A 41,265-nucleotide genomic window follows, 5' to 3' on the forward strand; every position below is an offset into this window, starting at 1 on the left:
CGGAAGTTTTAGGCCCAATGGATTTGGTTTATATGATATGCTTGGTAATGTATGGGAGTGGTGTCAGGATATATATGCGAGTGATGCCTATAGTAAACATGTCCGTAATAATCCTATATATGCAGAGAGCGGCTCCTACCGGGTGGTTCGTGGCGGCAGCTGGCTCGACAGACCCGCCCTCGTTCGCTGTGCCATCCGTTACTGGGGCACGCCGGTCAACACGAATGGCTACTTGGGTTTCCGTCTTTCCAGGAAAAATTAACTTTTAGCTTTTTTACCTTTTTACCTTTTGGGGGCTTTTGGTCGTGTAATTCAACATTAGTGTGGGGTTTACAAAATATATAGACTTCCGGCGAAGCCGGAAAAATTTTTAAAAAATATTAAATATTTTAGGAGAGTTTTGTGGCAGTCAAAATACTTACTGTGCCCTTTGATAACGTAAACGAAACCTTCCATGATGATATATTAAACCAGTTTATGGCAGGCAATATTGTAAAACAGGTTAAATATGACTTTTTTATGTCATGTGCAAATCCCTACTGGACTGTATTTATAGAGTATGAGCCACTTTTTGATACATATGAGAATGAAGCATTGGAAGAGCTGAGTGCGGCTGAAAAAGAGCTATTAGAAAAACTGTTTGAATTTAGAAAAAAAATAGCTGAAAAAGATGGTTTGCCCTCTTTTATTGTAGCAACTAACAAGCAATTAAAAGATGTGGTAAAGAATCGTCCAATGACCATTGAACACCTTAAAATGATCAATGGTTTTGGAGCAAAAAAAGCAAAAAAATATGGCCATGCAATTATTAATATCGTGAAATCCTACTCTCCGGATAAGAAAACAAATATAAGAGTTGATAATAATAATGAAAAAGATAGCAAAAGTAGTATAAAAGATAAGCAGAATCCGGATACCCATATACAGAACCAGGATGAATTACCTTTTACACCTGACACATAATATAACAAAAAAAATCTCTTGATATTAAAACTTATGAGTCCAAGATATCCCATATTTGAACACTGGTACAAAACTCTTGACTGGATACTGGGAGCAATTGAAAAATACCCTAAAAATGCAAGATTTTCAATTGCATCCAGAATAGGAAGTATATCACTTGATGCCATGGAACTGTTAATTGAGGCCATTTACACAAAAAATAGAAAACCGATTCTGGATCAATTCAATATGCAGCTTGAAAAACTTCGCATTTTTTTCAGGCTGTCCCATGACAGACGTTATATATCAACGGTACAGTACGGATATATTTCAAAGGCCATAGATACTGCCGGAAAAATGGCAGGAGGCTGGAAAAAATCATGAGATCTTCCATGTTTGGTAAAACAATTTCCTTCTCCAATCTCCATGCTGCATATAAAAAAGCTGCATCAGGATGCCGGAAAAATAATGAACTTGCAAAATTTTACTACAATCTTGAAAAAGAGCTGATCAAACTCCAGGAAGAGTTGATATCTGGCAGATATCTTCCAGAAACATACAGATATTTCACAATATATGACCCCAAGGAAAGAACCATTGCTGTAGCACCCTTTCGGGACAGGGTCGTTCACCATGCCGTAGTGAATATTCTTGAACCTGTTTTTGAAAAACAGTTTGTTTTTGACTCATATGCCTGCAGAAAGGGAAAAGGTACCCATGCAGCAATTGAGCGGGCACAAAATTTTATCAGAAGACGTCCCTTTTATGTAAAAGCAGATATTTCAAAATATTTTGATAGTATTAATCACTCTATCCTTTTAAATCAAATTGTAAAAAAGATAAAAGACCAATACCTGATAGATCTTATTGAAAAAATCATTGCAGCATCCCATACTCCAGGGAAAGGTCTGCCAATAGGAAATCTGACAAGCCAGTTTTTTGCAAATTTGTACCTTGATGTATTTGATCATTACATGAAAGACCAATTGGGTATTAAGTGTTATATTAGATATATGGACGATTTTCTTCTATTTGGATGGTCAAATAAACAGGTAAAAGAAAGATTCACTTGGGCAGAACTCTTTCTTCAAGAAAAACTAAAGCTATCTTTAAAGACGAGGATCACCTATTATGGTAAAAGTAAACATGGAGTAACATTTCTTGGTATGAGAATATACCCTGGCACTATCAGAGTCAAATCGGAAAATCGAAAAAGAAGTATAAAAAGAATTATTAATAAACAGAGTCTTTGGCAAAAAGGTGAAATAAATGACGAACAACTTACATCTTCCTTGGAAAGTGTAATGGCACATTTACAATATTTCAATAAAATCAGATGTGAATTGAAAATGAGTAAATAGACAAAATCCCAGCAATGGGTGCCTGACCGTAAAAGCGGCTCCAACCGGGTGAATCGTGGCGGCAGCTGGAACAACAAACCCGCCAACGTTCGCTGTGCCAACCGTAACAGGAACACGCCGGACAACACGAATAACAACTTGGGTTTCCGTCTTTCCAGCACAGAAAAACAAGCAGAATCCTTGATCTTTACGGAGGCTTGGACGGTCTATTTTTCTGTCCAGGTCTGGTATCCAGATGGTTTGCCTGTTCTCTTTATTTAAAATCTATTGATAAAAATAAGACAACAATTTCATAACCATCAAAAAAAGCAGGATATAAAAGGGTTTTGTGCTTTTATGTAACAAAGTGCTTTTATATCCATTATTAAACTCGAAATCGACATCCTGATGGCTTTTTCGGTAGTTATTACATTTGTCTGAACCAGGATAAAAAGGATGTTCAGGATAGATAATCCTGCCTTATCCTGTTAATCTTGGGCATCCTGATTCAGACATTGTTTACAAGGCTCACAAGATTATATGTGTAAACTTTGAGTATAAAAACTAAGGAGCATCCATGACTGTTGATTTACCCAACCTTCCTACAGGCAAATCATCCTTTGAAAAAATTCGTACCAATGGAGATATTTATGTGGATAAGACCCGTCATATATTTCAAATGATAAATGATGGACAATATTACTTCATATCGAGACCAGGAAGGTTTGGAAAATCCCTTTTTATATCCACCCTGCGAAGCCTTTTTCAAGGGAGAAAGGAGCTGTTTGAAGGGCTGTGGATTTCAGAGAACAGAGTGTGGCAGTGGGAAAGTCACCCTGTAATATTGATAGATTTTAACCAGATCACCCTTAATAACAGCAGTGATTTTGAACGAGGGATTGCAATAAGCCTTGAAAATACAGGTAAACAATATGGAATAACTCTTAAAGAGACTTTTATTAAGGAGCGCTTTAAAGAGTTGATTACAGGCCTTTATGACAAGACCGGAATGCCAGTTGTAATTCTTGTTGACGAGTATGACAAACCCATAATTGAACATCTTGGCAGAGGGGATGAAGCCCTTGAAACGGCAAAGGCCAACCGTGATATTCTGCGTTCCTTTTTTGGGGTTATCAAGGGCGGTGATGTTGCCGATGTTTTGCGATTTGTATTTATTACAGGTGTCTCCAAATTCAGCCGTGTCTCCATATTTTCAGAACTTAATAATCTCACCGACCTTACCATGCACAAAAGATATGCCGAGATGTTCGGCTACACCCAGACCGAGCTTGAGAGCTGTTTTAAGGGGCATATCAACCGATTTGCCAGAGATTATGGGAAAACACACGAGCATATCATTGAAAAGATGCAAGCCATGTATAATGGATATCGCTTTTCAGAAGCCAATGTTCATGTCTATAACCCTTTTTCCGTCTTGAGGGCACTTGATGAGATGGCATTTAAAAAATACTGGTTTGAAACCGGTACTCCCACCTTTCTTGTTAATCTGCTCCGTGAAAAAAAATGGTACCCGCCTGTAATTGAAAACATGCACGCCACAGAATCTCTGTTCAGTGTTTATGAAATTGAAAGACTCCAGCCTGAAGCTCTGCTGTTCCAGACAGGTTACGTAACCATTAAAGAGATTAGAGGAAGCCTCTATACCTTTGATTATCCCAACAGAGAAGTAAAAACAGCATTTCTGGAAAACCTCTTTTTTTCATATACTGATGATGTTCAGGAAAGAGTGCTTTTTGCCCTGCTTGCTGAATATCTTGAAACTGAAGATTTAAATGGTTTTATTGACACCATGATCTCAATATACGAGTCCATACCCAATACCCTTGAGGGTAAACGGGATGAAGCCTATTTTCATACCATATTTTATCTTATGGTTTCAGCATCCGGAATAACAGCCAGAAGCGAAGTCTTGACATGCAAGGGAAGAATTGATCTTTTAATGGAATTTAAGGATAAAATTTACATTATTGAATTTAAATGCAACCAGAGTGCCGATGCTGCCATAAAACAGATTCGGGATAAAGGTTATGCTGTCCCCTACCTTAAAACAGGAAAAGATATCCATCTAATGGGCATTAACTTTGATTCTGAGAAACGCAATATATTGGATTGGAAGCATGAAGCATTCTTAAATAATTTAGATGGTTAAGCCTATTAATCATAATGAATCTCATATTCTGCCCCCCTGTAAAACTTTCCTGTACACAAAATAGAACCAAGCCCGAAAATGTTGCGTTTCCATTAACAGAGACTTGCCACGCCTGACACATGCCCCAAACCTGTGATTACCCGACAGCTATACCTTGATAGTATAGGATTTTCCATCTTTATCCTTCAAAAGCAGGTGGTTATGGAAAAGTCCGCCCGAAGGGCGCTAAGTTCCAAGAAAACTATGGTCGTTTAGCTGAAGATCAACAGGTATATGAAAGCACCAATTATTTTTTGCAAAAATATGTCCAGTTAATCAAATCTTTTGAGTATAAGCAAATAGAGTAAGCGGACATGGCGGACGTTAAGCAATCCCCGAATATGAAAATTTGTACCAATTTTCACGGTAATAAAAACGTCGAATCTCTTGCAGCTTAAATATAATTAGGAAAGGATTTTGCCAATGAAAAAATTTATCGCAACTAAAATCTTTAGTGGTGTAATTCTTGTTGCAGCAGCATTGATGCTGGTATCAACAATTATGATTCCTCAAATATATGGAAAGGATCAGAAGCCGGATATCGAAACCAAAGATGTCGTTGTCACAGAGGGAAATCAGAACAATAGTGAAAAACCCAAAAAACTTATAAATATAGCAGCATGGCTTAATAAAGCTGATGGGAGATATGTGGAGGGCGATGAAGCTCTCTTGTTTTACCAGGTAAACAGAGACAGCTATGTTTCCATATTTCTGTTTGAACCTTCGGGTGAGGTGGTACGCCTGTTTCCGAAAGAAAAAGAGCAGTTGAATTTTTCAGAAGGGGGAAGGGTTTATGATTTTAAGCTACCTTTAAAGGAAGGCTCACATATAAAGGAAGGCTCACATAGGATTAAGGTTGTTGCAACAATTGACCCATCCAATACATGGCAATCTGGCGTCAGCTATAAATCAGACAACGTTATCCACACAGGTACAATGGTTGTAATACCAATGTCATCGCCTGTTATGTTTGCAGACCAATATGGAAGCCGTTTTTTTTACACTTCCTGAAGATCGTTTTGATGAAAAGGTTCTTGATTTTTAAAATGAAATTTTTCAATACATAAACTATATTACACCATGAAAGGAAAATAGAATGAAAAAACAGATCATGCTTATTTTTATAACACTTCTAACAATAAATGCTGTTGCAGTATCTCTATTTGCTTCCCAGAGCAAGGATATCAATGTGCTTCCGGTTAACCACTCCAATCCCTTTGCCATTGATGTCTGGATTGATAAAAGCGCCGTAAATACAGGAGATTTCATTACTGTATCTTTCAGGGCTTCTGTGAACTGTTACCTTGTTCTTGTTGATCATGGATCATCAGGGAATATGAGTATCATCTATCCCAATCAGTTTTCAGGGCCTGACAATTACATTCAGGCCGGAAGGGTATATACTTTCCCAGCATCTGATGCCGGTTTTAAATTCAGGATTTCCGGCCCGGCCGGAGAGGAGAGTATCCTTGCCTATGCATCATTGAGATCCAATACCGTGGCCGAACGCCTTGGCCTCACCCGTGGCATATCAGGCTTTAAATCTGTGAATCAGAAGCAGTTTAAGGATATAGTTGTTGAAGAGAGCAGAAACAGCTCAAGTGGTGAGTGGGCTACAGCAAGAAGAGATTTCATGGTAATCGGTGGTTCCCAGGGAAGCGGCACCATTTACCAGCAGCCCCAATCCATCCAGGCAGATGAGCTCAGACCAAGCCCCAATGCATACAGTTCCATATTTCTCCTTTCAGTGGGAGTGAGTACAGGAGAGCTGAGGGGTTGCGAAAACGATGCCAGGGATTTTGCTCGGGTAATGGGAAGATCTCTTGGTGTTCCGACAGGAAATATTAAAATCATATCCGGTGAATCTGCAACATTAAACGGTATCCGCAAGGGATTTGAATGGGCAAGGCAGAATATGGACAGTAAGGATATGTTTATCTACTATTTCAGCGGCCATGGAAGTTACATTGCAGACAATAACGGCGATGAGGTAGATGGTTATGATGAAGTACTCCTTCCTTATGGTTTTAACGCAAATGACATAACCACCATGATCATTGATGATGAGCTTGGCCAGTGGCTCATGAAAATTCCTGGAAACAAAAAAGTGGCCATTATAGATGCCTGTCACAGTGGTACCATTACAAAAGCAGTAAATAACTGGAAAACAAAATCATATAAAGGCGGTGTTTTAGGGCAGGGAAAACCTTCGGCCTCCATAGTATCAAAAAGCGGACATGGCACAGGCGAATTTGGCCAGGCACTGCTTGCAGCCACTACAGATGCCCTGCAAGCCCTGGAGATAAACGGCAGGGGGCTTTTTACGTTTGAAATGATTAAGGCCATTGAGGGCGGGGCACCTGATCTCAACAGTGCTTTTAAAATGTCGAGGGCAAGGGTACTGGAGTTGTCTGCAAAACAGCAAGACCCTGTTATCACCGATCCGGCCGGCTTGTCATCAAAGATACTTTTTCGATGATGAAATCGGCCATATTCAGATAACCCCCCATGATTGCTGACGCATGACAATGGTGCATTAAAGTCTCGATATATCAGCATGTTATGGAGGTTTTTAAATAAACAATGGAGGGCATAAATTGAAAAAATTAATTGCGGGCACAATCATGATCTGTGCCATATTGTTGTTTACATCCTGTGCTGGTCTAAGGGTTCAGGATAATCCAGGAGCATCATTTCAGATAAAGAATGTGGTGGATCAAACCCCGCCATTGAAGGTTGGAGATCCTGTGGTGGTAACGGTTACGGCAGACAGGGATTGCTATCTTCATGTTTACTATCTGTCGGGCAGCGGCAATATTCGCCAGATTTTTCCGGATAACCGAATGTCTGGAAATATGATAAGAGGCGGCACAAAGACCGTAATTCCACCCTATGGAAGCAACTATATGCTCACACTTATGCATCCTCCTGTACAGGAGAGTATTCTGAGCGTGGCCACCCTGGAACCATTAAACCCAATTCCGCAGCACTATATGGACTATTCAGGCGTTATTCCACGTATAAAAATGTCGCACAGGCAATTTGACAGGAGAATCGCAAAAAGTCTTGAAAAAATCCTGCCAACAACCTGGGCTGTGGACAGAACCTACTTCACATATGGCCCTTAGGAATGAGTAAACCGTCATGGCCAGAGTCCGGCCACCCCTGATCATGGAAATAATGTATCTATTTCCACGGTAAAAATCCTGAGTATCCTGTAAATCCTGGTTATCCTGATTCAGACAAATTCAATAAATGCCAAAAAGCCAACAAGATGTCGATTTTGAATTATTAATCCTGCCTTAACCTGTTAATCCTGTGCATCCTGATTCTGACAAAGTCACGGAAGAAAGATGACACACTTATAATTATTTTTAACCATTTATCTTAAAAAGGAAAATTAAAATGACTAAAAAAATTTCCATCACCTGTTTTTTTCTATTCACCCTTTGTTTTATATCTCTGATGCCTACTTTTGGAGCTGAGTCCAAAGATATTCAGGTACAGCAAAGCTTCCAGGCGATACAGAACCCTGAACCTGATTTTGGAATCACCGTATGGGTTGATCATGAAAGCAATACATATAACATTGGAGAATCCATTACCTTTTATTTTAAAAGCAACAGGGACTGCTATGTTCACCTTTTGGACATAGGAACAAGTGGTAAGGTGACATTAATATATCCTAATCAGTTTGCCACAGACAATTTTATAAAAGGGGGGCAAACATATAAACTTCCGGCTCCTGAAACTTTTCAGTTTGTGGCATCAGGTCCTGAGGGAACTGAGATGGTAAAGGCAATAGCAACCCTTAAAAGGACAGATCTTGCAAATCTGCCCGGGGCAAGGAATGCAGGTGCTTTTAAAGCCTTTGACAAAGACGGCACTGTTGTTGCCAAGGATATTCAGGTGACATTGAACCAGACACCTCCAAAACAGTGGGCAGAGTATGGAAAGGTTATTAAAATTGTCAGAAAAAACAGCGGGCCTGTTCCTGTGTCAGAAACAGCTCCTGCACCCCAGCCACAGCAATCATATACAGCATTTGGAACAACCCTTTGGACCAGCAAACATACATACAGGGCAGGTGCGTCTGTAAGGTTCTTTTTTACTACAAACAGAGATGCCTATGTCACCCTTGTAAGTATAGGTACAAGTGGAGAGGTAAGGATTCTTTTTCCCAACCGTTTTTCCCAGAACAATTATTGCACAGCCGGTACAACATATACAATTCCTGGGGAGAATGCACCAGAAAAGTATGTGGTTACAGGACCCTCCGGAACTGAGACTGTAAAAATTATTGCAGCTCAGAACCAGTTTTCTCTTTCAGCTTCTCCCTATGATTATACAAAATCTGCTTATCCGGCCCTTGCTAAAACTCCTGAACAGGTCACCAAGGATATTGAAGTTATCTCCACCAGTGAATCCACCGGCAGGTATTTTGATGAGGCAACCATGACGATTCAGATTATCCAGTAGTGTTGATGGAGAGGAGGCAGAAGGTGAACTGAAAAGAATGAAAAGCAGAGGGGGCGAATCCCATATTCGCCCTGAAATCAATAGAGCCGGAGGGTGGATGAAACGGATTTGCTGTTTGGTTATGCTTATAATGGGCATACATACGGGAATAGAAATAGATAATTGTAATATTGCGTCTGCTGAGAATCGTGCCCTTCTTGTGGGGATAGGCAAATATCAGATTTCAGCGGTAAACCTTGAGGGCATTGATATTGATATTACCAATATGACGAAAATTGCTCAAAAGATGGGCTTTAAAAGGGAGCAGATCAAAATTGTCATGGATGAAGATGCTACCCTGAACGGGATTGAGAAAGCATTTGAAGAGTGGCTCATCCAGGGGACTTCTGACTCAGACAAGGTGTTTGTCTATTACAGCGGGCATGGAGCATATATAGAGGATAAAAACGGAGATGAGAAGGATCACCTTGATGAAATACTGGTACCTTACGATACTGTTGTAAACAGTGATGATCTGCTTCAAAATATACTTGTTGATGACCATATTGGTGAGCTTGTACAAAAGATTCCTGCCGGACAGATTGTTTTTATGCTGGATTCCTGTCATAGCGGCACAGCCATAAAATCCCTTGCCAGCCAGGATAAATTCTTTCCATTGACTCTATCATCCAGAGTATTTGCTGAAAAAGGTGGAAATCTTGGGGAGAAGAGCTTTACAATAAAGGAGATAACTGAAAAGTGCATACTTCTTGCGGCAGCTCAGGATGATGAAACTGCACAGGCTTCTAAGGAAGGAAGCCTTTTTACCCTTGGTGTGCTGAAGGCTTTCAGTGATTCAACAGGTTTCCTTACCCTTAAGGATATAGAGGATGTTTCCAGAAAGTATATTCTGAATAACCTGCCGCCGGAGAAGGTTCACAGGCCAAATCTCATGGGCAATGGTAAACTGAAAGATATCAATCTCATTGGCTGGTGTGGGCAGTCGCCCTCTACAGAAATTCCTTCATCATCTTCATCATCTTCATCGTCTTCATCATCTTCTTCATCTTCATCATTTGAAGCCATGAACGAGCTGATCAGCAGGAGACACTTCGCACTTGATATATGGGTAAAGTCAAATATACAAAAGCTTGGAGATATACAGGAGATTCGGTTTACTCCTCCCCAGAATGGCTATGTTAACATAATTGAAGTTGCTGAAGATGATGAGGCCATAACCGTACTCTTTCCAAACAGATATCATCCTGAAAATTATGTTAAAACAGGTGGTACCATTACAATACCTGACCAAGGGGACGGTTTTCGGCTAAGAGCAGTGGAAAAAGGCAAAACCATGCTTGTGGTTGTCTTGACTGATGCAGATATAAACGGATACAGGGACGGCATGAAGGCCGGCAGTGCCATGTTCAGCGAATTGTCAAAAAAATCCAGATATAAAATCGAAGAAGCCGGTGCAAAGGGAAGATTGGGGGCAGGGTATCTGTTCGTTGAGATAAGGTAGTGCTTTGTCAAAGCTAAAAATTAGGGTGCAAGGAGCAACAATGATTTATTACACCAGCCACAGAAGAAACTTTTTTTTTGGTATAAAAAATGACTATATAGTGATGTCAATTGCTATTTTTCTTTTTTTTAACATGATTTTGGTTTTCCCCATGAAAAATTCCGCAGCATCACAAAATGAGACCGCTATTTTAAGAGATATTCCCAAAGGTATGATTGGGCTGTATCAGGAGAATAGAAAAAAAGGTATTCCCAACTACATTACAGAGGATTTTATACTTTTATCCCACGCCATGGTAATAAACCAGTCAATCACAATGATGGAGCAGGATCTTATTCTGCCGGCTTTCAAAGAACTTATGGATAGCCTGATCACCATATACAGGGAAAATGAAGCACAACAAGAAATTTTAAACTATCTTCTGGTGATTCAAAATCTTCTTGACGGCAAGGGAGTACAAGATAAGGAAGAGATCAAACAATCTGGCAGGGAAACAGAGGATAATAATCCATCGGAAACACAAAAGATGAGTGCAAAAGGGACAACCTCCATTCCCCCTGAGGTGGAAAAGGAGCTTGAAAAAATACGTGCTGCCCAGGGCATATACTTTTCAGATATTATGCAGCAGAAGATGGATTATACCCAGTTCATGGTAAGGGGAAAATACACCATGACCCAAGAGCTTTCTGCATATTTCCAGGCTATGAAATATGCAGGAGTTGCACTTTTCCCGGTGGTTGCCAGTAAATCTACAGGTATCACCTCCTCCCAGGCCGATCTTTTAACATCCTGTGCCGTCTCCATGATAAAAACCATCAATTCAAGCGATCAGCTACAAACAGCCTACCAGCAGCTCCTTGATACCCTGAAACTCATTTTCGGCCCCGTTGATGATCTTGTTTTTCAGGATTACCTCCATGTTATTGAAAATTCCCTGCAATATGACAACAATAAAGAGTTAAATATTACAAATTTAAGGGAAAATCTTCTGAAACATGCCACTAAAAACAACAAAAAACCCTCAATTATTTCAGGTATTGTGGATATTAACCGCCTGGAAAAAGGGCGAACCGCACAGGATGTCATGACCGGTTTTCGATTTATGCCCTCCCGCTATACTCCAGACAGTGCTGCCATGCAGCAGCTTGTGTTCCACAATGTAAAGGATTATCTCGGAGAGAAAAAACCCTTTACCATGGGAAGCATCAACGGAAAAGCGGTAAAGGCATTTCCAATGGGTGCAGAGATTATGGCTCTTCTTGGCTCCACAGAAGCCGTAAAAATCCTAATAAAAAATGATGAAACCAATTATCAGAATTATGGAGATGCAGGAAAAAATGCTGAACAATTTCTTACATCCCCCACATCTGTTGTCAGTAATATACCATTCATAAATCTGGAGATAATCCGTAAATGGCTTGCTGCCCCTGAAGATTCCCTGAACAGTATTGATAAAACAGAGGTAATTGATGCAAAAAGACGCTTGAACAGTTCCCTGGGATTCTGGACATTTAACCGTTACATCAATATGTTATATGCAAAACAGTCCTACACATCCATGGCAAAATCTTTTTCCATGACATTGGAGAGAGACTGGGCATGGCTGGCACCGGCAACATCACTTTATATAAACCTTGAAAAGCAGATACTTGATCTGAAAAAAATAATAGAAGGGAAATCAGAATTCTCCGCAACCCTGGATCAATATGTTGTGATCCTTGGAGAATGCATGGACATTGCCCAAAAAGAGACAGAAAACAAGCCGTTAAACGACAGGGATATAAATTTTCTCAACAACCTGGACAGACAGATTAAAAACATTACAAAATTTTCTGATTCTCCCATTGTGGTGGATGTGCATACAGAACCAAACAGCGGCATGGTTTTAGAAGAGGCATTGGGATATCCAAAGGAAATTTTCAGGGAAAAAGGAGGGAAAAAGGCTCGTGGAGTACTTTTTAACTACTTTGAATTCAAATATCCCATGGAAAAAAGATTAAATGACAGCCAGTGGCAGAAATTGCTTGAAGCCCGTGATTTAAAGCTGATTCTCTCTCCTGCAAGCACAAGCATGGCAATGCCTTGAAATAATATTCACGGTTAAAGACTCAAAATCGACATCTTATTGCTTTTTCAGCAGTTATTGCATTTGTCTGAATTAGGATAACCAGGATTAACAAGATGTTCAGGATAGATAACCCTGCCTTATCTTTGTTAATCCTGGGCATCCTGATTCAGACAGTCTTGACAAGGCTTAAAAGATCATAGGTGTCGATTTTGAGTTAAAGAAGGAGAAAATCATTGAAAAATATTAAGATTACGCTATTTGTTTTTTATTGCATATTTACAATTGCCATCTTCCCCTCAACTGTTTTCCCTGAATGCAGTGACATGAAAAATCTTTATCAACATGCCCTGAAACAAGATGATTCAAGCCGGAAAATATCCATGCTGGAGAAAGTTAGGGTGGAGTGTCCTGGTAATTTTGTGGTATTCTATGAACTGGGCAAGGCCATCCACACGCTATGCATGGAGAAAAATCTACCCCCTGAAGATGAACTCTGGGCAAAGGCAATTATCCAGTTTAAAGATGTACTCACAACTCTTGCCAATATTCAGAGCCTTGCAGAGCAGCAAAAAAAACTGAAAGCTGGAACCTGTGTCCATCTTGGCGAAATTTATGAAAGAGTAAACAATATTTATCTTGCAAAATTTTATTACAAAATGGCCATCTCAATAATCCCTTTTAAGATGGCTGAAGAGCGCCTGATTGACCTTGAATACCATCATAGTACAAAAGGATTGGATGAACAGGAGATCATGCTTGGTTTCAAAACAGCAAAAGCCTATGGCGTGGAACCAACTGTGGATATTCCCATCCATTTTGAGTATGATTCATCAATGTTAACCAGTACACCAGGCCAAGACGGGGCAGGCGGTGGGATTTCCGGTATTGAACAGGCGGGAAAACTTGGCAATGTTATTTCAGCACCAGGATTTTCTCAAAACAGCTTTCTTCTCATAGGTCATACAGACATACACGGCTCTGATGCCTATAATGACAAGCTCTCACGGGAGCGTGCGGAAAGTGTAAAACGCTACCTTGTTGATAATTTCAATATCCCTTCTCACCGCATAACCACAAGGGGCGATGGCAAAAGAAATCTTAAAATACAGGGCTCTTCGGAAAAAATTGATGCAATTAACCGCAGGGTGGAGATTGTTATAATAAATTAAATCCAGGGAAGGGATTAGATTACTCAAAATCGATACCAATAACCTCTTGAGCCTTGTCAATATTGTCTGAATCAGGATGCCCAGGATGACCAGGATGCCCAGGATGACCAGGATGCCCAGGATGCCCAGGATGCCCAGGATGATAATGATTTACAGGATGATAATGATTTACAGGATAAAAATCCTGAGCATCCTGTAAATCCTGGTTATCCTGATTCAGACAAATGCAATAAATAAATGCCGGGAAAAATGCCGGGAAAGCCAAGAAAATGTCTATTTTGAGTGTAACAAAAGGAGGCAATTACAAAAAATGAGACCAGGAAAAACTTCTAAAACAATTCTGTTTTTATCGTTAATTCTCTTTTTTACATCACTGTCCATTGCCTTTGCGGAAAAGCGGATAGCCCTTGTAATAGGCAATGCAGCTTATAAATCCTCACCTCTGGCAAACACTGTAAATGATGCTGTGGATATGGAAGCAAATCTGAAAAAATGCAATTTTGATGTTATCAAAATCACCAATGCAGACCAGAAAACCATGGATAGTGCAATAGACCGTTTCTATAAGAATCTCAAAAAATCTGATACAGGTCTCTTTTACTTTTCAGGGCATGGAATGCAGGTGGATGGTGAGAATTATCTTATCCCCATTGGTGCAAATATAAAAAGCGAATCTGATGTAAAATATGAGGCGGTAAATGCAGGAAGGATCCTTGGCAGGATGAAGGATGCAGCAACTCCCCTTAATATAATGATACTGGATGCCTGCCGCGATAATCCCTATAAAAGCTTTTTCAGATCCTCATCAAGGGGACTTGCCCGCATGAATGCCCCAAAAGGTGCGATTGTGGCCTATGCAGCAGCACCAGGCTCTGTGGCTTCCGATGGCGTAGATAGGGGCAGAAACGGAGTTTTCACAAAACATTTTCTCAATAATATGATGAAACCCGGATGGGCCATTGAAAAGGTTTTAAAGCAGACACGTATAGCTGTATCAGAAGAGACAGGCGGTAAACAGATTCCGGAAGAGAGATCACTTTTGACAGGGGATTTCATCTTTCTTGCCGGTGGTTATTCTGTGGTTGAATCCCCAGTAACCACAACCACAACAGTCACCTCCGCAGCTACAGGTTCACTGAATGTAAAAACAGAACCGCCAGGTGCAACCATCTTTCTGGATGACAAAAAACAGGGACGAGCTCCTGTTACAATATCAGGTCTTGAATCAGGCAATTATAAAATAAAGGCTGAGCTTGATAACTACATCCCCCAGGAGAAGAAATTAAAAATCAATAATAACCGCAAGGCAGTTATATCTTTTTTCCTTGATCCCCTCTCCACAAAGGCAAAAATCTTTGTAAACACCACTCCGCCGGACTCCCAGGTTCGTATAATGAATATTGTGGATAAGTTTTATAATGGAATAGAGCTTGATAATGGCAGATATGAGATAGAAGTATCCAAAGATGGATATAAGATGAAGACCCAGTGGGTGGAGATACAAAATGGAGAGGATCTGGATTTGTATGTGGAGCTTGAAAAGGAAGAGAAGGTGGTTATCCATAACACATCCGCGTCTGTAGGCATGAATACACCCGATGCCGGTGATATTTGGAAAGAACCTGTGACAGGCATGGAGTTTGTCTGGGTTCCTGGTGGATGTTACATGATGGGCAGTAATTCAGGAGAATCCGATGAAAAGCCTGTGCACGAGGTTTGCCTGGATGGTTTCTGGATGGGGAAATATGAGGTTACCCAGGGTCAGTGGCAAAAGATAATGGGCAATAACCCTTCATCTTTTAGAAAAGGCGATGATTATCCAGTGGAAACTGTTTCATGGAATGATGCTCAGCAGTTTATCAGCAAATTAAATAGTGCAGGCGCAAAGATTTTTAGTTTGCCAACAGAAGCCCAGTGGGAATATGCAGCAAGAAGCGGAGGTAAAAATCAGGAGTATTCAGGCAGTAATTCCATTGATTCCGTTGCATGGTATGGGAGTAACAGTGGCGGAAGTACCCACCGTGTTGGAACTAAAGCTGCAAATGGTTTAGGCATATATGACATGAGTGGAAATGTCTGGGAGTGGTGTCAGGACATATATGCAAAGGATGCTTACAGTAAACATGTCCGTAATAATCCTATATATGCAGAGAGCGGCTCCAACCGGGTGTTTCGTGGCGGCAGCTGGATCAACGTACCCGCCTACGTTCGCTGTGCCAGCCGTAACGGGGACACGCCGGACTTCACGGATAGCAGCTTGGGTTTCCGTCTTTCCAGGAAAAATTAACTTTTAGCTTTTTTACCTTTTTACCTTTTGGGGGTTTTTGGTCGCGGAGTTCAACAACATCCTTGGGTTTGTCAAATATATAGACTTCCGGCGAAGCCGGAAATTTTTTTTAAAAAAATGAGATATGTTTGGTTACTCAAAAACGACACCTATGAGCTTTTGGACCTTGTCAATACTGTCTGAATCAGGATGCCCAGGATAACCAGGATTTACAGGATAAAAATCTTGAGCATCCTGTAAATCTCGGTTATCCTGATTCAGACAAATTCAATATTCAGACAAATTCAATATTCAGATAAATTCAATAAATGCCAAAAAAGCCAACAAGATGTCGATTTTGAGAGCTTATGGGTAATGTGATGGAGAATAAAAAAAGCAATAGGGCAACATCAATCCGCTGGCACAAGCTTCTTGGTCGAATGCTTGAGGAACTTCTGACACCTCTGAATATCACGGTGTTGACAGATATCTCTGTGATGACAGATCCACCCGAGGCAGATATCCTTTTAATAAGGCGTGATTTGCCTAAGTGGACATATGATCAGCTTTGTCGCCTTCCTGACGGGATAAGGGACACAGGTGCAAATCATATTCTTGTTGAGTTCAAGTTTACGGAATCCTTTAACAGAAATACGCTGAATCAGGCACTGGCATATGATACTTTTTTCAGGCGATCCCAGCAGTCGCTTAAAGAAAAGGATATTCAGACATTTGTCTTATGCTCCAAAACACCATTAAAGGCATCACGGGAGGAGTTTGGATACACGGAAATTTACAAGTCTGCTATTTATCACAGTACCAACCCTATGCTTGACAGGCTTTTTCTGATTGTCATCAATGAGTTATCTGATGCGACCCATAACGATTTTGTGAGATGCTTTTCAAGCAGAAAAACGAAAAGGTGGCATGCATTCAAGAGAATAATAAAATCTGGGAGTCAACGTATTTCCATAGCATTTCTTTATTTTATAAGCGGCATAATAAAACTTATGAGCAGCAGGGAAAAGGAGAGCTTTATCATGGAACAACAAGAGATAACTCCTGATGTTGTCATGGAGATAGGAAAGGAACTTTACGAGGCAATGCTGGATGGGCTGAGCATTGATGATTTTATGGAAAGGTTCAGCGCTGAAGAGGTGCTTTCAAGATACAAACCGGAAGCGGTGCTATCGAGGTACAAACCTGAAGAGCGCTTGTCAGGATTAAAACCTGAAGAGCGCCTGTCAGGATTAAGTCTGAAGGAAATTGAGGCTTATCTAAAAAAAATGAAAAATCAAAAAGAGAACTGAGACATCCTCATCCCTGAAGGTACATCAGCATGAAATATTCTGAATATTTTAAGAAGACATTGCTCATATTCCTAATCCTGATCTTACAGGGAGTTTTTATTACCCGTAACCATAGTTTTGCATCATCTGATGAAGGGAATGGAAGGAGAGCCAGTCGTGTTGCCCTTGTTGTCGGCAATGGTGCATATGAATTGGCACCCCTTAAAAATCCTGTGAATGATGCAGTTGATATGAGGAATGCGCTTGAAAAATCAGGTTTTACTGTCATTTTAAAGGTAAATGCTGACAAGGCTTCCATGCTTTTTGCACTTGATGAATTCAGTTCACATTTAAGGCATTCCGAGGCTTCCCTTTTTTACTATGCCGGACATGGAATGCAGATAAACGGCAACAATTACCTTATCCCACTGAATGCTCATATAACATCGGAAACAGATGTTGAGTTTGCTGCTGTCAATGCAGGCAGGGTACTTGGCAAGATGGAAAATGCCGGTAATGCTGTTAACATTGTAATTCTTGATGCATGCAGGGCAAATCCTTTCAAGAGAAGTTTCAGGGTTTCAGAGAGGGGGCTTGCTCGCATGAAAGCACCTGTCGGCTCCATACTTGCTTATGCTACGGCACCTGGTTCTGTTGCAGCAGATGGTTCTGGACGAAACGGCCTTTATACTTCTAAATTAATTCATTACATGATGATTCAGGGCTTAAAGATTGAAGAAGTACTTAAGAAAACTCGTGCAGATGTGATGCTGGAGGCACGAAACCTTGGAACAGATCAGGTACCATGGGAATCATCTTCTTTGACCGGTGATTTTTATTTTATTCCACCGCGTTCAGAAGGAAGTTCAAAACATGAATTGCCTGAACCTGTAAATTCAAGCATCACTGATTTTAATGAAAATGCTTCTGAAATAACAAAAAGAGAAGGCGAAAGTTCATTAAAGGCAGAATTTCTTTTCTGGCAGTCCATCATGAACTCCCATAACAGGAGACTTTTTGAAGCATATATCAAAAAATATCCTGAGGGAGATTTTGTAGATATCGCAAAAATCAAACTTGAAGATTACAGCACTGACGAACCAGAAGCTGAACCAGAGCCTGATCAACAATCACAACGGGAAAAAGAACAGACCAGTAATAAACCAAATTCTGCACAACCGGATAATGAATCTCAATCAATACAGCTTATTTCTTCTGTACAGACAGGTGTCATATCTCCGATGAAAACAGATGATTTACAGGAAGCGCAATCTCAACAACAGCCTCAATCACAGCCGGAAATAGCTGTTGTCTCCTCTTCTGCAACAAAGGAGATTCCCAATGGCACACTCCATGTGGATACCATCCCAGAAGATTCCAGGATAAGGATTATGAATATTAAACCCAAATATTATTCCGGCATAGAGCTTGTACCCGGCAAATACCATATTGAGGTATCCAGAGCAGGATACCGCACCAGATATCAATGGAAAAACATTGAACCAGGTCAGGAACTTGTTGTTTCTTTGGAATTGGAAAAGCTGCCTTCTCCAACTGAAACTTCTGTTGAATTTGAGAAATTGTCGTCCACACCAGAAGCTGGTGATACCTGGAGAGAACCTGTGACAGGCATGGAGTTTGTCTGGGTTCCTGGTGGATGTTACATGATGGGCAGTAATTCAGGAGACTCCGATGAACAACCAGTGCACGAGGTTTGCCTGGATGGTTTCTGGATAGGGAAATATGAGGTTACCCAGGGTCAGTGGAAAAAGATAATGGGCAATAACCCTTCATCTTTTAGAAAAGGCGATGATTATCCAGTGGAAAAGGTTTCATGGTATGATGCTCAGCAATTTATCAGCAAATTAAATAAGGCAGGCGGAAAGGCTTTTAGCTTGCCAACAGAAGCCCAGTGGGAATATGCAGCAAGAAGCGGGGGTAAAAATCAGGAGTATTCAGGCAGTAATTCCATTGATTCCGTTGCATGGTATGGGAGTAACAGTGGCGGAAGTACCCACCGTGTTGGAACTAAAGCTGCAAATGGTTTAGGCATATATGACATGAGTGGAAATGTCTGGGAGTGGTGTCAGGACATATATGCAAAGGATGCTTACAGTAAACATGCTCGTAATAATCCTGTATATGCAGGAAGCGGCTCCGGCCGGGTGGTTCGTGGCGGCAGCTGGGGCAACGAACCCGCATACATTCGTTGTGCCGGCCGTGACTGGTTCGCGCCTGGCGACACGGATCGCGACCTGGGTTTCCGTCTTTTCAGGAAAAATTAATTTTTAGCTTTTTTACCTTTTAGGTACTTTTGGTCGTTTGGTTCGACATTGGCGTGATGTTTACGAAATATATAGACTAACGGCGAAGCCGGGAAATTTTTTTTATAAAAATGAGATATGAGCTGATTTGTTTGGTTACTCAAAAACGACACCTGTGAGCTTTTGACCCTTGTCAATACTGTCTGAATCAGGATGCCCAGGATAACCAGGATTTACAGGATAAAAATCTTGAGCATCCTGTAAATCTCGGTTATCCTGATTCAGACAAATTCAATAATCAGATAAATTCAATAAATGCCAAAAAAACCAACAAGATGTCGATTTTGAGAGCTTATGGATAATGTGATGGAGAATAAAAACAGGAATAAAACAACATCAATCCGCTGGCACAAGCTTCTTGGCCGAATGCTTGAGGAACTTCTGACGCCTTTGAATATTACGGTGTTGACAGATATCTCTGTGATTATCACAGTAGCAATCCTATGCTTGACAGGCTTTTTTTGCTTGTCATCAATGAGTTATCAGATGCTCCCCATAACGATTTTGTGAAGTGCTTTTCAAGCAGAAAAAGGCAAAGGTGGCATGCATTCAAGCGAATAATAGAGTCTGGCCGGCAACGCATTTCCATTGCATTTCTTTATTTTATAAGCGGCATAATAAAACTTATGAACCGCAGGGAAAAGGAGAGTTTTATCATGGAACAACAAGAGATAACTCCTGATGTTGTCATGGAGATAGGAAAGGAACTTTACGAGGCAATGCTTGATGGTCTGAGCCTTGATGATTTTATGGAAAGATTCAGTGCTGAAGAGGTGCTTTCCAGATATGAGCCTGAAGAGGTGCTTTCAAGATACAAACCGGAAGTGGTGCTATCGAGGTACAAACCTGAAGAAGTGCTTTCCAGATATAAACCGGAAGATATTGAGGCATATCTGCAAAAATTGAAAAATCAAAAAGAGAACTGATACAGCCAAATCCTGGAAGGTAACAGATGTCGAGTCAGGAGGAGAAGAATAGATGAGAAGTGCAATGATTGTCTTCTTTTTTGTTTGTGCAGTTATATACGCCATGCCCGGAGTATGCATTGCTGCCGGTCACGCACTTTTGATTGGTGTAAATGGTTCTGAGGGGACAAATTTGAACATTGCTCTAAAAGGCCCTTCCCATGATGTGGCTGCCTTAAAAAAACTGCTTGTTGAGCATTACGCTTTCCATGACAAAAATATCATCGCTCTTACAGGAAAAAGTGCTCTAAGGGCAACTATCCTAAAGGAGCTTGTAAAATTAAAGGAGAGAGCCTCAAAAGGAGATAATATATTTCTGTTTTTCAGCGGGCATGGAAGCAGTCCCTGTGATTTATCCCTTAACCTTCCATCATCTATCCAGGATGGCTGGGGAACAGGGTCGCCCTTTACAGGAGGACTTTTGCCATACGATTTTGATGAGACACGACCTCTTGAAACAATGATCATGGGAAAAAGGGATCTGAGGCCAATTATTAGTGAATTGGATAAAAAATGTCATGTTTTTGCGGTGTTTGATGCATGTTATTCCCAGGATACAGTTCGTTCCCTTGAAAGTGAGAACAGGTCTGGAGTTGAAAACAGGTCATACTGCCGCGTAAAATACCGCAAGATTAAAATTCCTTCCTCTTCAAGAGGTTCAATGCTTGATGGAGATGAGGGGATTTCTCTTTCCCTTGAGCAGGGAGATATAAAAGATGATCATTTTGAAAATTCAGGGATATCTCCTTACAAAAACACAGTATATCTTGCCGCATCAGGGAGAAACGAAGAGGCTGAGGATATAACCAGCACACAGCCTCCCTTTGGTTTCATGACAGTTGACGGTAATCCCCACGGAGTACTCACAAACAGCCTTTTAAAAGCCCTTGCATACAAAAAAAATGATGCCAACGGAGACGGCAAAAACGGAATCAGTTATGGAGAGCTGTTTGAATATGTGAGAATGGATATACACAGAAACCATTTCCGGCAGACACCCCAGAGTCTTTTGCCGGAAAATCCTTCACTTCTTCTTGATACTCCGGTATTTAATACAGGCAATATTGCAACATCATCCCATCATAACGGTACAGGTAATGGTGAAAATTACCAGGAAGCTGCAATTCCAGATATTCATAGCATTTTAAGAATAAAGATTGAAAAGAGTGCAAGGGAGATCCTTGAGGATATTGAGTTGATAAAAAACATTGAACCTGTCCAAGATAAACCTGACATGATCGTCGTAAAAACAGGCACATTTTGGCAAATTGGTCTTCCCAGTGGAAGAATAGTCAAGGAGTATCCTGTTGCTGAAAAGGGGCGATTAATTAAAAGGATAGAGAGAGAGACTCTGCTGTATGCCCTTAAAAATCCTTCTTTTTTTAATCGAGGTATAACTGTTTATGCAAAGCTTCTCACCGATTCGGCAACTCTTGTATCAGGAGAATCAATTGGAATGGAGTGGCAGGCAGATCATAAATCACATATTTTTATAATCAATATTGATTCAGAAGGATTCATAAACGTATTGTATCCTTCAAAGGATAGCGAGTTTGAACCGCAGGCACCCAACGTGATTAAAAGGGTACCTTTTTTTGGCAGGGTTACTGAAAGTGGCATGGGATATGAACTTTTACAGGTGTACGCTTTCTTGGAAAAACCTTATGGTATGGAAAAATTCATGGATAAAAGCCTTGATCCAGTTGGGGATTCGGTTTTGTATGGTAATATGCTGAAGATGATCCGGCATGGCATGGAGGTTGGCCTTGCAAGAACAACCATCTATTTTCAGACCTGTGGTGAGTAGCAATAGATTCAATTTTTATTAATCAATTAAGAATATGAGCTAAAAACTGCTTGCTGCGAGTCTCTTTCGGATTTGTAAATATCTCTTCCGGCGGCCCCTGTTCAATCCATTTACCTCCATCCATGATAAGTACCCTATGGGCAACATCCCTTGCAAAATGCATCTCGTGGGTTACAGCAAGAATGGTCATCCCCTCTTCTGCAAGTCTCTCCATTACGTCAACAACCTCTCCTACAAGTTCGGGGTCAAGGGCAGATGTAGGTTCATCAAAAAGCATGACATCTGGCTTCATGGCAAGGCTTCGGGCAATGGCAACCCGCTGCTGCTGCCCTCCTGATAATCTTGATGGATGCTCGTCCTTTTTGTCAGAAAGACCCACCCACTCCAGAAGCTCCATGGCATACGGAATAGCTTCTGATTTGCTCTGTCCCAGTACAGTGACAGGCCCTTCAATGACATTTTCAAGGGCAGTCATGTGTGGAAAAAGATTAAATGATTGAAAGCACATTCCTGTTTTTTTCCGGATTTGAAGAATTTTGCTCTCTTCTTCCTTTGTTGCCTTTCCTGCATTTACAGTGAGGCCATCAACTGTGATGGTTCCGGCCGTAGGGGTTTCCAGAAAATTGATACATCGCAGTAGGGTGCTTTTTCCTGAACCTGAAGGACCCAGGATGACAGCTACCTCTCCTGCCTTGACTTCAAGGTCAATCCCCTGAAGAACATGGAGATTCTGACCAAATACCTTGTGCAGGTTTTTAATGCTGACCATTGTTTTCCGGCTCTCTTGACTGGTTGCTTTTTTAGGGTTCTCCATGACTTTATCCTTCTTTTTCAGAGTCAAAATACTCTCATCTTTATTCTATCAGGGGCTCCACAAGATCATCTTTTGTATTCAGGGGGGAGATCAGCTCATCCTCCTGTCACCCCTTGCCATGTAAGTCTCTATCCGTTCCTGTACATATTGCAGCAGCACGCACATTACCCAGTAAATAAGTGCAACCATGATTAGCATCTCCAGTGACTGGAAATAGCGCCTTCCGATTTTGATTGCCCGGTAGCTTAACTCCCACACTCCCATGAGTGAAACAAGGGAAGAGTCTTTTATCATGGCAATAAATTCATTGGAAATCGGGGGTATAATTACCCGAAGTGCCTGGGGAAAGATGATTCTTCTCATTGCCTGGCCATCTGTCATTCCAAGAGCTTTTGCAGCCTCCCTCTGGCCGATTGTGATGGATTGAATACCTGCACGTACAGTTTCTGTCATGTAAGCGCCGTAACAGACTCCAAGGGCAAGGATACCTGCTGGAATTGCCGGCAGGGTCAATAGACTCTGAATGCCAGGAACACCAAGCTCTTCAATGGCTTTGCCAAGCTGGGGAAGGGCAAGATACCACATATAAACCTGTACCAGAAGCGGTGTGCCCCTTATTAATGATACATATGCTGTTGCAAGGCTGTTTGCCACAGGATTGCTGGAGAGTCTTCCAAGTGCCCCTATAACGGACAGAATGCAGGCAAGGGAAATTGCAAGAAAGGATACAAGAAGTGTAAAACCCATTCCGGTGAGTATGAATCCAAGCCACTTGATCATAAATTTGAAATCGAGCTTTATTAGAATAAAAAGCCCAATTGCAAGGAGTGTTAATACAATAAATGAGATGAGCATATTTTTTCTGAAACGGGTTTCACGATCTGCAACCTGTTTTAAAATTGCCTGCGCTTCAGGAGGAATTGAACTCTTATTCATTTTTGATGAATTATCCATAGGTAGATGCCGTCCTTGGAGAGTTTGCAAAAGAAATCCCTTTGGAATTGATTTTTAATAACTTGCCCTTTTACATCACACCCCAGCCCCTCCTCATTACTGGAGAGGGGGGGAGTTTGGGTAAGTTGATTAAACCCAATTACTTTGCATTTTTTACAAAGGGATTTGTGGGTTCTATCTCTTGGGAATAAGGTCTGTTTCGTAAAACTGCATGGACAACTTTACAAGTGTACCATCAGCATACATTGAGTCAATAATTTCATTGAGTTTTGAAATAAGTGATTCGCTGTTTGCACGGCTTTTATCAAGTGCAACACTGAGAGGCTCATAGTACATTGGGTCTCCAAGCATTTTTATGGGACATCCTGAACCGCATCCTGCTTTTATTGATTGTGCAAGGGTTTGACGGGATGTGAATACAGCATCAAGACGGGCACCATCACCAAGGGAGAGATCTTCAATGTGATTGGCATCTGTGGGATATGTCTTCATATTTCCATCTTTTGGTTTCCATGCAAGGTATGTGATTTTTGTGTCTTCAATTTCAAGATCCTGCTGCAGAAAGCGCTCATTGGTTGTTTCTGATGCAACTCCGATAACCTTGTCGGCAAGATCATCAACGGTTTTAATTGTTGTGTTTTTGCTGTGAACTGCAAATTGAGCAGGGGAGCTATAATAAGGAATTGTGAACAGAAGGGCATTTTTTCTCTCTTTTGTAGGAGTCATGGAGCCAACTGAAATGTCCCATCTTTTTCCCCATTTTCCGGCTGTTATAAGATCCCAGTCAGGTGTTATGAATTCAGCTTTTACACCAAGGCGTTTTGCGATCTCCTTTGCTACACTGATGTCGAAACCTTCGAGTTCGCCTTTGTCATTGAGAAAGCTTTGGGGGGCATAGTTTGCATCTGTTGATACTTTGATAACTCCTGCTGCAAGAATTTCATCCAGAACGCTTTCGCCTGCAATTACAGGTTGCAGAGAGAAAATCAGCATTGCGATTATCACAAGTCCTGAAAGTAGATTTTTTTTCATTTTTTTCTCCTTAAAAATTGATTTTGGTGATAAACAGAGATGGTCGGATGAATCTCGTCCACTCCCGATTGTGAAAACAGGGTGATTTTCACGTTAGTAATTGGGTTTTATTAACTTACCCAAACTCCCCCTCGCAAGTCTGTAAAATGTGGCTGGGGGGCAAGGTGAATGGAGAAGTTATTAAAAATCAATTCCTTAAAAGAACATGGCTTCTATGCAGCCACCACTAAATATGGAAATTTGTATCAATTTCCATGGTAATGTGTAAAGAACTTTTCTGGGAGTGTATGAGGGAATGCCGAATCACAAATGATTTTCCTTATCAAATGCTTTAGAGAAGTGTCAAGGGAAATGTTATCACTGACAGGGTAACATATTGATAATGTTGGTTTCTTTTCATGCTCTTCCTCCACTCCATAAAAGCCTTGCCTTTAAAACATTATAGTAGCTATCTTTTTTAAAATTGATCATTTTCACAGGATGTTCTCCCCTTGTAACCATAATTTTGTCGCTGGGACCTATGGAAATCCCCTCTTGACCATCTAAGGTGAGCATGATATCGTCGGAGTCACCTTCAAGACAAAGTTCAATTGTGGATGAATCTGGAATTATAAGAGGGCGGTTGGTCAGGGTAAAAGGGCAGATGGGCGTCAGAATTATTCCCGGTACCATTGGGTGAATCACAGGGCCGCCGGCTGCAAGTGAGTAGGCAGTGGAGCCTGTAGGAGTCGCCACAATGAGGCCGTCAGCCTTGAATGTGGTAAGATATGAGCCATCTATGGATACTACGCAGTAAACCAGTCTGGAAAGCGCCCCTCGATTTAGTACAAGATCGTTTAGTACACTTGACGATGCAATCTCTTTATCCTCCCTGCTTACAGATACTTTAAGGCGCATTCTCTCTTCAATATGAAAACGGCCATCCAAAAGTGCCTGAACAGCATCATAAAGGCAGTTTTCCAGGGTTTCGGCAAGAAAGCCTACCTCTCCGAACTTGATTCCCATGAGAGGGATATCATGGCTGCCTATAAGGCGGGCTGCACTGAGAAATGTCCCGTCACCTCCGAGAACAATCATGCAGGAAATGGGTTTCGAAGGAAGTTTTTTTGAAAAACCGTCCGCATAAACCACGTTCACGCCCCTTTGTTGTAGCCATTGTGCAAGTTCATCGGCTTTTTGTCTGGCTTTTTCATCCTGCTTGACAAGCAAGGCTATATATTTTTTACTCATATTGGATTCATTCACTTTATCAATAAACTCCCATGATTGCCAAGGCTCAAAAGAGCATAGGCGTTGGCTTTGAATATAATTTAATATTCAAAATCGACACCTATGATCTTGTAAGCCTTGTCAACACTGTCTGAATCAGGATTCCCAAGATTAACAAGATAAGGCAAGATTTTCTATCCTGAGCATCCTATCCATCCTGGTTATCCTGGTTCAGACAACTGCAATAACTTCGGAAAAAGCAATAAGATGTCGATTTTGAGTTAATAGTATAGGAATTTCCATTTTTGGGAACAAAGAAGCCCGCCCGCAGGACGCTAAGTTCATAAATATTATCATCTTGAATCATTCAAATCAATCGCAATAACCGTTTCCAAATCAATTGCAATAACCTCTTCCAAATCAATCGCAATAACCTCTTCCAAATCAATCGCAATAACTTCTTCCAAATCAATTGCAATAACCTCTTCAGGAACCCCCATCATAAAAATGTTTGTAACTTGAAATGAAACATGCCGAATTTATTTGAATTTATATGTTTTTCCCTGTTTTTTCTTGACTCTGTGACCCTGTAACAGTATAAAACTTAAATTTAATGCACTTGAAAAATAAGGCATTTACTTCCTGCATGAACACCAGAGGATGTTGTCTTGTGCGTCCATGGAAGCCCCGTTTTATAAACCCAGTTTTTAATTTTTAAGGAGAGTATTCATGAAACAGATTAAAAAGATGTTTGTTTTTGCAGTAGTTGCCCTGTTTGTCATGGCCGGAACAGCCATGGCATCTGATACCATTAAACTTGGCGTTGCCGGTGCACACAGCGGTGATCTTGCATCCTATGGCCTTCCCTCTGTCAAGGCTGCTGAGCTTGTTGTAAAAAAAATAAATGATGCCGGCGGCGTACTTGGAAAACAGGTTGAACTTCTTGTTGAAGATGATGTCTGCAAGCCTGAAGTTGCCGGTAATACTGCCACCAAGCTTGTATCAGATGGTGCAAACGTGGTTATGGGACATATTTGCAGTGGTGCCACAAAGGCCGCTCTTGGCATCTACAAAGATGCAGGCATTGTTGTAATGTCTCCATCTGCTACAAACCCAGATTTGACACTTTCCGGTGAATACCCCAATTTTTTCAGAACAATCGCCCATGATGCCGTGCAGGCACAACTTCAGGTGAAATATGCTACAGAAGTTCTCAAGACTAAAAGTGTTGCGATTCTGCATGACAAAGGAGACTACGGAAAAGGACAGGCAGAGCTTGCCCAGAAATATTTTACAGAAGCTGGTGTAAAAGTTGTTCTTTTTGAAGGGGTAACTCCTGGTGCTGTTGATTACTCTGCAATTGTTACAAAGGTTAGAAAAGAGAAACCAGAACTTGTTGTGTGGGGTGGATATCATCCGGAAGCTTCCAAGATTGTCACTCTTATGCGTAAAAAGAGAATGGACACCCTTTTTATGGGCGGTGATGGCGTTAAAGATGATACCTTTATAAAGGTTGCAGGGGAGTATGCAGAGGGCGTTTATGCAACAGGCCCTATGGATATATCCATGAATCCACTTGCTGTTCAGGCAAAAAAAGAGCATCAAGATGCCTATGGTTCAGATCCTGGTGCGTTCTTTGACAATGCCTATGCTGCCACGCTTGCTCTTCTCAATGCCGTTGAAAAGGCTGCTTCAACCGATTATGACGCCATTGTTAAAGCTCTTCAAAATGAATATGTTGACACAACTCTCGGCAAGATCAAATTTGATGAAAAAGGTGATGCAACCGGTATTGGTTTCTCTGTTTACAGAGTACAGGGCGGTACATTTGTAGAGCAGAAATAAACTATCTGTGAAACCACTATCCTTGTTTTTTGATCTCCGGAGTGACGCAATGCTGTTGACTTAAGCCACCACCCAACTCAGATGAGATTGGAATCTTCAATGATTTCAGTAGCTCTCTTGCCTTTTAATACTTAAGGCAACAGCATTGCCGGAGTGACGGGGTATTGGAGAAAATTTATTCAAGTAAAACCATCAAGGGGCAAAACTTAAATGTTTAGCCCCTTTCCCTGCATAAAAATCCTTTCCTCAAATTTTTATAACGGTCATGGCAGACCTGTCTGCCACAACGAAGCATGAAACCCCAGAGAGCCTTAAAAGGCATGGACTTTCATATAACGTACATGGCTGATGACAGCCACAATCGAAGAGATGAAAGTCGTTTCAAAAACATCTATTTATTGAGACTTTCATATAAAACAGGCTCCAGAACAGGATTAAATATGGATTTAGAATATTTTTCACAACTTTTCTTCGGCGGGTTGACCCGCGGAAGCATATATGCCCTTATTGCCCTTGGATACACAATGGTTTACGGTATAATAGAACTTATAAATTTTGCACATGGTGAAATCTATATGATCGGAGCTTTTACAGCATTGATTGTATCCAGTGTTTTGACTCTTTTTGGTATGCCGGTTTTGGCTGTTGTGGTTCTGGCCGGTATGGCAGCAGTGGTTTACTCATGTTCATATGGCTATACCATGGAGAAAATTGCCTACAAGCCCCTGCGAAATGCTCCAAGGCTTTCTGCTCTAATAAGTGCCATAGGAATGTCCCTTTTCCTTCAGAATTACGTTCTTCTTGCCCAGACATCAGACTTTCTTCCATTTCCAAGTCTTATTCCCGATTTTGAGTTCTGGGAACCCTATGCCCATATCCTGACTTCCCCTGAGCTTGTGATTCTTATTACAACAGTTGTAGTAATGATCCTGTTGACATTTCTCATCAAGTTTACAAAAATCGGTAAGGCCATGAGGGCTACATCCCAGGACAAAATGATGGCTTCGCTTCTTGGCATTAATGTGGATCGGGTAATTTCCGTTACTTTTGTGGTTGGCTCTGCCACTGCTGCAATTGGAGGGATTCTTATCGCATCTCACATTGGTCAGATTAATTTTTACATGGGCTTTATTGCCGGTATAAAAGCTTTTGTTGCAGCGGTACTGGGTGGAATCGGAAGCATTCCGGGAGCAGTATTAGGATCACTTGTGCTTGGCTGGACGGAAAGTTTTTTTACAGGCTATATATCAAGTGACTATGAAGATGTATTTGCGTTCCTGTTTCTTGTTCTTATTCTTATTTTTAGACCATCGGGAATCCTCGGCAGATCCCAGGCTCAAAAGGTTTAGCATATGACAGTAAAAAATGAACTGATTAAATCAATTCTGGCATCCATATGGTTCATGTTTCTGACATTTCCCATCATGGTAATCAAGGTTAACACAGTTACAGATACTGTGGAGTGGCGTTGGTACAACATGGCTGTTGTGGGCATTGGTTCCTTCTTTATATCCATGCTGTGGCGTTATCTTATCAGGAAAAAGGAGGAGGGAAGCAAGAAGGAGAAAAAGGATACTGTCGGGCCTGTTCAAAGGATACTCCAGGATAAAAAATATTTCCTGCCAGGTATTGGAGCCGCTCTTCTCTTTACCATTTTTTTCCCCCATATTTTTTCCATGTACCAGACAAATATCATGATTTCGGCATTGATATATGTAATGCTGGGTCTGGGGCTTAATATCGTTATAGGGCTTGCAGGCCTTCTGGATCTTGGCTATGTGGCTTTTTTTGCAGTGGGAGCTTACTCCTATGCTCTTCTCAATCTCCACTATGGCGTAACCTTCTGGATAGCGCTGCCCCTTGGAGGACTTATTGCAGCTTTTTTTGGCATTATCCTTGGTTACCCTGTTTTGAGGCTCCGTGGAGACTATCTTGCAATTGTGACCCTTGGCTTTGGAGAGATTATCAGGCTTGTTCTGGAAAACTGGAATGAATTCTCATTTGGTCCAAGCGGTATAGCCAATATACCCAAACCTGGCTTTTTTGGTTTTGAGCTATCATTGCAGGCCACCACAACCTTTACTTTCTATATTATAGTGCTACTTGTTCTTTTTACCATTTTTGTGATAAACCGTCTTCAGAATTCAAGAATCGGCAGGGCATGGAGTGCTTTGAAGGATGACGAGGTAGCATGTCAGGCCATGGGAATTGACAAGGCCAAAACAAAGCTGAGAGCATTTGCCCTTGGTGCAACCTGGGCAGGTATGGGAGGCGTTGTATTTGCAGCTAAAACCACCTTTATAAATCCTGCAAGTTTTACAATATGGGAATCTGTTATAATTCTCTGTACAGTTGTGCTTGGCGGAATGGGATCAATTGCAGGCGTTATGTGCGGTGCTCTGCTGCTCATCCTTCTGCCTGAATATTTGAGAGATTTTGGTGAGTTCAGAATGATTACTTTTGGAACTGTGCTTGTTCTAATGATGGTATTCCGTCCAGGTGGAATCATTGAGAATGTCAGAAATACATATAAATTTGAAAAGTCCAGTCAATCATAAACTTTTCATGAACAATAAAGGGCTTCGATTTGAAAGGTGTTGCATTGTCATTGCATGATTGCAGGGTTACTCTCTTACGATTCTTCTTGTTTGACATAAGTATTTTTTACTTTTGGAGTCGCATCTAAGGACGCATAGAGTCATATGTAAAGACGCCTGGAGTCATATGTAAGTACGCCTGGAGTCATATGTAAGGATGTCTGGAGTCATATGTAAGGGTGCCCCTGCTTTTTTGTATTTGGCAAAACACTATTTTCAGATCAGTTAAGATTTTTTTATGAAACCAATTCTTGAAGTAAAAAATATGACAATGGATTTTGGGGGATTGCGAGCCATTGACAACCTTGATCTTTTTATTGACAAGGGAGAGATAGTGGCTCTGATTGGCCCCAATGGTGCAGGAAAGACAACTTTTTTTAACTGTATTACCGGAATCTATACCCCGACCTCCGGGGATGTTTTTATTGATCCAGATGGAGATGGTAAAAAAGAGCGAATCAACAACCTTAAACCCAATCTTGTCACAAGAAGGGGCCTTGCCAGAACTTTCCAGAATATTCGCCTTTTTTCCTCCATGACGGTTCTTGAAAATGTCATGATTGGATGCCATGCTGTTACAAAGGCCGGTATCCTTGGAGCCATTTTCAGAGGTCCTTCCACAAAGGCCGAGGAGAATCTTATAGTTGAGAAGAGCTATAATATTCTTGAAAAGATAGGTCTTGCAAAGTATGTCAATGAGCTTGCCGTCAACCTTCCGTATGGTGCCCAAAGACGCCTTGAAATTGCACGGGCCATGGCAACAGAGCCTTTTCTTCTGCTTCTTGATGAGCCCGCAGCCGGCATGAATCCCCAGGAGACCCTTGAGCTTGATGCTCTTATAATGAAGCTTCGGGACAATGAGGGAATTTCCATCCTTCTGATTGAACATGACATGAAGCTTGTCATGAGCCTTTCAGAGAGAATATATGTCGTGGATTACGGTAAAAAAATAGGGGAGGGGACACCGGAAGATATCAGGAGTAATCCTGTGGTTATCAAGGCATATCTTGGGGAGGAAATTGAAGAAGATGCTTAAAATACGAAATATTCAGGCTTTTTACGGTAACATTCAGGCTCTCAGGGATATTGAGATGGATGTCAGGGAGGGGGAGATCATCTCTCTAATAGGAGCCAATGGTGCCGGAAAATCCACCACACTAATGACGATATGCGGTGTGGTTCCTGCCCGGCATGGAGAGATTTTTTTTGACGGAAAAAACATAACCAATATGCCGCCTGACAAAATTGTGGCTTTGGGTATCAATCAGGTTCCCGAGGGAAGACATATTTTCCCATTTCTGACGGTTATGGAGAATCTTGACATGGGTACTTTTCTCAGAAATGATACTGATGAGATCAAAAAGGATCTTGAGTATATTTTTGAGCTTTTCCCAAGGCTTGCCGAGCGACGCAGTCAGGCCGGAGGCACATTGAGTGGTGGAGAACAGCAGATGCTTGCCATATCAAGGGCCATCATGACAAGGCCAAGGCTTCTGCTTCTGGACGAGCCATCACTTGGCCTTGCACCCATTGTCACAAGACAGATTTTCGATATTATCCGGAAAATAAATAAAGAGAACAATACAACCATTTTTCTGGTAGAGCAGAATGCCAATCTTGCCCTTCACATTGCAGACAGAGGATATGTCATGGAGAATGGTGCAATAACCATGACTGATACCGGCAAAAATCTTCTCTCCAATGAAGATGTTAAAAAAGCATACCTGGGAATCTGATTAGTCTCTTTTATAATTAAGTGCTTTTGTGATATCCACCAAAACTAACAGTGGTCGCTATATTTTCATAATAAAATACTTTTCTGGAAATCTGAATATATGCTGGGTGAGCTGGCAATAAAAAATTTTGCAATTATTGATGATCTGCGAATATCATTTTCAAATGGGCTTTCTGTACTTACAGGTGAAACAGGTGCAGGCAAGTCCATAATTATTGAGGCTGTTAACCTTCTTCTTGGGGGTAGAGCATCCACTGATCTTGTTAGAACTGGTGAAAAACAGGCCGAGCTTGAAGCTTTTTTTCCCATTGAGCCGGACTCAAGTGCTGCAAAAATTATGAGAGCCTACGATCTTGATCCGTTTGAAGGGTTGATGATACGCAGAATCATTGCAGTTAATGGCCGCCATCGGATCTTTGTCAACTCAAGGCAGTCAACAATACAGTTTTTGAAGCAGGTTACCCGAAATCTTGCTTCAATATCCAGCCAACATGCACATCAGGGGCTTCTCAATGAGGAGAATCATCTTGATATTCTGGATACATTTGCAGGAACACACACTCTTCGCAATACTGTTCAGGAGCTTTACGGGGAACTTCTTCCACTGCTCAAAAACATTTATGAATTAAAAGCAGGCATTGAAAAAGCCATTGAAGATAATGAGTTTATAAGATACCAGATTGATGAGATTGAATCTGCCCAACTTAAACCAGATGAAGATGAAGCACTTGAGACAGAGAGAAATCGTCTGAAAAACGGAACTGAAATATATGAGTCGCTTAATTCAGCAATGGATGAAATATATTCTAAGGATGGTTCCGTACTTGAGCGACTTGGAAAAATCAGGGCAGACTTTGAAAAGCACGGTGTTGTTGATAAGGCACTTTCTCGAATGGCTGAAACCCTGTCAAGATCCATGCTGGAACTTGAGGATTTTAACCATGAACTTCGTCGTCATTGTGACACAGTTGATCTGAACCCTGACATTCTTGAAGAGACTGAAGTAAGGCTTGATTTTATCCAGAAACTAAAAAGAAAATATGGCGGCCACAGTGCAACATTAGATGCTGTTTTTAAAAAGTACAAAGAGCTTAAATCCACCTTGTCAGGTACCGAAAACATGGCCGGACAGATTGAGCAGATGGAGGAAAAAGCAGAGGTATTATCTGCTGAAATTGGCAGAAAAGCCATTGAATTATCTGGTCAAAGGCAAAAAGCTGCACTTGAGCTTGCAACTCTTGCCGAAGGTGAACTTAAATCTCTTGAGATGGAAAATACACGTTTCAGGATCTCTGTAACTCAGGTCAAAAAGGAGACAAAGCCCGAAGATCCCCAGAAAGAGCTTTTCTTCGATCCCCTTGCATCACCTCTTTTAACTGTCAATGGGATGAAAATTTTTCAAAATGGCATTGACAGGGTCTCATTTCTTATGGCACCCAACTTAGGGGAGCAGCCAAGGCCGTTGAGTAGAATTGCCTCTGGTGGCGAGCTTTCAAGGGTGGTGCTTGCCCTCAAGGCAATTCTTACTGAAACCGAACCTGTGGGGACCCTTGTTTTTGATGAGGTGGATTCTGGTATTGGTGGTCGTACTGCCGACAAGGTTGGGATGAAGTTAAAACTGCTTTCAGAAAAGTATCAGCTTTTATGCATAACCCATCTTACACAGATAGCAAGGTATGGAACACACCATTACAGGATAGAGAAAAAGGTTATAAACAATCGCACATCCACAGTAATAACTCCATTGAAAGAGACAGGTGACCGCATTCGGGAAATTGCAAGGATGATGGGGGGTAGCAACATTTCACAAGCTACCCTTGACCATGCAGCAGAGATGCTTGAATGATTAAGTATTTTTACCGTGAAAATGGATATAAATTTTCATATTCGGGGGTGGCTGGATGACAGCCATGACCGTTTACCGTGAAAATAGATACAAATTTTCATATTCGGGGGTGACTGAATCACAGCCATGACCGTTTACCGTGAAAATGACTATCATTTTTATATTTGGGGATGATTGATACGCAATCAATCATGCCCGTTTACTTCTTTTGTATAGACTTCCAGAAAAATATTTTTCCATCTTAACTTTGAAGGGCAACCACATAGGGTTGCCCCTACGTTGTGCTTGCAAATTTAATTATATGGAGAACTATAGTTTTCCAAGCGTACTTCATATCATCCCAAAAATATACTATTCCAGATAATTACTCAAAATCGACAGATTAGTAATAGGGTTTAATTAACTTACCCAAACTCCCCTCTCCAGTCATGGAGAAGGGGTTGGGGGTTAGGTGAATGGGCAAGTTATTTACTCAAAAACGACACCTATGACCTTATGAGCCTTGTTAATACTGTCTGAATCAGGATGCCCAGGATAACCAGGATTTACAGGATAAAAATCTTGAGCATCCTGTAAATCCTGGTTATCCTGATTCAGACAAATGCAATAAATGCCAAAAAAGCCAACAAGATGTCGATTTTGAGTATTTAAAATCAATTCCTTATTGCTTTTTCAGAAGTTAGTAAGTTAAAACACAAGGGTTAGGATAACTTCATTGCATGTTCTGCCATGGCATCCACAATTTCAGACCAGTATCTATTCAGTTGCGGCATGTCATGTCCCATGCCTTTTATGATTTTAAGCTTTGAATCCGGCAGGGCTTCTGCTGTTGCCTTTCCTGCGGCCATAGGAATCATGGGGTCTTCATCACCATGTATGACAAGGGCAGGAACATTTACCTTGCCCAGAGATGATCCTCGGTCTTTCTGACTGAGGATGGCAAGATATTGTCTTATAACCCCATCTGGATAAAAAGATCTGTCATATGCTTCACAAGCCAGATTGCGAAGATACTCCTCATCAAGAGGTATTTTTTTACCGGAGATCAATGTCAGATATTTTATGCTGTGTTCAATGTATGCGCTTCGTTCTGCAGGTGCAGGGTTCATCATGAACTCCATGACCTCCTGTGAAGGCATAAATTCCCTTCTGTTGCCAGGTGAGCTGTATATGGAAATCAGACTTAAGAGCCTATCAGTATAATTTATGGCAACGGTCTGGGCAATAAAGCCCCCCATGGACATGCCGCATATATGGGCTTTCTCTATTTTCAGAAAATCAAGAAGGCCCACTGCATCCTCTGCCATATTTTCAATGCTATAGGGGACTTCCACACCCATTCCCATAAAAAGCCTTCCCGCTTTCTCCATTGCTTCTGACATTGTAATTCCTGTTATTTTTGTTGAAAATCCTGAATCACGATTATCATAGCGAATAACGTGCAATCCCTTTTCTGCTATTTTTTCACATAATTCCTTTTGCCAGTGAATCATTTGACACCCAAGGCCGGTAATTAAAAGCAGTGTCGGAGAAGAGGGGTTTCCAAAGGTCTCAAACTCAATTTGCATGCCGTTGATATTTGCTGTTGTCATCTTTTTTCCTTTTTTGTGTGTATAATTTGGCATCTTTCATTTGTCGGATTACACTTTTTTTGAACCATGATTTTCATGATTAAGGGATTACCTTGATTTTTAATCGTGTCAAAACTTAAATCCTTTAATCATGGTTCAGAATTTTTCCAAACGTGTAAACTAATTTTGAGTTGATATGAAGGATGTCTATAATTTTTTAGATAATAAAAATTGTAATTGTATTGTGGGGGGGCAGACGTTAAAACCAAACCCTCTTTCGGGTTCTGATTTCTAAAATCTGCAAATCGTGTCTGTTATTTTTTTCATGGGTTTAAGTCGATTAATTTCAATTGATACGGAACGTATATGTTCATTGTCTTTAAGTACCACAACACATTCTCCGTTGCCTTTACCGAGAGCAAGGTAATCAATTAGTCTGATATCTTTGCAGTTGACAAATTTTTTTCTTTCAGGCCAGAAGTATAAGTGTATTCCATTATTATCTGTATCAAGACGGTAAAAATTATCAGGGTATGCAATAAAAGAAAAAATAATCATAACAATGCAGGCTGCAATAATTCCCATCAGTGGATATGAATCTCCGCTTGAAAGATCGGATCTCCTGAAGTCAGGGTCAATACAGGCTCTCCAGACAATGTAAGAGAAACATCCCCCGATGAAGAGGAGGAAGAGAGAGTTTTTTATTACATCCGTGGAAGAACAAAAGTGCAATGATTCCATTATAAAGTTTCATCCCCCAAATTACTCTTTTTTTAATATCACGTTCATGGCAGATGGGGCTGCCATGGCCCTTTATATGAAAGTCTCGGTAACATCCTGTTTTTAAAACGACTTTCATCTCTTCGATTGTGGCGGTCATCAGCCATGTTGGTTATTATGAAATATCACTTTATCGTGAAAATGGCTCTCGCTTTAATGGTCTCGTGAGTCATATGTTCTCGATTTTATAACTACATATAGTGCTTCATTAAACTAAAACGGCGCATATATGGTATGCCAAACGAGAACTTACAACTCTTGAGTAATGGTCAAGGAGGCATTAAATTCGGCTATTAAAGAAGGTTTACTATTTTCAATATCCCTGAATAATGAGAAAGTGTAAAGTGATTTTTGATTGATATGAATAACGTATTATTTGTAATAAGAACCTTAAAAATAGCAGGATAATGAGATGGATAAAGAGAAAAAAAGATGTTTTTGAGAAAAAGATGGTTGATATATTGAATCATGGGGCATTGAATCTTGCAATGTCTTTTGGTTATAGAATGGGTCTTTTTGCTGTAATGGAAGAGGCCGGAAAGCCATTGACACCCCTTGAAATTGCAGAAAAAGCAGGAGTTTCAGAAAGATATGTCCGAGAGTGGCTCGGCATCATGTGTACAGGAAGCATTGTTGATATAACTCATGAAGAAAATAGTCACCCACTCTATCATCTTCCTCCGGAGCACTCCTTCTTTTTAACAGGAAGAGAGGGCAACTCAAATATGTGCGTATATACACAGGAGATACCACTTTTAACAGAGATTGTCATGGAGCGTATTGCTGAAGATTTTAAAAGGGGAGAAGGTGTGCCATTTTCTGCTTATCCAAGGTTTCAGGAGTTTATGGCCGAACTATCCCATGCAAAACATCGAAGCACTCTGATTCAGAAATTTATTCCGACTGTTGATGATGGCAAATTGGCTGATCGGCTCAAAAGCGGCATAAAGGTGTGTGATCTGGGATGTGGACAGGGAGTTGCACTCCATCTTATGGCATCTGCTTTTCCAGAATCTTTTTTTACCGGCATTGATAACCATTCAGAGGCAATTGAGGCAGCACGTTCACAAGGCAGACAGCAGGGGCTTGATAACATAGAATTTATACTTATTGATGCTGCCACCATCAAGGATAAAGACGAGTTGTCACAGAAGTTTGATTATGTTGTTGCCTTTGATTCCATTCATGACCAGACAAGGCCGCTTCAGGCATTGCAGGGGGTAAAACATATGCTGGTACCTGGAGGGCTTTTTTCCATGGTTGATATTGATGCCAGTAGCGATCATGCCGGAAATATTGCCCACTCAATGGCTCCTTTTCTTTATACAGTCAGTCTGATGCACTGTATGCCGGTGGGACTTTGGGAAAATGGAGCAGGGCTTGGCATGATGTGGGGAAGGGAGAAGGCCATTGAACTGCTTTCCCTGGCAGGTTTTGATAAAATAGAGACCCCTGATATGGATTTTGATCCTTTTAATGTGCATTATCTGTGCAGGGTTTGATGGGGTGTATTATCTGACGATCATGTAATTTTATATTCTCAAAATCGACACCTATGATCTTGTAAGCCTTGTCAACACTGTCTGAATCAGGATTCCCAAGATTAACAAAGATAAGTAAGGATTATCTATCCTGAGCATCCTATCCATCCTGGTTATCCTGGTTCAGACAACTGCAATAACTTCGGAAAAAGCAATAAAATGTCGATTTTGAGTATATTCATAATAAGGGTTGTGATTATCAATGGCTTTTAAAAAAAATGCTGAAATCGTTTATAAGACCATAACTCTTTTGCTTGATATTGAGGAAAACTCTCCCAGGGACTTTTACGATGTGATTTCCTGGCTTCAGGATATTTATCAGGAGATAAATAGCTCTATAGGGCAATCAACATTAATGGGAAGTCAGGCTATTAAATCATCCAGTTCTGTTGAGAATGTTGTCTCACCCCATGATTTTTTGGCTCTCAAATTCAGGGATCCTGAACTTGGACGAAGGATTATTATCACTCTTATGGAAATTGAGGCAAGGGACAGATGTGTTATCGGCTCTGTTTTTGAGATGGTTAAAGGCATATCTGGTAGAAGTGGGATCATGAGAAAAGATGTGCAGTATGCTGAAATTGTACCATTTCCAAAGTAAGAACGATCTTTTAAAAGTGAAAATTGGTCATGAAGCATGCCCCATGAATAGCTCATTATGATCTATTGCTCTTGCAAGGTTTGATTGTCGGGTAAAACGCTTTAAATATTTGAAATATCTAAAAAAATACCCGACGTTTTAAACTTGAAGAAAGACTATTGCAGCAATTGATCAATGATACTATTTAGCTGGCCGATCATTCCGGAATAAAAATGATCACATCCCTTGATAATCTCAAAATGTTCTGTTTGCCATTTTTCTATATGATTTTTTATATCTGGAAGCTTTGCATACTCATCTTTGTCACCGCAAATAACAAAGCTGTCGCACGAGAATCCATTTATTTTGGTAAAATCCATGAAACTTACCGGAGGGGATACAAGTAACTGGTGAATAAGGCCGTTGAGAATTGTCTCTGTATGTGCATTGACCCAGGAACCGAATGAGTAGCCTGCAAGCGCAATGTCTGCAAAACCTCGACCTTTAATGAAATCATAGGCTGCTATGACATCATTGCACAGATCATTGAATGTGTCATAATTGCCCGTGCTGCCTCCGGTTCCACGGAAGTTAAACCGGAGCGTGGCATATCCTTTGGACTGATATGCTTGTTCAATGGCCATTACAACGCTGTTATGCATGTTGCCGCCATACTCAGGATGGGGATGGGTTATAATTGCACCAAAATTACTGTCTGATGTTTTAAAAACGCCTTCAAGTCGTATGTCATTGAGTTCAATAATTATTTTTTCTGTCATTTTTCTATTCATGTTTGTTTGTGTAAACGGGCATGATTGCGTGCCAATCACTTCGAAATATAAGAAACAAAAAACCCCTGACAATTTAATATCGTCAGGGGTTTTTAACCGATATGAAAATATCGGGAATATTTTGTGGTAGCGATGCAGGGACTTGAACCCCGGACTCTGCGGATATGAGCCGCATGCTCTAACCAACTGAGCTACATCGCCAAAAAACCCAGACTTTATATAATTTTATTTTCATGCTGTCAATAGTTGTTTTGTTTTTTATCTGGGATTCGTTCAAATTGCCTAAACTTTTATTATTGTCTGGGTCAAGAATCCAAAATTGTGTGACTTTACTTTTGTCTTTTATCTATAAAAATTCCTGACTCTATTTTTTGTCTGATACTCTCTCAAATTGTGTGACAGTCATTGTAAATGTTTCGAGATTATCGGGAAAATCTGAAAATACCAGCATAAAAGGAATTGTTTTGCTGGGATTGACATGGGATTTCGTACCGATTGCAGCGTCTGTTCTTGTAAGAAGGTCTGTAATTGCTTTTGTATCAAGGGTTTTAAGCTTTTCTTCTGAAATAATATTTCCGCATAATATTGATGTGGTTTTGATTTTCTTTTTCTCCTTAGAAAGGAGGGTTCCTTCAAGTTTGATATTTTTGCACATAACATTTGATTGATTAAACACTTCGCCACTTATTACAAACAGTGTGCCTGAAGAGCTGTTAACAAGAAATTTAGATGTGATGCTCTTTTTAATTGCAGTAAGTTTCACAGGTTCCGGAGCAGGTGGTTTGATGTATTTATCAATGTAGGGAATGCTGATATTGGAGATGTAGGGAATTTCAACTCCTGTCATAATTGCACCAGCGTATCCTGCAATGGCAACTATAAATAAAAAGAGGGTCATTACAATAAGTTTTGCAGCACCTGAAAATCTTGGTTTTGATGGTTGATCATTCTCATAGATAAGTCCCGGACGATTTTCAGATAATGTTCTGTTGTCAGGCGTGAAGTCAGATAACAGATCGCTTTCAGAAAGTGTCTCTGAAGAGTCTTTTTCCGAATCATCTTCAATTTCATCTGATTCACTATAAGTGCTTTTTTTCTCAAGAGATGGGGCGTAATCAATATCATCATCATGGTTACTTTGTGTAAAGTCAGTATCGTATTCTAAATCATTATCCATGGAAAAATCAAGATCCATGGCTGTACTGCTTTCAACCTTAATACTGTCTTCATCATGGCCAGATGGAGCCATGGCCTTATCCATAACAGAAAAATCCAGATCAAGATCAGAGTCATCTTCAAGAATTTCAAGTGTCTCTTCCATGCTTTCATCTGGTTTTGCATCAAATGAAAAATCCAGGTCAAGATCAGAACTGTCGCCTTTTTTATTATCATCAGAAGCTGACGGAATATCGTCAATGGAAAAATCAAAATCCATATTATCCATATTGCTCTTTGAAGAAGAACCAGATTGTGAATCATCTATATCTGTTGAGAAGTCCAGATCAAGTTCATTGCCATTTTCCGTATCAACTTCAATGTTTTGCTGATTCTTTTTATTTAATTGTGGTGTTGGTTCGTCTATGGAGAAATCAAGCTCAAGCTCATCACCCT

Annotated in this window: 35 protein-coding genes and 1 tRNA gene; 26 read left to right on the forward strand and 10 right to left on the reverse strand. The window is 40.7% G+C overall.

The genetic code is table 11. The annotated features are described in order from the left end of the window. From MTBBW1_RS11750 to MTBBW1_RS11835, 18 genes are all read left to right on the forward strand, one after another. Positions 1-262: formylglycine-generating enzyme family protein (locus MTBBW1_RS11750; protein ID WP_139786748.1), on the forward strand; the 262-nt coding region annotated here is incomplete at its 5' end. 140 nt (positions 263-402) lie between these two features. After that, entirely contained in the window at positions 403-963 is a 561-nt protein-coding gene (locus MTBBW1_RS11755; RefSeq protein ID WP_080803813.1) for an HRDC domain-containing protein, read from the forward strand. A 33-nt stretch (positions 964-996) separates the two neighbouring features. Continuing rightward, entirely contained in the window at positions 997-1,326 is a 330-nt protein-coding gene (gene avd, locus MTBBW1_RS11760; RefSeq protein WP_080803816.1) for a diversity-generating retroelement protein Avd, read from the forward strand. Beyond that, entirely contained in the window at positions 1,323-2,303 is a 981-nt protein-coding gene (locus MTBBW1_RS11765) for a reverse transcriptase/maturase family protein (RefSeq protein ID WP_080803819.1), read from the forward strand. The genes avd and MTBBW1_RS11765 overlap by 4 nt, the downstream gene beginning before the upstream one ends. A gap of 18 nt (positions 2,304-2,321) precedes the next feature. Further along, positions 2,322-2,564, forward strand: a complete 243-nt coding sequence (locus MTBBW1_RS30350) for an SUMF1/EgtB/PvdO family nonheme iron enzyme (RefSeq protein WP_139786749.1) — start codon at positions 2,322-2,324, stop codon at positions 2,562-2,564. Positions 2,565-2,859: 295 nt separating this feature from the next. Beyond that, positions 2,860-4,452 (forward strand): ATP-binding protein, encoded by a 1,593-nt coding sequence (locus MTBBW1_RS11770; RefSeq protein ID WP_080803822.1) that lies wholly within the window; start codon positions 2,860-2,862, stop codon positions 4,450-4,452. A 462-nt stretch (positions 4,453-4,914) separates the two neighbouring features. Continuing rightward, positions 4,915-5,502 carry a DUF4384 domain-containing protein gene (locus tag MTBBW1_RS11775; protein WP_080803826.1) on the forward strand — a complete coding sequence of 196 codons (588 nt, stop codon included), beginning with the start codon at positions 4,915-4,917 and terminating at the stop codon, positions 5,500-5,502. Between the two features lie 85 nt (positions 5,503-5,587). Further along, positions 5,588-6,970, forward strand: a complete 1,383-nt coding sequence (locus tag MTBBW1_RS11780; protein WP_080803828.1) for a DUF4384 domain-containing protein — start codon at positions 5,588-5,590, stop codon at positions 6,968-6,970. 118 nt (positions 6,971-7,088) lie between these two features. Then, entirely contained in the window at positions 7,089-7,619 is a 531-nt protein-coding gene (locus MTBBW1_RS11785; RefSeq protein ID WP_080803831.1) for a DUF4384 domain-containing protein, read from the forward strand. Between the two features lie 277 nt (positions 7,620-7,896). After that, positions 7,897-8,970, forward strand: a complete 1,074-nt coding sequence (locus MTBBW1_RS11790; RefSeq protein WP_080803834.1) for a DUF4384 domain-containing protein — start codon at positions 7,897-7,899, stop codon at positions 8,968-8,970. A 37-nt stretch (positions 8,971-9,007) separates the two neighbouring features. Further along, on the forward strand, positions 9,008-10,471 hold the full coding sequence (locus MTBBW1_RS11795) for a caspase family protein (protein ID WP_080803837.1): 1,464 nt from the start codon (positions 9,008-9,010) through the stop codon (positions 10,469-10,471). 40 nt (positions 10,472-10,511) lie between these two features. Continuing rightward, positions 10,512-12,557: a DUF3160 domain-containing protein gene (locus tag MTBBW1_RS11800; protein ID WP_080803840.1), complete on the forward strand. Its 2,046-nt coding sequence runs from the start codon at positions 10,512-10,514 to the stop codon at positions 12,555-12,557. A gap of 215 nt (positions 12,558-12,772) precedes the next feature. Then, entirely contained in the window at positions 12,773-13,708 is a 936-nt protein-coding gene (locus MTBBW1_RS11805; RefSeq protein WP_080803843.1) for an OmpA family protein, read from the forward strand. 310 nt (positions 13,709-14,018) lie between these two features. Next, positions 14,019-15,995 (forward strand): SUMF1/EgtB/PvdO family nonheme iron enzyme, encoded by a 1,977-nt coding sequence (locus MTBBW1_RS11815; RefSeq protein WP_080803850.1) that lies wholly within the window; start codon positions 14,019-14,021, stop codon positions 15,993-15,995. 359 nt (positions 15,996-16,354) lie between these two features. Then, a complete protein-coding gene (locus MTBBW1_RS11820; protein WP_080803853.1) occupies positions 16,355-17,284 on the forward strand; it encodes a hypothetical protein in 930 nt (309 codons plus the stop codon). A 29-nt stretch (positions 17,285-17,313) separates the two neighbouring features. Then, positions 17,314-19,548 (forward strand): SUMF1/EgtB/PvdO family nonheme iron enzyme, encoded by a 2,235-nt coding sequence (locus tag MTBBW1_RS11825; protein ID WP_080803857.1) that lies wholly within the window; start codon positions 17,314-17,316, stop codon positions 19,546-19,548. Between the two features lie 482 nt (positions 19,549-20,030). Next, on the forward strand, positions 20,031-20,513 hold the full coding sequence (locus tag MTBBW1_RS11830) for a hypothetical protein (protein ID WP_080803860.1): 483 nt from the start codon (positions 20,031-20,033) through the stop codon (positions 20,511-20,513). 52 nt (positions 20,514-20,565) lie between these two features. Then, complete coding sequence (locus tag MTBBW1_RS11835; RefSeq protein ID WP_080803863.1) at positions 20,566-22,359, forward strand: caspase family protein; 1,794 nt, start codon at positions 20,566-20,568, stop codon at positions 22,357-22,359. A 22-nt stretch (positions 22,360-22,381) separates the two neighbouring features. Here MTBBW1_RS11835 and MTBBW1_RS11840 read toward each other — a convergent pair whose 3' ends face one another. The 5 genes from MTBBW1_RS11840 to MTBBW1_RS28345 form a co-directional block, all read right to left on the reverse strand. Next, a complete protein-coding gene (locus MTBBW1_RS11840) occupies positions 22,382-23,173 on the reverse strand; it encodes an amino acid ABC transporter ATP-binding protein (RefSeq protein WP_425430009.1) in 792 nt (263 codons plus the stop codon). 90 nt (positions 23,174-23,263) lie between these two features. After that, positions 23,264-24,109 (reverse strand): amino acid ABC transporter permease, encoded by an 846-nt coding sequence (locus MTBBW1_RS11845; RefSeq protein ID WP_186441232.1) that lies wholly within the window; start codon positions 24,107-24,109, stop codon positions 23,264-23,266. 192 nt (positions 24,110-24,301) lie between these two features. Beyond that, positions 24,302-25,159: a transporter substrate-binding domain-containing protein gene (locus tag MTBBW1_RS11850; RefSeq protein ID WP_080803868.1), complete on the reverse strand. Its 858-nt coding sequence runs from the start codon at positions 25,157-25,159 to the stop codon at positions 24,302-24,304. Between the two features lie 396 nt (positions 25,160-25,555). Beyond that, a complete protein-coding gene (locus MTBBW1_RS11855) occupies positions 25,556-26,389 on the reverse strand; it encodes an NAD(+)/NADH kinase (RefSeq protein WP_080803871.1) in 834 nt (277 codons plus the stop codon). A gap of 332 nt (positions 26,390-26,721) precedes the next feature. Then, positions 26,722-26,871 (reverse strand): hypothetical protein, encoded by a 150-nt coding sequence (locus tag MTBBW1_RS28345; protein WP_186441233.1) that lies wholly within the window; start codon positions 26,869-26,871, stop codon positions 26,722-26,724. Between the two features lie 226 nt (positions 26,872-27,097). Between MTBBW1_RS28345 and MTBBW1_RS11860 the strand changes: the two genes are divergently transcribed. The 6 genes from MTBBW1_RS11860 to recN all read left to right on the forward strand — a co-directional run bounded on the left by MTBBW1_RS11860 (position 27,098) and on the right by recN (position 34,391). Further along, positions 27,098-28,213, forward strand: a complete 1,116-nt coding sequence (locus tag MTBBW1_RS11860) for a branched-chain amino acid ABC transporter substrate-binding protein (RefSeq protein WP_080803874.1) — start codon at positions 27,098-27,100, stop codon at positions 28,211-28,213. Positions 28,214-28,653: 440 nt separating this feature from the next. Beyond that, positions 28,654-29,562 carry a branched-chain amino acid ABC transporter permease gene (locus MTBBW1_RS11865; RefSeq protein WP_080804180.1) on the forward strand — a complete coding sequence of 303 codons (909 nt, stop codon included), beginning with the start codon at positions 28,654-28,656 and terminating at the stop codon, positions 29,560-29,562. A 3-nt stretch (positions 29,563-29,565) separates the two neighbouring features. Then, positions 29,566-30,771 carry a high-affinity branched-chain amino acid ABC transporter permease LivM gene (gene livM / locus MTBBW1_RS11870; protein WP_080803877.1) on the forward strand — a complete coding sequence of 402 codons (1,206 nt, stop codon included), beginning with the start codon at positions 29,566-29,568 and terminating at the stop codon, positions 30,769-30,771. A gap of 277 nt (positions 30,772-31,048) precedes the next feature. Beyond that, complete coding sequence (locus MTBBW1_RS11875; protein WP_080803880.1) at positions 31,049-31,846, forward strand: ABC transporter ATP-binding protein; 798 nt, start codon at positions 31,049-31,051, stop codon at positions 31,844-31,846. Further along, a complete protein-coding gene (locus tag MTBBW1_RS11880; protein ID WP_080803883.1) occupies positions 31,839-32,546 on the forward strand; it encodes an ABC transporter ATP-binding protein in 708 nt (235 codons plus the stop codon). The genes MTBBW1_RS11875 and MTBBW1_RS11880 overlap by 8 nt, the downstream gene beginning before the upstream one ends. A gap of 99 nt (positions 32,547-32,645) precedes the next feature. After that, complete coding sequence (gene recN, locus MTBBW1_RS11885; protein ID WP_080803887.1) at positions 32,646-34,391, forward strand: DNA repair protein RecN; 1,746 nt, start codon at positions 32,646-32,648, stop codon at positions 34,389-34,391. Positions 34,392-35,092: 701 nt separating this feature from the next. On the opposite strand, the gene MTBBW1_RS11895 is transcribed toward recN, so the two are convergent. Beyond that, the gene (locus MTBBW1_RS11895; protein WP_186441234.1) at positions 35,093-35,983 is read right to left on the reverse strand and encodes an alpha/beta fold hydrolase; all 891 of its coding nucleotides are present in this window, start codon (positions 35,981-35,983) and stop codon (positions 35,093-35,095) included. A gap of 270 nt (positions 35,984-36,253) precedes the next feature. Further along, complete coding sequence (locus MTBBW1_RS11900; RefSeq protein WP_139786751.1) at positions 36,254-36,703, reverse strand: hypothetical protein; 450 nt, start codon at positions 36,701-36,703, stop codon at positions 36,254-36,256. Positions 36,704-37,149: 446 nt separating this feature from the next. Here MTBBW1_RS11900 and MTBBW1_RS11905 point away from each other — a divergent pair, with 446 nt between their 5' ends. Next, positions 37,150-38,244: a class I SAM-dependent methyltransferase gene (locus tag MTBBW1_RS11905; RefSeq protein WP_080803901.1), complete on the forward strand. Its 1,095-nt coding sequence runs from the start codon at positions 37,150-37,152 to the stop codon at positions 38,242-38,244. A gap of 241 nt (positions 38,245-38,485) precedes the next feature. Further along, entirely contained in the window at positions 38,486-38,884 is a 399-nt protein-coding gene (locus MTBBW1_RS11910; RefSeq protein WP_080803904.1) for a hypothetical protein, read from the forward strand. A gap of 155 nt (positions 38,885-39,039) precedes the next feature. On the opposite strand, the gene MTBBW1_RS11915 is transcribed toward MTBBW1_RS11910, so the two are convergent. The 3 genes from MTBBW1_RS11915 to MTBBW1_RS11925 all read right to left on the reverse strand — a co-directional run. Next, positions 39,040-39,642 (reverse strand): alpha/beta hydrolase, encoded by a 603-nt coding sequence (locus MTBBW1_RS11915; protein WP_080803908.1) that lies wholly within the window; start codon positions 39,640-39,642, stop codon positions 39,040-39,042. 136 nt (positions 39,643-39,778) lie between these two features. Beyond that, positions 39,779-39,855, reverse strand: a tRNA-Met gene (locus MTBBW1_RS11920). A 163-nt stretch (positions 39,856-40,018) separates the two neighbouring features. After that, positions 40,019-41,265, reverse strand: a 1,247-nt coding sequence (locus MTBBW1_RS11925; RefSeq protein ID WP_080803911.1) for a hypothetical protein, incomplete at its 5' end; no start/stop codon positions are given.

Source organism: Desulfamplus magnetovallimortis (genome assembly GCF_900170035.1).
Classification (GTDB): Bacteria; Desulfobacterota; Desulfobacteria; order Desulfobacterales; family Desulfobacteraceae; genus Desulfamplus; species Desulfamplus magnetovallimortis.

What these genes read in the sequence shown, in the direction of transcription:
- avd (WP_080803816.1), top strand. Translation starts at nt 997, where the DNA reads ATGAGTCCAAGATATCCCATATTTGAACACTGGTACAAAACTCTTGAC.
- MTBBW1_RS11765 (WP_080803819.1), top strand. Translation starts at nt 1,323, where the DNA reads ATGAGATCTTCCATGTTTGGTAAAACAATTTCCTTCTCCAATCTCCAT.
- MTBBW1_RS11770 (WP_080803822.1), top strand. Translation starts at nt 2,860, where the DNA reads ATGACTGTTGATTTACCCAACCTTCCTACAGGCAAATCATCCTTTGAA.
- MTBBW1_RS11775 (WP_080803826.1), top strand. Translation starts at nt 4,915, where the DNA reads ATGAAAAAATTTATCGCAACTAAAATCTTTAGTGGTGTAATTCTTGTT.
- MTBBW1_RS11780 (WP_080803828.1), top strand. Translation starts at nt 5,588, where the DNA reads ATGAAAAAACAGATCATGCTTATTTTTATAACACTTCTAACAATAAAT.
- MTBBW1_RS11790 (WP_080803834.1), top strand. Translation starts at nt 7,897, where the DNA reads ATGACTAAAAAAATTTCCATCACCTGTTTTTTTCTATTCACCCTTTGT.
- MTBBW1_RS11795 (WP_080803837.1), top strand. Translation starts at nt 9,008, where the DNA reads ATGAAAAGCAGAGGGGGCGAATCCCATATTCGCCCTGAAATCAATAGA.
- MTBBW1_RS11800 (WP_080803840.1), top strand. Translation starts at nt 10,512, where the DNA reads ATGATTTATTACACCAGCCACAGAAGAAACTTTTTTTTTGGTATAAAA.
- MTBBW1_RS11815 (WP_080803850.1), top strand. Translation starts at nt 14,019, where the DNA reads ATGAGACCAGGAAAAACTTCTAAAACAATTCTGTTTTTATCGTTAATT.
- MTBBW1_RS11820 (WP_080803853.1), top strand. Translation starts at nt 16,355, where the DNA reads ATGGAGAATAAAAAAAGCAATAGGGCAACATCAATCCGCTGGCACAAG.
- MTBBW1_RS11825 (WP_080803857.1), top strand. Translation starts at nt 17,314, where the DNA reads ATGAAATATTCTGAATATTTTAAGAAGACATTGCTCATATTCCTAATC.
- MTBBW1_RS11830 (WP_080803860.1), top strand. Translation starts at nt 20,031, where the DNA reads ATGCTTGACAGGCTTTTTTTGCTTGTCATCAATGAGTTATCAGATGCT.
- MTBBW1_RS11835 (WP_080803863.1), top strand. Translation starts at nt 20,566, where the DNA reads ATGAGAAGTGCAATGATTGTCTTCTTTTTTGTTTGTGCAGTTATATAC.
- MTBBW1_RS11840 (WP_425430009.1), bottom strand. Translation starts at nt 23,173, where the DNA reads ATGGAGAACCCTAAAAAAGCAACCAGTCAAGAGAGCCGGAAAACAATG.
- MTBBW1_RS11845 (WP_186441232.1), bottom strand. Translation starts at nt 24,109, where the DNA reads ATGAATAAGAGTTCAATTCCTCCTGAAGCGCAGGCAATTTTAAAACAG.
- MTBBW1_RS11850 (WP_080803868.1), bottom strand. Translation starts at nt 25,159, where the DNA reads ATGAAAAAAAATCTACTTTCAGGACTTGTGATAATCGCAATGCTGATT.
- MTBBW1_RS11855 (WP_080803871.1), bottom strand. Translation starts at nt 26,389, where the DNA reads ATGAGTAAAAAATATATAGCCTTGCTTGTCAAGCAGGATGAAAAAGCC.
- MTBBW1_RS28345 (WP_186441233.1), bottom strand. Translation starts at nt 26,871, where the DNA reads ATGATGGGGGTTCCTGAAGAGGTTATTGCAATTGATTTGGAAGAAGTT.
- MTBBW1_RS11860 (WP_080803874.1), top strand. Translation starts at nt 27,098, where the DNA reads ATGAAACAGATTAAAAAGATGTTTGTTTTTGCAGTAGTTGCCCTGTTT.
- MTBBW1_RS11865 (WP_080804180.1), top strand. Translation starts at nt 28,654, where the DNA reads ATGGATTTAGAATATTTTTCACAACTTTTCTTCGGCGGGTTGACCCGC.
- livM (WP_080803877.1), top strand. Translation starts at nt 29,566, where the DNA reads ATGACAGTAAAAAATGAACTGATTAAATCAATTCTGGCATCCATATGG.
- MTBBW1_RS11875 (WP_080803880.1), top strand. Translation starts at nt 31,049, where the DNA reads ATGAAACCAATTCTTGAAGTAAAAAATATGACAATGGATTTTGGGGGA.
- MTBBW1_RS11880 (WP_080803883.1), top strand. Translation starts at nt 31,839, where the DNA reads ATGCTTAAAATACGAAATATTCAGGCTTTTTACGGTAACATTCAGGCT.
- recN (WP_080803887.1), top strand. Translation starts at nt 32,646, where the DNA reads ATGCTGGGTGAGCTGGCAATAAAAAATTTTGCAATTATTGATGATCTG.
- MTBBW1_RS11895 (WP_186441234.1), bottom strand. Translation starts at nt 35,983, where the DNA reads ATGACAACAGCAAATATCAACGGCATGCAAATTGAGTTTGAGACCTTT.
- MTBBW1_RS11900 (WP_139786751.1), bottom strand. Translation starts at nt 36,703, where the DNA reads ATGGAATCATTGCACTTTTGTTCTTCCACGGATGTAATAAAAAACTCT.
- MTBBW1_RS11905 (WP_080803901.1), top strand. Translation starts at nt 37,150, where the DNA reads ATGAGATGGATAAAGAGAAAAAAAGATGTTTTTGAGAAAAAGATGGTT.
- MTBBW1_RS11910 (WP_080803904.1), top strand. Translation starts at nt 38,486, where the DNA reads ATGGCTTTTAAAAAAAATGCTGAAATCGTTTATAAGACCATAACTCTT.
- MTBBW1_RS11915 (WP_080803908.1), bottom strand. Translation starts at nt 39,642, where the DNA reads ATGACAGAAAAAATAATTATTGAACTCAATGACATACGACTTGAAGGC.